This is a genomic window from Ruegeria sp. AD9 (genome assembly GCF_056542305.1).
This window is the reverse complement of sequence record NZ_JBQFZP010000020.1, coordinates 1-56,465: the sequence shown is the minus strand read 5'-3', so window position 1 is coordinate 56,465 and position 56,465 is coordinate 1. Positions and strand designations below refer to the sequence as shown.

Sequence of the window (56,465 nt, the reverse complement as noted above, 5' to 3'; positions counted from 1 at the left end):
TGAGAACCGGCTATGATCACCTGCTGCGCTATTTGAGGGCTGCGCAGGAAATCATAGCCTCTGCATTAACATCATTCCGAAGGTGTTATGGAACAGAGTTCACCAGCCGGGCGATTCTGAAATGGGCGAACGAAAACGGCGTGGACTGGCACTACATCGATCCTGGCAAACCCCAGCAGAATGCCTTCATCGAGTCGTTCAATGGCAGCCTGCGCGACGAGCTGCTGAATGAAGAGATGTTCGAAAGTCTGGACGATGCCCGGCGCAAGCTGGTGCTATGGCGGTACGATTACAACAACGTCAGGCCACACTCATCGCTAGGAAACCAAACACCCGCAGAAGCGCGCCGGACGCTTGAGCAATTTGAGGGCTCCGCGCCCGGCGCGCTTGCCCAGACCGAAACCGAGGAATATGAAAGCCAGACCCGCAGACTCACGTTATGAATGAGGGAGCCTCGGGGGGCAGGTCAGTTAATCTATCCCCACTACAATAGGTTTGGCTTTCACCTCTTCCAACATCGACAAAACTTCGGCTTTCCAACCCGCTTTGATCTTCAAAGCCAATTGAGACGGTGGTCGGTGGTCGGGCACAAGGGTTGCATACTCGTATCTTAGCGGTTTTTCGAACGGTAAGAATACAACCTTTCCATTAGACAGGTTCAGCTCTTGTTCAGTGGCAACGGTCAATGGGTCCATGATCGAATAACACTGTCCTGAACTCACAAAGGGTATCAAGGGAAGAAAGTACTGACAGGTCACCGTTGGATTGTAATTCGCGGATACATCCTGAAACTCTTGCCGAATTTTGCGCTGAAACGGGTGCGCGGCATGCAATCCCCCCATTGGGACTCCGTCAAGATCGGAAATGGAAACGGTCGTGCGCGAAGCAAGCGGGCTGTCACGATCAACGGCGCAAAAACAATCTGCCTGGATCAGTTCTGTTGAATACTGAGGCTCTTTCCCGGCCGAATACTCGAAGTCTGCGAAGCCGAAATCAATATTCTGCGTGCCCGCAAGCTCCATGATCTGAGGCGAACTGCGCGTAGATAATGTGATACGTATCTCGGGGTTCTCGCCGACCGATTGGCTGATGAAACGCGGGAAAAGAAAGGCGGACGGGCCTGGCATTGTCGCGATATTCAGGCTGCCGGAATGCCCCTTGATCAATCCTTCCATCGTGCTGGAAATTGTCGCAAGGCGGTCCAGAATGCCTGCGGTTTCGGCCAAAAGGTAATGTGCTTCGGGGACAGGTACCAATCGCCGTCCCTTTCGCTCGAACAGTGTCAGGCCAAGGGTCTTTTCAAGATTCTTCAAGGCCAGACTGATTGCAGGCTGGGTGCGGTTCAGTTTCCTGGCGGTTTGAGAGATGGAGCCGGTCTCCATCACCTCACGGAAAACAGTCAGCTGCGTAAGGTTCATGAGTTATGTATAAGCTGAACTATAGTTTTGTGAAATATAATAAATTTGCCTTTATGCAATTTGCCTCTACGCTTGCAGGATCGAAATTCGGCCAAACCGAATCTGACCATCCAAAAAGGGAGATGATGATGAAATTTGTGAAATGCTTGACCGGACTGGCTCTGGCGGGCGCGCTTGCCGCCCCTGCGCTGGCGCAGGACCCAACGTTTTTCCGCATCGGGACCGGTGGTGCAGGCGGAACCTACTTCCCTATCGGAGGTACCATCGCAAACGGTATCTCCGCCCCTCCGGGCTCGCGCCCCTGTGAAGAAGGCGGCCAGTGCGGTGTTCCGGGCCTGATTGCTATCGCGCAATCCACCACCGCTTCGGTCTTCAACAACGCCGCCGTTGAGAACGGTGAACTTGAGGCCGGTCTGGCCGCTGCAGACGTCACCCGTTCGATGTATCTGGGCGAAGGCAAGTTCGAAGGCAAGCCGCATCCCAAGCTGCGCATTGTGGCAAACTTGTTCCCGGAGGATCTGCATCTGGTTCTGCCTGCAGGACAGACGATCAATGATCTGGGCGATCTGGAAGGCAAGCGTGTAGGTATCGCGCAAGCCGGTTCCGGTACACAAGTTGCCGTGCTGCAGATGCTGGATGCCTGGGGCGTAAACCGGGACAATATGGATGAGGCCGAGCTGAACAACAGCCAGAGCGCAGAGCGTTTGGCGGATGGTCAACTGGACGCCTATTTCTATGCCGCAGGTTGGCCCGTTGCGGCGATGGTTCAACTGTCATCGACCAAGGGCATGAACTTGCATTCCTTCAGCGACGAAGATCTGGCGAAGATCAACGAGATCATCCCGGCCTATATCCCCTCGGTCATTCCGGGTGGCGTCTATGAAGGGATCGACACCGAAACCAAGACCCCTGCGGTTAGCGCGATGCTGGTTGTCTCTTCGGACCTGTCCGAAGATCTGGTCTATCAGCTGACCAAGGCGCTTTGGAATGACAACACGCGCAAACTGCTGGACAACGGCCATGCCAAAGGCAAGCAAATCACACCTGATACGGCACTGGACGGCGTAGAGGCACTGGGTGTTCCGCTGCACCCGGGGGCCGAGAAGTTCTACAAAGAAGCAGGTCTACTTTAACCTACCACTCACAAAACTGACCTGCAGATGCGATGCCTCAATGGGGGCATCGCACTGTCAAAATGCACCAATATGACAGGGAGGCCATCATGTCCGAGACCCAGCAACCTGATGACCGCGAACTGACGGCCGAAGAACTGGCCGCAATTGAGGAACAGTTCGACGAAGGTGCCGCTGTACGTGAAGTTTCGCCCACCACGGGCAAGGTATTGCGCGTCGTCGCCCTGATCTTTGCGTTCTACGAGTTTTTCACCGCTGGGTTCGGCCTGCCTGCGGACCATTGGCACATGGGTATCTACTTGGCCCTGCTGTTCATCCTGGTTTATGCCACCATCCCTATTATCGGCGCCAAGAGCCTTTATGCACTCAAGGTCAGCCGGTTTCGCATTGGGAATGTCCCTCTTTACGATTTGGTTTTCATGGCGCTTGGTATCGTTGCTGCGCTTTATGTTGGCGTTGCATGGCGCGGCATTCCCTTTCTTGGGATCGAGGAACAGACATTCCGCATGGGTAACCCCAACACCTACGATGTGATATTGGGTGTGATCATCATCCTGCTGGTACTGGACATCGCGCGCCGCACTTTGGGCTGGGTGCTGCCGCTGATCATCTGCGTCTTTATCTCATATGCCCTGCTTGGGCCGTACTTCCCCGGCTTGTTGCAGCATCCCGGTGTAAACTTCAAAACCTTCGTGTCGTCGATGTACTTTCCGCAGGAAGGCATCTATGGCGTCACGCTTTGGGTCGTTTCGACCATCGTCTTCCATTTCGTTTTGTTTGGTGTGATCGCGCAGCGCACCGGGTTGGGAAAGTTGTTTATCGACAATGCCACCATTCTGGCGGGTCGCTATACAGGTGGTCCGGCCAAGGTGTCGGTCGTATCATCGGCTTTCTTTGGAACGATCTCAGGGTCCTCGGTCGCCAACACGGTTTCAACCGGCGCGCTGACCATCCCGAACATGAAACGCCTGGGCTACCCCGGCCATTTCGCGGGCGGGGTCGAGGCTGCTTCCTCGGCGGGCGGCCAGATCACGCCGCCCATCATGGGGGCCGCGGCCTTTATCATGGCCGAATTCCTGGAGGTGCCTTACACCACTATTGTCATTGCTGCGATCTTCCCAGCGCTTCTGCACTATATTGGCGTCTTCGCGGTTGTGCACTTGATGGCGCGCAAGCTGAACCTGAAGGGTCTGACAAAGGAACAATTGCCGCAACTCAAGGCTGTCTGGGCTGAAGGTTGGGCTAATATCGTGCCCTTGATTGGCCTGCTGGTGGTGCTGTTTACCGGTTACACGCCATTCATGTCTGCCTTCTGCGGCATATCGCTGGCGGTGATCGCGGGTATGTCGCGTATCAAGCAGCCACCAACGCTGATTTACGCGGCGGCGTTTCTGGCCTTTGTGTTATGGAAGTTCTCGGATGGCGGGTTCGACCTGACAATGACCGCGATACTCTGCGCGCTGTCTGTGACTGCCACACTGAACCCGCAAAAACGTATCGAAGTGCCCGAGATGCTAGCTGCTGTCGAACTGGGCGTAAAATACTCGCTGGCGGTGGGTGCCGCTGCCGCCGCTGTGGGTATCGTTGTGGGTGTGATTAACACCACTGGTATCGGCTTTCGTATCGGATTTATGGTCACGCAAGGGGCAGGTAATCTGGCGGCGGATCTTTATAATATGATCTCGTTCGGCAGCTTCCAGCTGTTTGCAATCGAAGACCTGCAACTGTTCATCTCCCTGATCTTCATCGCTGTCGTCTGCATTTTGATGGGGGCGGGTATTCCAACCACCGCGCTTTACATCATGCTGGTTTCTGTCGCGCAGCCCGCGCTGGCCCAGTTGGGTGTTCCGCCCATCGCAAGCCACCTGTTCGTGCTCTACTACGGCGTGGTGTCCGAAATTACGCCTCCGGTCTGTACATCGGCTTATGCGGCGGCTGCGATCGCCAACTCAAATCCGTTTCGCACCGGGCTGTCCGCGTTTACGCTCGGGTTGGGCAAGGTGATAGCGCCGATGGCATTCGTCTATGCACCGGTTTTGTTGTTCGTGTCCTCCACCGGGTTCGATTTTTGGGAGTTCACATACACTGCGGCAAGCTGCATAGCGGGGGTCATCGCCCTGTCCGCGGCGGTCGTCGGTTATTGGCTGCAACCGCTCAACGTATTGTCTCGTATTCTGATGGCTTTTGCCGGGATCATCTTCGTAGCGCCCACGATAACGGCTGACCTGATCGCGCTGGCAGTAGCGTCACCCGTGATCGTTACGCAGTTGATCGCCCGCACCCGAACTCAAGCAACGGCCTGACATGTCTGAACGTGTAACCATTATCGGCGCCGGGATCGTCGGCATCTGCTGCGCCCTGTCATTGCAGGAACGTGGCAAAACCGTGCGGTTGATTGACCGGGGAGAGCCCGGGCAGGAGACCTCATTCGGCAATGCAGGTGTGGTGTCTCCCTGGTCGATCATTCCCCAGGCCGTTCCCGGCATTTGGAAGAAACTTCCTCAAATGCTGTTGGATCCGAAAAGCGCGTTGTCGGTCCGGACATCCTTCTGGCCGAAGATGATCCCGTGGGGGCTGCGCTTTCTGGGTAAGTCCAGCGAAAAGACTGTGCGCGAAGTTTCGGATGCGATGGAGATTTTGTGCCGTCCGTCCATTGATCTTTATCGTCGGCACTTGCAAGGCACTGGGCACGAGAACCTGATCGTCGACAGCTACTACATTCACGCGTTCCGCAATCCGGAAGAGGCCGACCTAGACGGGCTTGGCTATCTGATCCGTCGGGAAAAAGGTGGTGAGTTGGAGCGTGTTGACGGTACTGAACTACGGCGCCTGGAACCTGCACTGTCCAATGAGTTCAAGGCTGCAATCGTGATCAAAGGCCAAGCGCGCGCAACTTCACCGGGGCGTTTGGGCGCTGTTCTGGCCGAAAAAGCGCGTACCCAAGGTGCCGAATTCGTGCGGACCGAAGTCACCAAGATTAGTCGCGCCGGGGAAAGCGGATGGCAGATTTCCACGTCGCAAGATTCGTTGCACGCGCACCATGTTGTACTTGCCGCCGGGGTGTGGTCTGCCGACCTGCTGAAACCCCTCGGACTGCCGGTACCGCTTGTGGCTGAGCGGGGGTATCATATCGAGTTCCCGAGCCCTTCGGCTGTGCTGAACAATTCCGTCATGGATGTGGATGCAAAGATCGTCGCAAGTTCGATGTTGGGCGGACTGAGGGTTGCCGGCACGGCCGAGTTTGGCAGCGTAGACGCACCAGCCAACCCGCGAAAAGAAAAGATACTGACCGATCAGGCCAAATCTTTGGTGCCGGACCTTGATACAGGTGGGGCGAAGTTCTGGATGGGACGGCGCCCCTCATTTCCTGACAGCCTGCCTGCGATTGGGCCGCTCAATGGCAAAGACGGGCTCTACGTTGCGTTCGGGCATTCTCACTACGGCCTGATGATGGCACCGAAAACGGGGGAACTAGTGGCGGATCTCGTGTCTGACCGCAGTCCAAATATCAGTTTGGACCCATTCTCGCTGGCCCGATTTTAGATCTCTAAGTCAAAAGGACCCAAGTACCATGCCAATTTACGAAGGTGGTCAAAACATCTGCGGGGCTTCGATCGGGGTTTTGTGCCTTGAAAGCTATTTCCCCAAACCGCCCGGACACATCAAGAATCCGTCCAGCCTTCCGTTTCCGGTGCTCTACGAAATGATCGACGGCATCACCGTCCCGACCCTGCTGAACAACCCATCGCCTGAGTTGCTTGCCCCCTTTGTTGAGGGCGCAAAACGCCTTGAGGCCGAGGGCGTTCGCGCCATTACGGGAAGTTGCGGGTTTCTGGCTTTGTTCCAAAAGGAACTCGCCGCAGCCGTTTCCGTGCCTGTCTTTGCATCGAGCCTGATTCAGGTGCCCCTCGCCTTCCATATGACCGGAGCCAAGGCCCCGGTGGGCGTGCTGACTGCAAATGCGTCAGCCTTGACGCCAAAGCATTTCGAAGGCGTCGGAGCCGCCGGTATACCCGTCGCGGTGCAAGGATTGGAGGACACCAGCGAATTCGCTGAGGTGATCTTGCGGAATAAACGGACCCGCATGGACACCGATGTGATCGAGGCCGAAGTCCTTGAAGCAGCACGGCGACTAAAACACCAAACACCGGAAATCAGGTCGCTGGTACTGGAGTGCACCGATTTGCCGCCATATGCCGCGCGTCTTCAGGAAGAGCTGCAGCTTCCCGTTTTTGACCTTACGACATTAGCACAAATGGCGCATTCTGTAGCGGTCCGGGTACCTTACTCTGGAATGATGCCATGGCAACGCTGACTGCGTCGTGCTTTTAGTGGCGAGAAATGAATTGGATCACCGTTTCGTCAAAAGACGAATGCGCCCGATTCTGGGCTCCGGTTCTGAAGGTGTAGACGCCCGCGCTGGCCTCGGTGTGCCATTTTAGGTTTGCAAACAACCTGAATGGAGGCGTTTATGGAAGATATTAGTATGATTGGCCTGGATTTGGCGAAGAACGTTTTCCAGGTGCACGGAGCGGATGGATCAGGTCATCCTGTTTTTCGGAAGAAATTGCGCAGGGGTCAGGTCCTTGAGTTCTTCGCAAAGCTGCCGCGTTGCGTGGTTGTAATGGAGGCCTGTGCCAGTGCGCATTATTGGCCGCGCAAGATCAGTCGCTTGAGTCACGAAGTCAAGCTGATCCATCCGGCCTACGTGAATCCATTCGTCAAATGTCAAAAGAACGATACGGCCGATGCGGAAGCGATCTGCGAAGCCGCGAGTAGACCAACTATGCGCTTTGTTGCCGTGAAAAGTGAAGAGATCCAGGCGTCCGCAATGGTTCTGCGGGCCCGGGAGTTGCTGGTTCGGCAGCGGACGTTCGCTGAAATCTGCTGAACGGCAGAGTTGCGGACCCAAGCCGCCCTCTGATGGTATCGCTTGAATGTCTGCGTTACATTGGAGCGGTCGTCGCCTAGAACAGCTTGCAATTCTATCGCGACAGAAACCCGAATAGTGGATGTCCATGTCCGACACAATCCTTGCTGCTGAACCAACTATCCGCCTTATTGCCTTCTTATCCGTCCTGGCGGCGATGGCACTTTGGGAAGTGGCCGCACCCCGGCGAAGACGGGATATTCCGCGCGTTATCCGATGGACAAACAACCTTGCGCTCGTGGTGCTCGACACCGCCATCCTGCGGCTGACCTTTCCAATCCTCGCAGTTGGTCTCGCAGCTATGTCCGAGGATCGCGGATGGGGGCTCTTCAACAACATCGAGGCGCCGGTTTGGGTTGCCATCGTGGCCTCCATGCTGCTTCTCGATCTCGCAATCTACCTTCAGCATGTGATGTTCCACGCCGTACCGGGGCTTTGGCGTCTGCACCGGATGCATCACGCCGACCTCGATTTTGACGCGACCACTGGCTTGCGTTTCCATCCGGTAGAAATTCTCATCTCGATGGGGATCAAGCTGGCGGTTGTAGCAACCTTGGGGCCGCCCGCTGTCGCCGTGCTCCTGTTCGAGGTGATCGTGAACGCTACTGCGCTCTTCAATCACGCAAACATTGACTTGCCGCGTCCGGTGGATCGAATACTTAGATGGATCGTCGTCACTCCAGACATGCACCGAGTCCACCATTCCGTTGATCCAAGCGAGACCAACTCGAACTTTGGCTTTAATCTACCGTGGTGGGATCGACTTCTAGGCACTTACGTTGCGCAACCCGAGATGGGGCATAAGGGCATGGAAATCGGCATCGAGCAGTTTCGCACACGTCGAGACCTCTGGCTCGACCGAATGCTAATTCAGCCGCTGCGCGGCCCGGCGAGCGGAGGTGCCCTCGACACCCCGAGCCAACGGAAGCGATCTTCATCTGTCTCGTCCGGGCAAACCAAGCTTGGCACTGACCAAATAGACCAATAGCGTTGAGACTGTAGCGCGTGGCGTCTGTCCCGCTGATCCCCAGGGCGTCGCGGGCTGGTTTCGCAACCGCGAACTTACGCCCCGACGGATCGTGCATGAAAGCGGAATGTTGTCGATCTTGTTGCAGCGCGGCCTCGCCGGTCTCGGTCTGCCTGCGACCTGCATTGTTGCCCTCAAGGCGCACAAGAGCTTGTCGGCACGGCTCAACAAGTCTGACGCCACCTATGCCGAAGGATTGGCGCAGCTCGCCCGAACCGGCTGGTTCACTGCGGTGCATATCCGCAGCGAAGAGGTCGACCGGCTGCGAAGCCTTGTCGGTGCCCTTGAAAGGCTGATCCGGCAGCGCAAGGACCTCGAAGGTCACATCCGTGGCGTCCTCAAAACCTTCGGCATCCGTATGATCGGCATTGGCCATTCTCCATCGAAACTCTGACGACGGACAGCATTTTATCACAACATGCTGCACTGCCTCCGAGGTCCGCGATGATGAAGATTTTCTGATGCGGGCCAGGGTGTGAGGTTTCGGCTTGGCTCGATTGTGGCCCGCGTTGGAAAATCTCTCAGGGAGGAAGCCGCGGGGTCTGGGTGCCACTTATGGGGAAAGAGCGTTTTCGGCTGACTTTGTGCCGGCGATGGACGCGGAGGTGTTGGAGGTGAAGGCTGCCGATCTCAGTTTCTGCCTGTGACTTTGGTCTGGCTTCAACCCTTGAAAGAACTGTTTTGCGCCGTCCTCGCAATGTTCCGAACAGCTACAGACAAGCGGTCTCGGCCGGTGTAGCTGAGGCAACCAGTCTGCGGTGGATGAGATGAACGGAGGTGTCGTCATGCGGCCAGCCTTCTCGGTGGCGCGCGAGATCGTGGCACCTCGCCACGCCGGAACGTCTCGATAATACGCATCGGGCCGCCGCAATCCGGGCACGGCTCGCGCAGGGTGAGCGGGATGACTTCGGCGGAGGGTGCGTCTTCCTGCCTGACCGTTTCCGCTCCGAGCAACGTGCGGACCTTCGCGATGTTGGTCTTGCGGGCGGCACTTGCCAGCAGGCCGTAGTGCCGGATGCGATGGAAGCCGTCCATTGCCCGGCAGGCGATTTGGCGGAGCCAAATCTGCCGAGAGGGGGCAGGACATGGATCAGGAACCGGCGGATGAACTCAGGCGTGGCCAGTCGCATGACTTTCATTCTGTCCCCGCGTTTGATCCGGTAGTCCTTCCATCGAAAGGTCACGGTGTCGGTATTGGCACTGACGAGGCGGCTGTTCGAGATCGCCACGCGATGGGTGTATCGTCTGAGATAGGCCAGCACCGCCTCGGGGCCACCGAAGGGCGGTTTGGCATAGACCACCCATTCGGATTTGCGGAATGGCCCGAGCCAAGCGGTGAAGTTGTTCGCGTTCTCCAGCTCGGCCAGATCGCTGAAGAAGGCCAATTGACCGGCACGGTGCAGGTCCATCAGCCCCTCCAGAAACAGTCGCCGGAACAGCCGGGACAGGACGCGCACATGCAGGAAGAAGCCGGGGCGTCAGGCGACCCACCGCGTACCATCCGGCGACAGACCGCCGCCGGGAACGATAATGTGGATGTGCGGATGGTGAGTGAGCGCCGATCCCCAGGTATGCAACACGCTGGTCATGCCGATCCGAGCACCGAGGCGCCTCGGATCGGCGGCGATGGTCATCACCGTTTGCGCCGACGCCTTGAACAGCAGCCCGTAGACCAACCACTTGTTCCAATAGGCGATGCGGGCGATCTTGGCTGGCAGAGTGAAGAAGAGATGGAAATACTGCGACCGGCAGCAAGTCTTCGGCCCGCGCTTCCATCCAATCGCGCGCCGCCGGTCCCTGGCACTTGGGGCAATGCCGGTTCTTGCACGAGTTATAAGCGATGTGCTGATGGCTGCACTTGGTGCAGGCCGCCACATGCCCGCCGAGGGCCTCTGTCCGGCAGGTTTCGATCGCCGACATGACCTTCAGCTGGCTCAGGCCGACATGCCCGGCATTGGCCTGCCGCCACGCGGGGCCGTATCGACGAAAGATGTCAGCAACCTCCAGCCTTGGGCGGGGCAAGGTCTGCGCCTTAGCCCGGTCGGGTCTTGCGGGTCTGCAGGTTCAATTGCTTCAGCGCCTCGAACGGGCTCGTTGTGTCCCGGATCATCTTGGTGGCGACTTTGGTATATTGGGCGGTGGTCGTCAGTTTGGCATGACCCAACAGCACCTGAATGACCCGCACATCCGTCCCCGCTTCCAGCAGATGCGTGGCGAAACTGTGCCGCAGGGTATGCAGCGTCGCGGGTTTGTTGATCCCGGCCATGCGCTTGGCCGAGGTGAAGGCGCGGTTTAACTGGCGCGGCGAGATCGGGTTGATCTTCGGCTTGCCGGGAAACAGCCAGCCCTGGGGCCTTGCCTCAAGCCAATACTCACGCAAAAGATCGAGTAGCCCGACCGACAGCATCACCTTGCGATCCTTCCGCCCCTTGCCCTGCACGACATGGATCAGCATCCGGTCGCTGTCGATGTCGCCGATCGTGAGATTGCAGACCTCCGATGCCCGCAGCCCGGCGCCATAGGAAATACTGAGCGCGGCACGGTACTTGAGTCCGGGACCGGGCGCGACGGCCAGAAGCTCGGAAACCTCTTCGACGCTGAGCTCTGCGGGCAGTTTGCGCGGTTCGGTCCGGAACTGCATGTACCGCTTCATCTCCTCGCGCCCGCAGGTCATCGAGAAAAGAAGCGCAGTGCGGTGATGCGCGCGTTGTAAACCGACGGCGAGACCTCGGCATTCGTCATGTGAAGCTGGTAGGCCCGAAGCTCCTCCGGCGTGGCCGTATCGGGCGAGCGCCCCAGAAACGCAGCGAACTCCTTCAACGCACGAATGTGCGCACATTGGGATTTGTCTCCCAAACCCCGAATACGCATGTCCTCGATCATCCGCTCACGCAGCGGCGTGGTTCTCTCCTTTGTCATCGGAACCTCCTGTCTGTCGACTGAGAAAGCCCCAATCGTCAGACAGGTTGATCAGTTCGCAAAATGCCCGGCTTCAGGAGTGACGCACACCATCGGCAACAAGCGCCATTGCCGCGCGAGCGGCTTCGTCCAAGAGCCCAAATGTGCTTAATTCTGCGCTTCGTATGAATGTCCGCTAGGTTTATAGACGAGGTGTGAGCTTTGTTGCCTGGGTAACAGTTTCACTTGCTCTATCCACGACCTTTCGTTTTGTGCGACTTTTCCGAGGCCTCGTGCGCCGCAAAGGCATCAGCATAGTCGGGATGCCAGCGTGAAAGAGCCGGGCGATTGTTGATTATGTCACCCGCAGCCCATTCAACGCGTTTGCTGTCGCGCTCTTCGGACACATCGTTGTCCGGGCAGAGAATGTAGAAATCTCCGGCCGACATGCGCTTCAGCAGGTAGTCGATTGTCTCTTCGCTTGTCCAGGCGGCAGCAGGTTTTTCCGGCATGAATTTCTGAATCATTGCGGTATAGGTGAACCCCGGTACGAACAGGTGAGTGGTAATTTCCGTCTCGGCCTGTCGCAATTCGTGCGCCAGCATTTCAGTCATGACCTTCACGGCGGCTTTGCTGGTATTGTAGGCGGGGTTTCCGGGCGGTGTGGTGATGCCCTGTTTTGACCCCGTGTTGATTACCACAGCGGGGCGCGCCGCTTTGAACATGCGCGGCAGGAAAGCATGCACGCCATTCATGACCCCAAAAAGATTGACCTCTAGCACTTTGCGCCAATTCTCCGCGTTTTCCCAACTGTTGGTCGGCAGCGCGATACCGGCATTGTTCATTAGGACAGCTATCTCGCCGAGCGCAAAAGCTTGATCCGCCAAGGCATTCACGGCGGTGGTGTCGGTGACATCAGTCGGAATTGCCTGAACAGTTGCGGACGAGCCGGCCAGATCGCGCAATTCCGCCTCGGCTCTGTCTAATGCCTCACCAGCCAGGTCGACCAGCACAACCCCCAGACCGTCTTGTACAAAGCGTTGGGCTGCGGCTTTGCCCACGCCGTTTGCCGCCCCGGTTACAACGGCCAAGCCGCCTTTTTCAATTGCTTCGCTGTACATGGATCATCAGCTCTTTCTGTGAACGACTGAGTGGCCCTTCAGAGTGCCATCTTTTCCTTGAGACCACCGATGAACGTCTCGTCATCTTGTTGCTTACGCGCAACGAGCAGCTCTTCAGCATCAGGCCCTGCGCGAAAGCGCAGGCGGTTTCCGGTCGCGTTGGCCGCATCCCAAATGACCTTTGCGACAGTTTCAGGCGCAGAAGGGTTCGCGGCCAGCTTGCCAAACAGGCGCCCCATGGCTTCAGCCATTGGCGCGTAGTCCGGCAGCTTCTCATCCATGGCGAAATCGAAAGAACTGCCTCCAAAGTTGGTTCTTATCATGCCCGGTTGGACAATTCGGACCCGAATGCCAAGGGGCTCCAGCTCGTAGTGTAGTGACTCCGAAAGCCCCTCAACTGCAAACTTTGTGCCGTGATAAAGCGCGCCAAGTGGAAATGTGATCTGCCCACCAATGGACGAGATATTGATAACCGTGCCCGACTGGTTCTGACGGAAATGGGGCAGAACAGCCTTGGTCACTTCCATCAACCCAATCACGTTGGTATCAAACTGACGCCGAATGCGATCCATCGAAAAGGCCTCTAACGCACCGTAGGCGCCATAGCCCGCATTGTTCAGCAAAACATCTATCTGCCCGAACCGTTCGATGCCTTCGCCTACGGCCTTTGTAATTGAACCCGAATCCGTCACATCCAGTTGGGCCAGATGTACGTTTTCTAACGCGCCGAGCTCGGGGCCATCCGTGGGGTTGCGCATCGTGGCGATGACATTCCAACCGTTTGCTTGGAAATGCCGGGCCGTCGCTGCGCCAATTCCCGACGAGGCCCCGGTGATAAGAATCGTTTTCATATCTCAAATCCCTCACTTCCTATAGTCACGATAATCACCAAGGCAGGATGAATCTTTCAATATTCTCCAGTTTTCTTGCACAATCCTCCACAATCTGAAGTTTTGGGTAAGTGTTTGCATTGCTCCCGTGGTAAAGATGGGTCGACCCACAGGAGGCATTCATGGGACCTCGGGCGTTATTGGACTACGTTCTCGTTCAACTTGATCACTCAGGCGTCACGCACGGTGTGTTGACACATAAGGACGGTGGGACGGTATTTCTCACCCATCCGGCGATCACCCAACATGACGCAAATGTCTACCGCCCGCTGTTGTGCGCGGTCCTGCAAGGTGCAAAGGAGGTTGGGACCAGCTCCAGAACGCTTACCGTGCGGGCCGGGCAGTCGCTGATCGTCAGCAACGCGCTGCCGGTTGTTTCAAGGATTACCGAGGCCACGCCCGATCTTCCCTATGTCGCGCTCGTATTCCCCCTTGATCTGGATCACCTTCGCGCCCTAGCTCCGGCCTTGCCGCAGTCAACCACCCACCGTGTGTCGGATCCGTTTTCGATTTGCCTCGCACCCACTGGTGATGACATGCGAGACGCCTTGTTGCGATATTTTCGCCAGTGCGAAGCCGAAGAGGAACGACACTTGCTGGCGCCGATCACGGCGCGGGAAATCCACGCCCGCCTGCTGATCGGGCAACATGGTGGCGCGCTTCGAAAACTGGTGTGGCACGAGAACACGGCTAGCCGGATTTTTGCGGCGACGAACGAGATCCGATCAGATCTGGGCAAACCCCTTGCCGTGAGAGAGCTTGCCGCTCGTGTGGGGATGAGCAGTTCGGCCTTCTTCGAACAGTTCAAAGCAGTCACGGGAACCTCGCCGCTGCAATACCAGAAAGATCTGCGTTTGCTTCATGCCCGTAATGAACTTCAAATCACCGGCGCAAAGGTCTCTGAGGTTGCCTACGGGGTGGGATACCAAAGCTCGGCTCAGTTCTCGAGAGAATATGTCCGCAAATTCGGATGCTCACCAAGACAGGATCGAGATGCCGAATTCAAGTTGCGAGCTTGCGAGTGATGCGCTGGTTCTATTGGGACGATCCGCGCGCCACGGCGCCGACGACTATCTCGATCAAGTCCAGAGACTGATCGACCATGGCATGGAATATCGTCGAAACGGATCTGCCGCTTATAGCTTGCTTACCGTTGCCGCTGGACGGGCCGATGCGTTTTTTGAAGCACATCTCAATCCTTGGGACGCCATTGCCGGAATGCTCATTGTGGAGGAGGCAGGTGGCAAGGTCGATTTCCCCCCATATTCCGAATTCATTGAAAGAGGGGGGGCTGTCTTGGCCAGCAATTCTAAACTTCACGACCTGACAAAAGCAGCCATCTACGGGTAAGATGATTTCGGAGCCGCTTGCTATCTATGCCTATCATAAGTTTCAAACGGCTTTGTCGCAAACTTTTGGCTATGCGGCCGAAATGACCACGTGACAAGCCCAAGCCTCACCCCTCTCATTCACACACAAATAACTTGGCAATGCCGTTGCAACAATTACCTGTAAGGTCGTCTTCCGTTTCAGAAGCTATCGAAGAATCTCTCCTGCAAAGGGGGTGAGGCAATGTAATCCTTTGAGTTGGGGTTGCATCCCCAAGGATGGCTTTGTTGCACAGATCAGGGTTTGAGCGCGCTTCCCCTTTCCCTGGAGGGACTTTTACAATTCCATCTCAGGATCAAACCAGATCGATAGCGAACCACGCTGCCTAAGCGCTGTGTTGTACGAAGGCCAGTTCCTGGTCTTGTACGTCTTAGCGGACCAACTGCTCACGCCTCATAGCTACCCTACTGGATTCAAACAGGGAATCCCTCACGCCAATTGTGCAACAAAGCCTTTCGGAAGTAGAGAAGACCGGGAATGTCAGCTTCACGGCTTTAACCAGCCGTTCGTACGCGATGCGGCGAAATAGCGTTTCGAACCCAACCTGTGCCCTGGATTTTATTGGTGCATGCGCTTGCAGCAGGAACAACGCTGCAACTGCCGAATGTCTTGTGCGGCCAAGCAGCGGAAAACCTGTCATTCAAGCAAATCGCCGCGATGCTCGCGGCGGCAGCTCACAGTTCGCTCAACAAAGCCATCCTTCGCTTCATCTGCAACAGCTATCGCCTAGCTGAATTGGTGGACACGGGACCGTGGCATATGAACAGTAAACACAACAGTCGCCTTCCAATGGCTTCAAAACTGTTTTGCACGATTTGCATTCATAGAACCACTGGCAAGCATCCGTTGGCATTTCCTCGGATTCGCTGTGGCCGCATTTCGGGCAAGTCAGGGTGCTTTCCAGGACTACAGTTTGTTTTGTCATAGTCTCACATCTTCATGATCAGGTAATCGTTAATCCGTGCCTCGTTAAACACAACGACCCAAGCCACGCCGGTGATCAGAGTCGTTCCTGCAAGCCGCCATTTCAACGTCGGCAAGGAACCGCGCTGATAAGATACCAGCCACGATATCGCGACGAGCGCCGTTGAAATCGTCAGCACATAGTAACTCGCTGCGGCAAGCTTTCCAAAGATTGCCAACCAACTGCCGCCCAGCCCCATTAACATCACTATCATGGGCAAAACGCAGCAAGTCGCGACGCCAAGTGCTGATAGAGATCCCAAGTAGCTGAGGCTAAGGTGTTTCTGCATTCCGTTTCCCTCATGAACCATGACGCGCGGAGTTGTGGAGACAGCAACTTCTCGTATAACTTCTGTAGCCACTACAGGATCAAGGCAGGAAATCTCACATGTTTGCGATTGGGGAAGCATCCCGGCAAAGCGGAGTCGGAATTGAAACTATCCGCTATTACGAACGCGAAGGGATCGTGCCTAAACCAGAAAGAGCATCGAATAATCGACGCATGTACGCCGCGCACGATGTTGGACGGCTTCGTTTTCTACGGAAGTGCCGAGACTTGGGTTTTTCGCTTGCCGATGCAAAGGTGCTTCTCAACCTGTCCGAAGGTGATAGCGAGGATTGCCAATCCGTTAAGGAACTGGCCGAGCTTCATATCTCCAATGTGCGTATGAAGATAAACGAACTTAAGCGATTGGAGGCCGCCCTGAATGAACTTACGGCCAACTGTAACATCGGGAACGTTTCTTGCCCGATGCTTGCGCAGATACGGACCTACTAATTGCACTTTGAGGCTCGCAGTCGCCCTATGCCAACGCAGCATGACCCAAGATTCGGGCCGCGCAAAATCTGCCGTTCGTTAGAGAGGTCAACTCGTTGATTTAGCAATGTTTCCACCAATCAATGACATTTGTGCCTAGCCGCGGTGTTCTTGTAGCGCGCGGTGAATTCGGACAGTCAGCCCTACCTGCCGTATCTGAGCAATCAATTTGCTGCATACGCACTCGGCAGGTTTTATCACAGAAGCCGACTTCTGATTTCCGAACCACAGAGCAATGGTCCTGCTTATCGTTGTCCTAACTTGGGCTAGGCAGACGCAGATCTTCTGTTGCTTTCCATTGTATCAAGACTTGTATCGTGTGTACGCTAAGCCCATATACGCAAGGCTCACGTTTTTCTTTTTCGACCTGCTGTCTCCCAAATTCGGCGTTCAGTCTTTCGATTCAGACCGACCACGCCGAGTCGCCGCAATAATGCGGGCGGCAAGTATTAGGAGACTTCGACCATGGCAAATGGCACAGTAAAATGGTTCAACTCGACCAAAGGTTTTGGCTTTATCGAACCTGAGGGTGGCAAGCGCGACGTGTTCGTGCATATTTCAGCACTTGAACGTTCCGGCATCAGCGAATTAAAGGACGGCCAGAAGGTTACCTTCGACGTCGAAGCTGGCCGTGATGGGCGCGACAGCGCCGCCAACCTGGCACTCGCATAGCCTGCTACGGGCACCCTTCTGGGGTGCCCGAATGCTCAGGGGGTTCCTCAGAGCCGTTGGAGAACAAGTCAGTTGCAACAGCAGGAATTGACCCGGGCGCTCGCGCAATACCGTGTGCCTGATACGAAGCGTAGCGTTTTTGAGCTGGCAATCACCGTCGTTCCCTTTTTCACGCTTTGGGGCGCAGCGTGGTTTGCGTTATCTTTTAGTGTCTGGGTCGCGGTTCTACTGGCCATCCTGAACGCCGCATTTCTGGTGCGTCTCTTCATCATCATGCATGATTGTGGTCACGGATCTTTCTTTAGAAACCGCACCGTTTGCAATTGGACCGGTCGGGTCCTGGGTGTTCTCGCCCTCACACCCTATGACGTCTGGCGGCAAAGCCATGCGATCCACCACGCCTCAACCGGCAACCTTGATCGGCGCGGGATGGGCGATATCCCTACGTTGACTGTAGAGGAATACCTGAAGCGAAAGTGGGCCGGTCGTGCCGCTTACAGGTTAATACGGAACCCCTTCTTCCTGTTCTGTATCGTACCGGTCTACACGTTCTTTCTTCAAAATCGCTTGCCCTTTGGTTTCATGCGGTCAGGCTGGCTGTATTGGGCAAGTGCAATGGGAACAAACGCCGCGATTGCGGTGGTCCTGGCTCTGATTTTTTGGACCGGAGGCATGGATGTACTGGTTTATGTATTCCTGCCAACCATGATCGTCGCCGCGTCGATTGGTATTTGGCTTTTCTACATTCAACACCAGTTTGAACACACGACCTGGGAGCGGGAAGAAGGGTGGAATCTTCAGAACGCAGCATTCTATGGAAGTTCTCACTATGCCCTGCCAGGTATCCTGCGGTGGTTCTCTGCCAATATTGGTGTGCACCATGTTCACCACCTTGCCAGCCGCATACCTTTTTACCGGCTTGACGAAGTTTTGCGCGACCATTCCGAGTTGGAAAATTGCCAGCGTATTACTTTGTTCGAGAGCTTTCACTGTGCACGATTGCATCTTTGGGATGAAGAAGGTCAGCGCCTGCTGGCATTTTCCGAGGCTTTGTCGAACGCCAATCTCAAAAAGAGTTTAGTGTAGTCTGGCACGGACCAAATAGGCTTCAACCGTATCACCGCCTAGGGCGCGAATGGCCTCTAGTCGGTGAAGGCCTTCAATCAGCACGAACCGCTTGTTGTCCGCACGTATCTGGATCGGCGTCTTCTGGCCATTCTTCAGGATATCTTCTGCCAGCGTCAGAACCTTTTGTTGATCAAGTGTTTTGGCCCGTTTCACAGGTACATAGATCAGGTCGAGCGGATATGGTTTTTTCTCCAACATAAGCTACGTGTGCGCCTTTCTTGCGTTTATTCCGGTTCGAAGTTCGCTTCAAAGGCAGGCGCTGGACCGTGCGTCATAGAACCGAACGAACAGCATCGCGCAGCTCCTGATGCATGATCCAAGTCGCTGGTTCATCGTCACTTTTGACGTGAGAAAATGCCAATACCTGAGCGGCGCCATCATTCTGTGCCGATCCGGCTTCGGGAAGCTCGAGTTCCAGATATTCTGCAATCGATAGCCCGATTTTCTTGAAGACCTTGACGGACGCCTCGCGCGATTTGTAACCAGCTGCCTTAGTTAACTGACCAATGCTCAGTCCTTTCTTGCCTGCGATTGTAAGTGCTTTGAGCATGGTGACCTGCGCAGGGGAGAGCCTGATCTGGCGCAATGCCTCGACATATTCTCCTTCACTGGGAATGAAGTTGCCGGAGTTCGCCTCCAAACGACGTCGAGCGCTGCGTTTCCTGTCTCGCTCTTCGAGAATTTCTTTTAAGGCTTCAATGGCCAATGACGGTGTTTCGCCAACTGCATCAGCAATCAAACCTTGCGTTTTCGCTGGTGGCTTGGGGAATGCGCGCGCAACGCTGTTACCGCTCAGAATGCCAGCCTTAATCAAGTACTTTCCAAATTCTACTTCGATCACTTCTGATACGTCGGCGTTCCGCGTCTTGCGAACACTGCGGTCCTGAAATGCTCTTTGTTCCAGACCACGCACTGACATCTTTGAGTCAGAAAGGGTCACTTGAGGGGCATTTTTACGCATCAGAGAAACACCACTACAATTACCGCTGCAACAAACACTGCTAACGCTATAGATATCTTAATCCCGTGGGACCGGCGACGCGCCTTTTCGGCTTTGATCCTTTTGCCAAGATTTTCGTCAATCGAGTTATGGTTCACGGCTTGGTCCTTCCGGATTTGTCAGGCGATATTGATTTCCACGAACCTATTTTCGTGGAATATTTTCGGCGCACTTATCGTTCTGTCGTGTGAACGGCCGATTGCACTCCCAACCATCACCTCTTCGATTCAAATGAGCGTTTGAAGGAACAAGGATCGCAACGCACCTGTCCCGGTTTGCGCGATAACCGCGTTCGCATTTCCATCCAGAGTAGGAATCTGGTTCAAGATACGCATGCTGTGGAACAGCCACAGGCTCACAGCCGCTCTCCGCTGCGTTGTAACCTCTGAGGCATACCCAACCATCCGAGCTTTTTTTATCGCTCAGGCGACCGTTTTTTGGGACTTCTATTGCAACACAATCCTGGTTCTCCTTACGAAATCCCCAGTTGCAGTGTATTTCCTGTGCGCCAAACCTGGTTTCGACGTATCCATTTTGAGGTGCAATCAGTTCTTCGCATTTTTCTTCGACACGCTGGAACAGCCGATTGCACTCCCACTGATCTCCGGTTGATGCAAGATAGGCATTTTCAGGAACTCTTATTTCCTCACAGAGATCTCCGACATTCTGAAAACCGTGATTGCATTTCCAGCCACTGCCATAGGAGCTACCCGTCAAATATGCGTTTTCTGGTAAGTCTGTTCTTTGGCACGATCCATTCTTGTTTTCGAAACCTTCGTCACAAACTGATCCATCGGCATTGCCTGCGACTTGGGCAGGAAGCTTTGTTCCTGAGAGCGACACCAAAAGTGCCGGGATCAAACAAAGAATGCAGCGCGTAAACACGATGAATGACTGATTGAAACGGAGCCTGAGACCTGATCTATCGGCCATCAAGCACGCAATTAATGAGCCATGTGCTGTTCATACGGCGCCTTCTTTCATGGGTCACGCGATGACTGGTGCATGTCAGGTGACAGTTACGAATGCTTGCGAGGAACGAGCTCATAGCGAAGACCCCAGCGAAACCCGTTCCTGTGCTGGGCACATGCTACAATTAGTCTGAAGGCCATTGGATCATCGAAGCCGGCAGCATCGCGACGACGAGTAATTTTCACCAATGCACTTTAGTGGTCCTTAGCCAGCATAGAGTCAAGGAAGTTTCCCTCGTCGCAACGCTAACTCCACTAGGGCAGATAGTTTTTGAAACGGCATTGCCAAGTTATTCGGCGAGATTGTTGAGGCTAGATATTGCGCCGGGCGCCGGGCTTGCGTTGGATCACAGCGAAGTGATGTCACCAGTCATAGATCACGCTGCCGGATTTGTGGTGTGACAGCTCGATGATGCGATCGTGGGCACAAACGGTCGGGCCTTCCGCCAAAACGACCAACCGTTCCGTGTAAACATGCCGGCAGATACAGCAGTTTATGAGGCTGGCCGGGCCGCTGTAGCGATTGCGCTCGAGGGTGACCATGATACGATTTAGACGTAGGTGACATCGATGATTTCGTCATCGATCAGCTACAGGCGCCACCGATTTCCACCTCAGATCATCGCGCAAGCGGTGTGGCTGTACGTTCGCTTCAATCTGAGCCTGTGGGAAACTGAAGAGTTGATGCTGCAGCGGGGGATCGATGCTTCTTACGAAACCGTCCTGCGTTGGTTCATCAAGTTCGGGCCGGCGGTAACTCGAAACCTGCGGCAGAGACTGAACCGTCCTGGCGATGTCTGGCATCTCGATGAAGTTGTTGTGAGACTCTATTGTCGCAAGTATTGGCTTTGGCGCGCGGTCGATCGGCATGGAATCGTGCTGGATGAAATACTCCAACCGAAACGGGACAAACGGGCTGCAAAACGGCTGTTACGCCGCCTGATAAAGCGTCTTGGTTTCACTCCCAAGCGGATCATCACGGACATGCTGCGCTCGTATGGTGCCGCCAAGCGAGAGGTCGCGCCGGGTCTGGAGCATTGGTCGCACAAGGGCCTCAATAACCGCGCCGAAAACAGCCATCTCCCATTCCGAAAGCGAGAAAGGACAATGCAAGGCCGTCGCTCTCCAGCAGGGTTGCAAAGGTACATGGCGACACACTCCGCAATCCGCAACCGCTCCAGCGTCCCCGCTCGCCGCCGCTCCGCCTGAACAATTCGATATCACCGCCTCGAAGCAATTGACGCTTGGAATGCCGCCACTCAAGCAGCCTGAATTTTATTAAACAGTATTCTTTGCTTGATCGCGAGCTAACGTAACAACACCGGGCAGGTCAGTTTTATTCAGATGGGAAGGTTCAGTTCGGTAACTGTAACTTACAGTTTCGAACCTCCAGAATGTTCTCAATCTTCCACAGTTAACCAGAGGACGGTTAACAAATCTCATACCGTCGGATCTCAAACGAACAACTCACCGAGGTAAGACAATGTCTGGAAGAATGGTAATAAAACCCGCGGCGATCGCAATGACCACAGTGATGGCGTTCACCTCTGTTCCTGCTTTCGCAGCAGACTGGAATGGCAGCTACGTCGGAGCCCGTTTTGGCTATGGGAACCTTGCAGAGGACTTGGACGGCCATGGCGACTTGGTTGGACTTCATGTGGGTCGCGATTGGGGAATTGACGGTAGTTGGGTAGCTGGTCTTTCAGTTGACTCTAGCTACTCCAATGTTTCCGCAGGTATTGGCGACTTGGACAGCTTGAGCCGCATCAGAATTCGGGGTGGCTACTCTTTTGGAGACACCTTGGCCTACGTAACGACCGGCTCAGCTTACGCTGCGAGTAGTGCAACCAATGACGAATGGGGATATACAATCGGCATTGGATTGGAGCACCGCATTTCTAATAACGTTTCACTATTCGGCGAAATTCTTGAAGACAGGTTTGACACATCCGGCGGAGACAATAATTTTAGTGTCACCACTGCGACATTCGGTTTGAACTACCGTTTTTAGGAGTGGCAAGCTAACCAAATATATCCCGACTTCACATAATTTATGCGTAGTCGGGGTAATTGATTCTAGGGTCAGGATTCACAACCAGTGTCTGACGTCAGTGCTAATGGGACAGTTTAGGTTGATTTGATAAGAGAGGATTTCTGGCTCATCGTAACCACCAAGGAGTGGAGATGAGAAAGAAACCCGGAACCAAGCAGAGCCACAGTGAGAAGGTCGTAAAGGACATTCGTGGTCCTCCGTTTCCTAAACATAGCGGTGGACCAGTTCAGTGGGGGAGGCTCGGCCGAAAGCAGAAGTTGGGCCAGCGCGGTCAGAGCAGTTGCCTTCTCCTCCTGCGTAATCTGCATAATCGGATTGGGATGAAAGGGTAGCGGCAGCTGCGCTGGATCGGTCCTTCGTTCCGGAATCATACTCGGCCTCCTTTGTCGTTTCCTCTTCGAAACGCTTCGCCGGAACCCCAGGGACGCGAGAACACCATGAAGATCATTAAGCGCAGCAATGGAAACCAGCGGGACGCCCAAACTCAGGGTCGAATACACTGCCGCGTCAAGAACCCACTCCGGCGCCATGATCGCGCTCCAAAGCTACGTATTGTCCATCACCGCGCTGGCGGGATTGAAACACCCGGATATCTGAACCGAAATAGGCATTCCATCCGTAACGCACACGGGAAAGCTGCCCGACATGGGCAGAATGAACGGGTACTGCCCCTGAACAGGAAAAACGCGCTCTTCGCCGGACACGACGCGGACGCCGAAAACCGGGGCGTCATCGCCTCGCTGATCGAAACCTGCAAGCTTAACAACGTCGATCCACATGTATACCTGACCGCAACGCTCTCAGCCATCGTCAACGGCCACAAACAAAGCCAGATCGACGATCTCTTGCCCTGGAACCTCGCTGCCCACGTGTGATCGAGTTACCGTTTACGTTTGAAATCCAAAAACCAGGATCTTTATGCGGATCGCGGGTTAACGTGACAACACCTGCCATCAGCCAAACAGGCGCTAACTCAACGAAGGCCATAGGTCAAAAGTTTGCAACAGATCCAGAAACTTACAAGATTCATAGATTTGGATTCCCAACGGGGAAACCCACGTCCGAACATTGTCTTAAGTTCAAAGTTGAGCGCGACGCTAAAACCTTAGGCCCAAGCCTATGGAATAACCGTCAAAATCCTCGGCGATTACACCACTCAGCATTATCCGCCCGGCCTGAACCAATGGAACACCAATTCGGCTTGCGTCGAACTCGATGCCGACACCAGCAGTTGCCAACCAATCGGTGTCCAGAACCTTTGCGGCATCCCCTCGATAGTACACCAGTCCAGCATCCAGAACTAGGTGCGTGGGCAAGTTGAAGAACCTGACATCTTTCAAAGGATAGCGATGGCGAGAAAAAAGCGTCGTCTGGTTGGAGTTGGCCTTGGCCCCACCGGCTTGTGGTTCGTCAATTGGGTGAAACTCCAGAAACGTTTGGCGAAATCGGTATTCTGCCTGCCAAAGGCCAACCTGGGTCTCCTTGAATACGGCGACAGATGCCCCTAATCCCAGTGCATTCAGGTTTCCGTCAACTGAATCCGCCGACTGCGAATTGACCGGAAGCAACGGGAAGTCAATAATTGAAGCATCAGCCGTAACATGGCCGAATGATACATGCCCGACCGGACGAATGCGCCAGTCGTTTTTCAACGGAAACTCCCAGCCTAAACCAAAGGTTGCCGCTACACTTGCCCAGGTCACGTCCACATCGACACCAGGTGCAATTTCTGGAAAGAAAAGCACCGGGTTGTATTTCTGATAAGCCACAAGCCCTTCAAGATATAAGCCATTTTCGAGCGGGTGATACCCGCCTCGGAGTTGGCTTGATCTAAGGCTTTTTGTGTCGCCTGTTGCCCTTAGAAAAGAAAAAGAAGACATAGTTTCGTTTGGGGTGGCAGCAATACTCAAAACTGACAATGCTGCGCGTGCCGACGCTTCTGAAGCATCCGGATCAGAACTTTGCGCCGTCGTAGCACAGCCTACACCCATAGCCAAAATCGCCGCGCAGGCACGATCTTTTCTCATATTGCCCTTGAAGGTAAACGTTTTACCGAATGACCCCACGCACACCTGTTAAAATGCGTAGGCAAGCGACAGCAGGGTCGCGAAGCCTTCCGTCGTGTTTCGGTTGTCAAATTCCTTCCCCATGCGCAAGGCGATCTGAGCGCCTGGAAGATCTTTGGGTTTCCAGACACCTTCGGCTCCGATTAGGTTGATCTCATATTTTGAGGGATTGCCTCCGGGTGTACCGCTTTGCTTTGAAACTTGGAATGATCGTGCCGCCAAAAGCCCCAGACTGAAGCCCCGGGCGACTTCTTTTCCAAAAGCAAACTCCAATGACAGGACGTCACCTGGGCGAATATCGGTGGTTTTCTGGCGTCCGAACGTTTCGTAACGTGCCTGAAACGTTGCCGCCCAAGGCAGGCTTGCGTCCTGCTGCCATGTTGATCCTACGAACAGCATGTGGCTCCAAAGGCCCTTGCCGGTGTTGGTGCTTCCACCCGCTTCAAATTCTCCGGTTGGGGCCCAAAAGGTGTAGGATGTTTGAAAGTGCCAGGTATTGTGATGCCACCCCAACGCGATTGGTGTGACAACTGTGTCTCCCAGATGGTAGTCTGTCCCCGACCCGGGTTCAGGCCGCAATATCTGATCTCGGTAAGTCAGGACAACGCCTGCCGCATAATCGGCCCCGAGTATCCTGACGTCACGAAAAACATATCTGAAGGTCAACCGGGCCGCGTTGACTGTGGGCGTTGGTGCACCGATGTCATCTCCGTTGTCATCGACATAACGTTGGATATCGTAGTTGATCCACCCATTTTCGATTACCCTAGTTCCCTGAGGAGGCAGTACAGCAGAGGTTTGTCCCAACCCGCCACCCAACCCGTAGCTTCCCGCAATTGGAAACTGAGCCGCCGCTGTGCCGCCGATTATCGAAACTGCAATGAATGTCAGAGCGCCGAGAACCGCTGAAACCTGTGTCGAAACAGGGAAAAATGCACGTGCTGAATTTGAAGATAGGAGAACTTGCCAAAACCGCTTCATAATGGAACACCTCGCCTCCTTTGTAAGGCGATCATAATCAAATTTGTTTATTTGTTAATAGGCCGTGACTTGCTCCCCACGGTCGTTAACTGTTTTCGTTAGAAACAGTTGAGTGGCCCCGACGGCAGCCCCGACCATTTGACGACCGCAAATGCAATCAATGTTCCTGGATGTTTTGCATGGTTTTAATTCCCTTGCTTGCCGTTGACGCCGCGCACGCGTTTTGTTGTATAATTAAACAAGCAGATTGATGCGGTTGACCTGTTTACGCGAAAAAACCGAGCCACGGAGCGGCCCCGTTCGCACCCATCAAAATCCCTCTCGATTTGGACCGATTGAATGACAGTCGCGAAATCACAGTATAAAGCGCCACGACGAGCAGCAACATTGGTAATGGCCGTGATCGGTGCAAGCTTATTCCTGCTCTTCCTTTCTCGGGACCTTCCCGGCGGGTTGAGTGACGAGTGGGCGAAGCAGAACTTCGGGCTGGTGACACGCTACGTGATTGCGATGACGTTGGGTGGGGCGTTCATGGGGTTTCTGCTTGCTCCGATGTTTGGTCGTTCAGGCGTTGGGGGATGGGTGACAGCATTGGTTGGCGGACTTTTGTCAACATTGATTGCAGGCGCATTCGGCAGCTTTCTTGGATTATTGCCCGACCTGCTTGCCGATGGCTGGCAGGCAAGTGATTTCGTTTCAATATTATTTGGGTTTGCGGTTTTGCCACTTGCTGCGGCCGAAAATTTCAGTTCGTCTTTGATTTGGCTGGTAATGGTGATTGCGGCACATATTCTTTCCCTCTTCGAGCGCAGAAAGAACACGGTGGACCGTTGATGCTTGTTGGCCTTAAAAGCTCAACACTAAAGCGTTTCGGGATTAGCCTGAGGTATGCTCGGCAGCCTTGAAGTGACCCGCTCCGGGGTTTCCGGAGGCTCCAAATCAAGGAAAGATCGCAGCCAAAAAAAACAACAGAGCGAACCGCTATTCACCTGAGACACGTACACGGGTCGTGCGGATAGTGCTCGACGATCACGTCAGCTACGAAAGCGAGGCAGCGGCGATCTGGACGAATTCTGTTTTTGTCCCGCCCCAAGTGCTCGCCTACAGGCGTCTGATGGTTCGGAATGTGGAGTATTCGATTTGGCCCTGAATTCAGATTGTGCAGGCGGTACCGAATCCTTTTGACCTCGCAGATCATGTCGACCTACATCCGTCGCGAATATGATGTGTCCCAATTCCAGGGCTGCGAAAGGGTCGCATTATCAAACCTTGGGATCAAACATCTGGGTCAAAACGAAAAAAGAGGCACCTCCATAATGTGGGGTGCCTCTGAAGTTCGGTCGTATTGACCGCGACTATAGTCCATCCCGATGGCGGAATTGTCCATCCATAATCGTTGCTTGAACCTTGGTCGTCAGCAGCTCTTCGGGATTATCCAATTCCAGAATGTTTCGGTCCAGAATCACGATATCGGCCAATTTCCCCACCTCTAGGGAGCCCAGTTTGTCTTCCATTCTCAATTGCCAAGCTGGATTGATTGTTACGGCCTCAATCGCCTGCATCAGGTCCAGCGGGGCAGCTCCATTTGGGAACTTCTTAGAGTTCGCGGGGTCCAGGGGGTTCTTGAACGTAACCGCAGTATAGATCTGATAGAGCATACTGTTGGTCGACATCGGCGCGGATGGGTAATCTCCTGCAAGGCTGACGCTGACCCCGGCATCGGCCAGTGGCCTGTATTGAGAAACACGCTCGTTCGTGCGCGTGTCACCCAACATGCTGAGAAAGTCCTGATCCTGCCCAGCCCAATCTACCGAAAAAATCGGGGTGATGTTTACCGGAATGCTGTTGTCGATCATGCGTTGCTGGTCATCAGGATGAACGATCTGATAGTGATGCAGCGCATTGCGCTCGTCCGCGTTGCCGGAGTCGCGCGACGCAAGGATCGCGTCAATCATCCCACGCACAGTGCCCGACCCTTCAACATGGGCAAAAACATCTAGACCTTGGTCGTTTGCGGCCTTGACGACCTCTTTCATCTGATCCGGTTTCACCGCCGAGATGCCTATATTGTCTGTTCCCTCGAACGGCTCCAGCATCAGAACCGCGCCGGCACTCCATGTCCCTTCGGGGTGTAACTTGATGCCATGTACGCGAAACAAGTCACCGTTGTACTTGTCGGCCATTGCACGTGCCCGCGCCGCAAATTCAACCGGATCGGCTGTCGCGTCCTTGTAGGCCGGTTGAACAAACGTTCGCACTGGCAAATCACCGTCGGCGAGCGCTTTTTCAAGCACCTTCATGGAAATCTCCAAATCATCGAACATGCCAGGTGCGTTTGTGAAATTCGGAGTGACAACACCAGGAATCAGTACTGTTGTTGTGCCGCCTGCGACCACTTGTGGCTGAAGTTTTTCGCGGCTTTCCTCGATCATTCGCTCGGGATCCCAAGCGACCTTCGTATAGACAGGAAACCACGATCCTTCCTTGCCGACGCCCAATGGGTTTCCGTCGTCATCCCTGATCCAGTAAGTAACCCCCGGCACCGGGTCCGGCGTATCTTTGGTGATGTTTCCTGCTTCGAGCGCCTTGGTGTTCAGCCACGCGTCGTGAATGGTGAAGTCGATGATAATCGCGATCTTGTCGGGGATGATTTCATCCAACTCAGCGGCAGTCGGCGCCCCCCCCATAAGGGTTGCATTGTATCCTTGGCCGACAACGATCGGCAGATCCGGGTTTTCCGCCACGTAGTCCCGCAGCATCTGCAGTGTTTCTTCTTTGTCTTTTGCCGCATTCAGATCGACGCCTAGTGTCGACCACGCGGAGCCAAGAACATGGTCGTGGGCGCTGACATAGCCGGGGAGCACCATCTTGCCGGTCAGATCAAGGACTTCGGTGTTCTCGCCAGTCAAGCTTTCCACGCCATTCACGTCGCCAACATACACGATCTGATTGCCTCGTACGGCAACGGCTTGCGCCTCGGGATTTTCATTGTCCATTGTCAGGACGAAAGCATTTTTCAAAACCAGGTCTGCGGCATCCTGAGCATGAGCAAGGCTGGCACATAACGCCAGTACACTGGCAGAAATAAACTTCATCTGTTGTCTCCCCTGTTAGTCGTTCCATCATATATGAATAATATCAATTTGCCATCGATAATGCGGAACTGCGCCACCCTTACTGAACTGGTCCACCGTTATGTTTAGGAGGCTCTGCTGCGAAGTTTCCGGGCGGCCCTCTCGACCATGTTCTTCGACGCTGCTACCATCGGCCTGTATGAACCCGATACAAGTTGGTGCTAGGGAGTGTGAAAGCATTGACCGAAATTCAACCAGATGAGGAAGCGGTCACTGCACAACTCAATCGCATTCTTTCCTCTTCGGATTTCACCGCCGGGCCACGGGTTCAAAGGTTCCTGACCCACCTTGTGAAGGAAGAACTCGCCGGACGTGGAGATCTCCTTAAGGGCACTGCACTGGCAATGGATGTTTTCGGTCGCGACGCCAGTTTCGACCCTAACAGCGATCCCGTCGTCCGGCTCGAAGCGATCAAGTTGCGAAAGGCACTCGAACACTATTACCTGACCTCGGGCGCCGGAGACCAGTTGGTGGTATCGGTGCCAAAGGGGCACTATCGACCTTGCTTCGATATGCGACCTCCAGTTCGGGCCAAGGTAATAAGGACCCCGCAGACGGAGTTGCCCAAGCTGGCTATCCTGGGTTTTACCGGAGAAGATGGAGAAAAGGCGCGATTGTACCGAGACGGACTTCCCGAGGAGATCGCACTTGAGCTGGCGCGCTTTGGCCATCTACGCGTGATTTCCGGTTGGCATGAGAGCGTGATCGCATCTGACAACAACAATTCGGCCCTTGCAGGAGGGGTCGACTACATATTGCGTGGCAACGTTCGCGAGGCCGGTGGGAACCTTCGCATTTTAGTCCAGTTGAGCCGGCTTCCTGATGAGACCTTGATCTGGTCAGACCGGTTTCGGATCGAGTCCAACTATGCCGATGTATTCGGACTTCAGGAGGACATCGCGTGCCAATGTGCGAGACGGTTGGCTGATGCCTACGGTATCGTCGCCGAAGATCTGAACGCGCAATATACCGGCCGAAGTGCTACGGATGCAGGCGTCTATGAAGCGCTTCTAGCGTTTCATGCACACGTAGGTACATCACGACTTGATAGCCTGAAGGAGTTTCAGGAGCTCGCAGAAGGCGCCCTCCGGCACAACCCATCGAGCGGTCTCGCCCATGCTTTGGTTGCGATAGCATTGATCGAAGCAGCGACACTCGGCGCAACCCCGATCGAAGATGTGATCGAGCCGGGAAGAATCCATGCTGAGAAGGCCATCGCTCTGGCTCCCAATTGCCAGGAGGCGCTTTTTGCCTCAGCAGCCTTTACCCAAGCACAGGGGGACACTGCACGGTACCGAAATCTAATCTCGCGTGCCGTCGATGCTAACCCAAACGCGACGCTGATGATGGCATTGGTCGGTGGCTGGCTCGCCAAGTCGGGTGACATCGAAGACGGCCTTGCGCTTGTGCGTGAAGCGCGCGAACGCAACCCGTTGCTGCCAAACTGGGTGTCCATATCGCTCGCGATGGAACCATTGATCGCGGGAGATTATTGCACGGCCTCCGATCTTGTCCGTGACATTGACGCGCGCGATGCGATCTACGACTGGTTACTGATCGCGGTCACGCATGCGCTGGCCGGGGAGCTCGAAAGTGCCCGCGCCGCGATCGCGCCATTCACAGAACGCGGCGTCGATCCCACAGACTATGCAGCGAAAATTATGATGGACGATCGGCTACGTGCGCGAATTGACGAGGGACTGAAGAGGCTTGAGGCGAGCCGATTCGTCGAGGTGCGAGGCGAGTAGATAGGTTTCATTGCAAAGTTTTAGGTCGGTCAAATAGATTTGCGATCGCTATGGGTTCAGATTGCCAACTCGTCGGATTGACGAAACGGGCAGAGTCGAGGGGATCTGTTGCTAAGTTTTGACTGCTGACGCTCATAAGTGCTTCGAGTGAATGGATATCAAAATATTGAAGTCGAAAGTCTGTTTATGATCTCCTTCAAAGGCGCACAGTATCCGAATGATGTGATTCTCTTCGCAGTGTTCTTGAGTTACCCCCTAAGTTTACCCGGTAGTCGATGACGGCAGACAGTTTTCTGAACCGAGTAAAACTGGGCAATGGATCGGAATTACAGAGATGGGCTCGGGCTCTCGAAACCCCTACCAGTCACAAAAAGGCGTTGTCGCTCTTGCCAAAAGACTTGCGATCCTGATGCTCGGCATCTGGACACACGAAAATACTTTTAAAATGAAGGAGGCATAATCAGAGTAACGGGGATTAAGGCCATCAATAAAATGCTCAAAGACTTTGTCTGCACGATCCCGATTGAGATGGTGAGGCGGAAATACTTGAACAATATCGTGGAACAGGAACATCGTTTCATCAAGAGACGCACGCGGCCAATGCTGGGGTTCAAGGCCTTCGCTTCAGCGGCGGCAACGCTCGACGGAATTGAAGTGTCGTACATGATCCGCAAGGGCCAACTCAAGCCTTGACTCTGTCCATTTCAGCAGTTCGCTGAGCTCGCCGTCTGACTCACAGGCGATTGCTGATACAACTCAACGGGCTCACATCTTTGCAACAAATCCCCTACAAGTGGTCTGTGCGAAAAGGTTTCGACCACGTCAGAAGCGCACTAAAAAGGCGCGACGGAGACCAACACGCACTTCGAACTGATCGGCGGACCCATTACGAACGATGGGTGAGCCGGCAGCCGCGTCTTGAAACCGTTCGTATTTGGCACCAACTTCCAGCCACCAAGTATCGGCGAACCTGTGGGTGACGACGAGTTCCAACCCTGCACTGACCAACCCTCCAGCTGGGTCGTAGGCGGGGTATTGACTGCGTATGGCTTCGTCCGGCGTAATTCCGAAATAAGTCTGATTATATTTGTCTGTACCGAACAGCAGTCGCGGCCCGAAGCGCACTGTCATTCGATCCATCGGGCGCGCTATGTAATTGGCTTCGATTGCGGCGACGAAACTGTCGTGCCCGCCCAGCCCATACCGAAGATCTGCAAAAACTTCGGCGTTCCGCGAAACATATCCGACCCCTGCGCCGATTTCGATGGATAGACCGACATCTTCCAGGCCAGTCAGCTCTGGGTAGTCGGAAGAGTCCCGTGGCGGAACATATCGCGCTGATAGCCTGGGAATGAACCCGGGAGGAAATACCAATGGATCTTCCGTCAGGACCGGATCGCCATACCGAAGAAACTGAGAAAACAGAAACGGAACTTCGACACTTCCCATTGGATAAAGCTGCTGACTATTCGCTCCGAAATACTCCGGAACAACCTGTGCGCCCAGAACACCTGTGACGATCATCGACGTCTGTCGCCCGCCATCCTCCACTGTGACGCGTTCGCCGGGACCTATCACGGTAACTTCTGCGAATGACTGAATGGGAGTAGATATCAGAGCTACTGCCAGTACTAGACCAACACCTGCTCTGATCGGCGACCGTTTTGTGTCAGCAACTGGAAAAAAACGATTTGCAGCTTCGACTAGAATACATAGTACTTTCAATTCTGGATTAACCGAGCGCGAACGATAGGGAATGTTTGGCTGTGAAGGGTCTGCAGGTATTGTCCGATTCATGCACGCGCCTCCGTTTTGTTGCCCCAATTGGGCCCACTGTCCGAGTAAGAAGCCCTGGACGTTATTCTTTGCCTCAAACGAATTCTAATGGAACAATATAAGAGGTACTTCGGATGAAGGCCTTTCAAAGCAACGTCGTACGAGACCAACCGAGCGCCCAAAGCCTATCAGACCATGTTGGTTTGACAAGACCGGCGATCGTGTTCGCCGGATCGGCGTAGGGCTTGTACGAACATACCTTTAACAGGCGGTTACGCACTGAAGAGGTGCGACAGCCCACACTGGCTGCGAAAACCGTCCTGAACGTTGCCGGTCTGTGACTGGTGTCAGTGCAATGGCTAGCGCTGCTGTGGGGTTTGTCGCTCTTCCGGCGGCGCTCTGTCTTGATATGATTAGTGTCGCGCTGTATCGCGCCATCTGGGCCGCTTTTCTGATCGCGGGAAACTATTTCTGCAACTGGTTCGGCCACGAAGGAAGCCAGAACACACATTTTCAGATGCTGAACTGGGGTATAGCCAATTCAGTTGGTCTGATCCGTCAGGCGATCTACTTTGCCTGACGTAAATCAAGTTGTACTACTCCACGCTGTTTCTTTGGGCAAAGTGAGAGCCATCAGGCAACCGATCCGCATACGGAACCAACTTGCTCAAACGCGGCGGCGTCTTGAACCTCGGTTCTACAGCACCTTCGCGCAGATACTTTCTGACGGTGTTGCGAGACAGCCCCGTGCGCCGTTAATTATCGCGGATTGGCATTTTGTCACGCAATGCCCAGCGTCGTATGACACTCAAAAAATTCCATGCCGATCACTTCAAGTCTCCCCAAACAAATCCTCGGAGCAATGTGTTCACAAGGGTCAATTCTCAGTGAAAGTTATCAGGCCTACCGGGTCACTTATCAGTGGAAATCAACAATCATGTGAGGCCGGAGAAATGAGTGCTGGCTAAATGATCTCAGGCGCCAAGAAAACTCTTTATGAAGGGACCTGTCCACAAATGGCGATGCCATGGGGATAAACCACTGACCTGTTGACGGATTCTTCTAATATTCACCACAAGTGTTGGCGAAACATCAACGGAAGGATATTGGAAGAGCAGATTGATGTCACATCAGGACTGCAAAATATGATGACGCTGAATTCAGATGGCAGAAAACGGCTGGAAAGACGCTCTCTCAGCGTGGCCATGTGGGGAAACCTTTTCATGGCCGCCGCGGGGGTGCTGGCTGGTATGTTGTCGAATTCAAACGCGATCATGATGGACGGACTGTTCTCCCTGGTCGGGTTCGGCTCGGCGCTGCTTGGGCGTCGGATCAGTCGTCGCATCGATGCGGGTCCGGACAAGGTCCGCCCTTTCGGCTACGCCGCTGACGAGGCTATTTTTGCGACATTTCGCTCACTGTCTCTTCTCGGCTTGGTCTTGTTCGCAATAACGAATGCGATCAAGAATATCTACAACTACCTCAACGGCATAATGCCTGAGCCGTTGAACTTTGCGCCGATGATCATCTACTTCGCCGGGATTGGCCTCACATGCACCTTCATGTGGGGCTTCCATCATTTCACCTGGCGCCGAATGGGAAAGAACAGCTCGATCCTGCGGCTCGAGTCCAAGGCTGCGATGTTCGACGGGCTGATTACGGCGGCGGCAGGTGTAGGGCTGGGTGCCGTCTACTTGTTCCGCGACGGTCCGCTGGCACCAGTTGCGCCGGTGGGCGACTCGGTAATCGTCCTAGTACTGTGCTTGTTGGCGGTCGGAACCTACGTCACAGATTTTCGCAGAGGATTGGGTGAATTGGCGGGCGTCAGCGCAAGCCCCGGAGACATCGCTGCAGCCCGACGGGCTCTGCGTGCTGCTATTGTTCAGGATGGAGGATCACTACAGGATCTGTCCGTCACCAAACTTGGGCGAACATTCCTGATTACAGTCTATTACAATCCCGGCCGACCGATTTCTGCGTCTGTTATCGACGACCTGAACCTGCGCATGATCCGTGATACGCGCGAAGCACTGTCCGGCGCTGATGTGCTGCTCGTGATCACGGAACACTCAAGGCGCTGGCCGGATTCACTGAACCCTCTCTAACTAGGGTCAGGATGCATTGATTTTCCCTTCGTTGCGTGATTCACGGCTCGAAAACGGAGCGGTGATATGAGCGACCTTTATTGGCTGACAGACGAGCAGATGGCCAAGCTTTGCCCTTTCTTCCCGAAGTCGCACGGCAGGCCACGGGTCGATGATAGAAGGGTGCTGAGCGGGATTATCTTCATCAATTGCAATGGATTGCGCTGGCGTGACGCCCCGGAAGCGTATGGGCCGCACAAAACGCTTTATAGCCGGTGGAAGCGTTGGAGCGAGAAAGGCATCTTCGCTCGGATGGAGGCCGGCCTGGCAGCCGAACACGGCGAAGAAAAGACCGTGATGATCCCCTCTCATCGAAACTGCGTTTCGACTGCCGGGCAGTGGACGCGACCTATCTGAAAGCACATCGTACCGCGACCAGCATGGCCGCGAAAAAGGGGGCGTGGCCGCCTGATTCACTGCCCGGCAGGCGCATCCGAAGGATGCTGCCGAGAGGGGCCGAACCAAGGGCGGCATGAATACCAAGCTGCATGCCATTTGCGATAGCAAAGGTCGCCCGCTCAACCTGTTCGTTACCGCCGGGCAGGTCAGCGACTACATCGGTGCTCGGGCTCTGCTCAGCAGCATACCAAATGCGGACTGGCTGCTCGGTGATCGTGGCTATGACGCCGACTGGTTCCGAGACGCCTTGAAAGACAAAGGGATACGCGCCTGCATCCCTGGTCGAAAGCAGCGCAAGGCGCCGGTCAAATACGACAAGCGCAGATACAAGCGGCGAAACCGCATCGAGATCATGTTTGGCAGGCTCAAGGATTGGAGGCGCGTGGCAACACGCTATGATCGTTGTCCCAAGGTCTTCCTATCCGCCATCGCGCTCGCGGCTCTAGTCATCTACTGGTTATGAATCCTGACCCTAGCCCTGTCGCCTGTCTGCAAGGTGCTCGATCGAAAGAGTCCCGATTTGCGCGAAGGTGCCAAATGACCTGAAGCATTGGATAACGGGTCGCCGCGCGGGGTTGGGCGCTCAGTCATCTGTTCCCGTTTCGGAAGCGTGGATTTGATAAGTAGGCGCTTTTTTGGGCAGGCTCTGAACAGAAGGTTCGGTGGGAAGAGTGGAGCGGGGTGCCCGCGATAGATCGGTTTGCACTGGACGAACCGCAAGGGTGTGCAAGATCAGGTCACACGTGTGCGTTGATCCTCGATCCCCATCGAGATTAACGAAGGTTCTTCGCGTTGGATGGTCTGAAAGCTTGCTTTGTCCTGCATCTTATCCCAATTGCTCAGGATCAGGCACTGCGCGACGGCTCCGCCCAGTGTGGTTCCCGGTCCAGTGACGATGAACATGTCGGGTGCAAGCTCTTTCGCGGCTTGTGATACGGCCTTTGTGAAATCATAGGTTTCGGTCACCTGATGACCCAAGGTGTAGTCCCAAAGCGCGTCCAGATCACAGGCGCCGGGCCACCAGATCTGACCGCGGCCATCTATCATGGGCAAATTGGGTTGCCGAAACAGATCTGCGGCAAGGCGGGTACGACCGGCTTCGGCAACTGGGCGTTGCAGGTGTGAATGAAACCCTGCGTGGTTGGCCAGCCGCATCGGAAAGCGTTCCTGCACCACAGGCACCCTGTTTTCAAAGGCGGATAACCCAGCTTCATCCCCGGCCAGAACCAGCATCCCGCCCAGATCAATTGACAGGGTGAGGGTCGCGCCGGTGCCGTCAATCTCAGCGACCAGAGCCAGCAGTTCGGCCTTGCGTGCCGGGTTCGGCTGCCAGTCGGCATCCAAGAAGGGGTAGATCAACTGGCCGCCAATCAGGCTCTGCTGCATGAGTGTTCCCATGGTGTTGACCACCTCGAACCCTGCCTCGGCGGTCAAGGCGCCCCCGCAGGCCAGGGCCGAATACCAGCCCATCGAGTTTCCGGTCACAGCCACCACGTCGATCTTCTCTGGATCAATGGCACGAAAATCGCCCAGCGTCGCGGCATAGATCAGGGCCGAGGCATTGTCGCCGCGCGTGTGCTTTGCCACGGAATACCGGGGCGCGCCGTCCAGTTCGCTTAGGGTTTCCTGACCCTGCGCGCGGCGCATGTCGTCGAAATGTGCCAGCAGGGCCTTGTCGGTAAAATGGCGGCCCAGAACCCCCAATTCGGGTTTGTTATAGGTGCCGCGCCCCGGACAGATGACAACAGCGGTTTGTTTTGCTGACCTCATTTGCCTGTCTCCATCAGGGATCTTGCTGCGGCCTCGATGCTGTCTTTCGATGGCATGGTTGCGGCATAGGCCGGGCCGGTGGCGATAAAGCTGTCTTCGGCGGTAATACGTGCCATCGGCACATCTGTGGTTTCGTGGAAATGGGCCATCAGGGCTTCGGCCACGCCACCGTGATGCCGGGTTTCATCGACGATCAATATCCGCTTGGCGCCGCTTACGGCTCGGGTCAGCGCGTCTTTGGGCAGCGGTGACAACCAGCGCATGTCAATGATCCGGGTTTTTATCCCGTCGGCCTCCAGCGGTTTGCGCGCCTGATGGCTGAGGTAGACGCCATTGCCAAAGGTAACAATCGCCAGATCGTCGCCGTCGCCATCCACGCCGACCTCGCCGAAACCGATCCTTTCGGATGGGTCGGGGTAGGTGTGCATCCAGCCTGCGTCCCCAGCTTCGTGCAAGTCCCGCATCGGGTAGAGCGCGATGGGTTCCAGAAACACGACCAGCCGCTGTTCTTCCCGGGCCAGCCGCACGCATTCACGCAGCATTCGTGCAGCGTCGGCGCCGTTCGATGGGCAGGCCAGGATCAGCCCCGGAATATCGCGCAGCACCGCGACCGAGTTGTCATTGTGGAAATGCCCGCCAAAACCCTTTTGATACCCCAACCCGGCGATGCGCACGACCATCGGGTTGGTGTACTGACCGTTCGAGAAGAAGGGCAGGGTGGCCGCTTCGCCGCGCAACTGGTCTTCGGCGTTGTGAAGATAGGCCAGGAACTGGATTTCCGGCATGGGCGTAAACCCGGTCTGAGCCATCCCGATGGCTAGGCCCAGAATCGACTGTTCGTCCAGCAGCGTGTCGATCATCCGGTCAGGGCCGAAACGGGCCTGAAGCTTTTGCGTCACGCCATAGACACCGCCCTTGCGCCCGACATCTTCGCCCATCATCACGATCTCGCCGTGTTCAAGCATCAGGTCGCTCAGGGCCCAGTTGATCAGGCGTGACATGATCTGGGGTTCAGCATGTGCTTTGAGGTCGCCGCCGAATACCTCAGCCCGATGTTCAGCTGACGGGCCATTGGTCGGGGCACAGGGGCGTGCGGGCGGGATCAGGCTGGCCATCACGTCACCTGCGGTTTTCAGGCGAGGGCGGGTGATCGCCTTGTCGGCGACGCGGGTGACGCGGTCGCAGGTGTCGGTGTATACCTTCAGCGCGTCATCCGGTTGCATCGCACCGGATTGTTCCAGCAGACGGACGGAGTGCAGCAGGGGGTCGTTCGCCTCTTCGGCTTCGACCTCGGATTTTGGCATATAGGTGGTGGGCATATCTGCCCCGGCGTGGCCATACAGGCGCACCGTGCGGATGTGCAGAAATGCGGGCTTCTTGCGGCTGCGGACATAGGCGGCGGCTTCTTGTGCGACACGGTAGGTTTCGAAAATATCGAGCCCGTCGCACGTGAAATACTTCAGTCCCGGTCGATGAGAGAATGTTGCGGCAATCCAGCCTTGTGGTGTCTTGGTCGAAATTCCGATCCCGTTGTCCTCGCAGCAGAACAGCAGTGGCAGGGGAACCGACTGGTAAGACGTCCACTGCGCGGTGTTGAACGCGCCTTGCGCAGTGGAATGGTTGGCCGAGGCATCACCAAAGGAACAGTAGACGATGGCGTCATCCGGCATTTCTGCATGTTCGGGTTTGTGACGGCGGGCTGCCCCGATTGCATAAGCCGCGCCGACAGCTTTGGGCAGGTGGCTGGCAATGGTCGAGGTCTGCGGGGGGATGCAAAGCGCCTTTGACCCCAACACCTTGTGCCGCCCACCGCTGATCGGATCATCAGAGGATGAAGCGAAGGACAACAGAATATCCCATGTTGGGCTCTGCCCCGGCACCTGATCGGACCGGGCGATCTGAAACGCTGCGTCGCGGTAGTGTAGAAAAGCAGGGTCTGTCGGGCGCAGGGCTGCCGCCACCGCGGCCATCCCCTCGTGACCAGAGGAGCCGATGGTATAGAATCCCTGGCCCGCTTTCTGCATTGCCCGGCTTTGGCGGTCCAATGCACGGCTCAGACATTGCGCGCGATATAGCCCGACTGCTTCGGACGCTGTCAGTGGGCCAGACGGCGTCGCGCCAGCGGGAAAATCCCGTGCCGCAACCCGGCGCAGGAAGTTGTCATGCACAATGGTTGCGCGATCCATCTTTGTCGTCCTCAGGCGAAGGCTTGCAGGCCCGTTTGCGCGCGACCCAAGATCAAGGCATGAACATCATGCGTGCCTTCATAGGTGTTCACGGTTTCCAGATTCACCATGTGGCGGATCACGTGGAAATCCTGGCTGATGCCATTGCCGCCGTGCATGTCACGTGCGTGGCGTGCGACCTCAAGTGCCTTGCCGCAATTGTTGCGCTTGATCAGGCTGATCATCTCCGGTGCTGCGCGGGCTTCGTCCATCAGACGACCCACGCGCAGAGCTGCCTGAAGGCCCAAGGCGATTTCGGTCTGCATGTTCGAAAGCTTCAGCTGGAACAGCTGCGTTTGCGCCAATGGGCGACCGAACTGTTTTCGGTCCAGACCATATTGCCGTGCGGCGTGCCAGCAGGCCTCAGCTGCGCCCATAGATCCCCAGGCGATACCGTATCGTGCACGGTTCAGGCAGCCAAACGGCCCTTTCAGACCTTCGACACCCGGCAACAGAGCATCTTCCCCGACCTCGACATTGTTCATCACGATCTCACCCGTGATCGAGGCGCGCAGCGACAGTTTGCCTTCGATCTTCGGGGCTGAAAGACCGGGTGTGCCTTTTTCAAGTACGAAACCCTTGATCTTGCCGTCATGCGCGTCTGATTTGGCCCAGACAACAAACACGTCAGCAATGGGCGCGTTCGAAATCCACATCTTTGAGCCGTTGAGGACATAACCCCCTTCGGTCTTTTTCGCGACGGTTTTCATGCCGCCGGGGTCCGAACCTGCATCGGGCTCGGTCAGGCCAAAACAGCCAATAGACTCACCGCTGGCCAGTTTCGGAAGATATTTCCGGCGCTGTTCATCCGTTCCGTAGGCATAGATCGGGTACATGACGAGGCTGGACTGCACCGACATCATCGAGCGGTAACCGCTGTCGACGCGTTCCACTTCGCGTGCGACCAGACCGTAAGTGACATAGCTGGCACCGATGCCGCCGAATTCTTCGGGGATAGTCGTGCCCAGAAGGCCCATTTGCCCCATCTCGCGAAAAATCTCGGGGTCTGTTTCTTCATTGGCAAAAGCCTGAGTTACACGGGGCAGCAGTTTGTCCTGCGCGTAGGCGTTGGCCGCATCGCGCACCATGCGTTCATCCTCGGCCAACTGGTCTTCCAGCAGAAAAGGGTCATCCCAAGTGAAAGGGCCAAGCTGGGGGCGGGATTGTGGTTTCATGAGAGTTTCCTTTCTACAGCGGCTTTGAGACGTGCAAGCCCCGCTGCAATTGTATCTTGGGCATAAGCAAAGCTCAGGCGAAAATGTCCGGGCAACCCGAATGCGCGACCGGGAACCAGAGCGACACCAGCATCTTCCAACAACCAGGTGCAGAAGTCAGCGTCATTTTTGAAAGGCCCACCCTGATCCTCAAGCAGTCCGGCGCAGGAAGGGAAGGCGTAAAACGCCCCGTCGGGTGCCGCGCAGCGCAAACCCGGAACCGCGTTCAACCCTGCAACCACCAGATCACGGCGTTCGGCAAATACGGCGCGGCGTTCTTCCAACAGGCCCGCGCTGCCGGTCAGCGCCGCAAGCGAGGCCCATTGTGCAATCGAACAGGCACCCGAGGTAACCTGCCCCTGAACGGCCACCATCGCCTTGATCAGCTCGACCGGCCCGATCCCCCAGCCTATGCGCCATCCGGTCATGGACCATGCTTTGGCGACACCGTCGACGATCAACAGACGGTCGGCAAGGTCAGGGGCCGCCTCGGCCACTGATACAAACGGAGTAAAGCTGAGATGGCGATAAATCTCGTCCGCAAGAACCCAAACCTGTGGATGCCGGGACAGAACAGATGCGAGGGCGGCAATTTCATCCTGCGTGTAGATTGCCCCCGACGGGTTCGACGGCGTGTTGAGCATCAGCCAGCGTGCGCGCGGTGTAATGGCGGCCTCTAACTGTTCCGGCAGAAGCTTGAATCCCTGATCCATCTGGCAAGGCAGAATGACGGGCGTTCCACCCGCCATCCGCACTATGTCAGAATAGCTGGTCCAGTAGGGCGCGGGCATGATGACCTCGTCGCCGGGGTTCAGGCTGGCCAGCATGGCATTGGCAATCACCTGTTTGGCACCGGTCGACACAATGACCTGAGCAACTTCGGCTTTGGCCTGCCGGGCAACTTCGGTGCGCAAATCGGGCACCCCGGCCGTCGGCGGGTACTTCGTCTTGCCGTCCAGCGCTGCCGCGTGGGCTGCTTCGACCACATGGGGCGGGGTGGGCAGGTCAGGCTCACCGGTCGACAATGCCAGAACATCGCGCCCTTCCGAACGCAAGCGTGCGGCGGCCTCGGAAATCTGCACGATTTCGGACAATTCGATACCGTTTAGTCGGTTTGCGCGATGGAACACTGTTAATCTTCCTCTGGAGATGACTGAGGTTCTATCTGCAAAGTAACTTGATAAAAATACGCTGTTTTGTATCGTTTCAGTGACTAAAACTCATGAGTGATATGCCCAGAATCAATTCCCTGCCGTCTTTTGCCCTCATGCGCAGTTTCGAGGCTGCTGCACGCCACGAAAGCTATACCATGGCGGCAGAAGAGCTTGGTGTGACGCAGGGCGCGGTTAGCCGTCAGGTTCGTGAACTTGAGGTTGCGCTGGGGGTGACGCTGTTTCGCCGGGTCGGACGTGCGGTTCGCTTGTCGAAAGCGGGTCGCGCTTTGTTTGAAGAACTTGCAGGCGACCTTGAGCGGCTGAACGGTACGATCAATCGTGCGATCGCGGCCGGTGACGGTGCGTCGTTGCTGACCTTGGCGGTCCTGCCCACCTTTGCGACACGGTGGCTGGTGCCCAGACTGCCGGATTTCAAGCACCTGCATCCGGGGATCGAACTGGATCTGCATTCCTACACGACGCCGTTCAGCCTGGAAGAGCGGCGCATGGACCTTGCCATTCACTTTGGGCACGAAGACTGGCCCGGTGCGCGGCTACGCAAGCTGTTCCCGGAAAAACTTGTTGTAGCGGCTGCGCCTGTGTTGTTGGGCGACCAACGGACTTTCGAGGAACAGCATGTGTTCGATCTGCCGCTGTTGCATCTGACCTCGCGGCCCGGGCTGTGGTCCGAATATCATGCCAGCCATAGACTTGAGGCCAGAACGGTTTTTCCAGGAATGCGCTTTGATCAGTTCTCGATGCTGATCGAAGGCGCAGTTGCCGGGCTTGGGGCTGCGATTTTGCCGTCCTATCTGATCGAGGCCGAGTTGGCGTCGGGCGCGCTGGTCCAGACCGGGCAACTGGCGAATACCTCGGGCAGCGCATATTTCATTGCCACACCAACCGGGCAGAGGAACGAAGCCGTACAAGCATTTGCGGACTGGATCATCCGGCAAACGAAAAGGCATCAGTAAGGGTGCAGCCGCGAAAGAAAGGTTACAGTACCCGGATACCTGGCATGGTCTGGATGACTGCCAGATCCTGCTCGTAAAGCTCTGTAAATGCGTCAACGATGTCGGCGTTCCAGCCGGGCAGATCAAGTTCCTCTTCGACCTCATCGGGCCGGGCGTGGTCTTCCAATATCCGCGCAAGGTCTTCGCGTTGAGTATCTTTGTCGAGGCCGTCGCTGCCCCGCACGATGTCCAGAACATGCCGTTGACCGGTTTCAGTCAGAAGCGACGACAGCAACGCATACTCATCCACCAGAGGAGCGTCACCGGGCAGGCCCGCCATTGCGCGCATGATATCCCCCAGAATCAGTGGCAAGTGTTCATTCTTCCACAAAGTGAGCTGCACCTGAGGCGCAAGATCGCGCAGATCTTCGATCATGCTCAACCAGCTCAGGCAGCTCAGATCGGTGCTGGTCAGAATCTCCTGCCGGTGATCTTCATGGATCGACATCAGGACCTTGGGTATGAAAATCCCAGGGTTCACCAGACCGACGAATAATTCAACTTGAGCATCCTCCAGCAAGGTCTGGGCATAGGCTGTCCGCTGCCCGGCAAAAGGGTAAATCTGTCCATGTTGCAGGGCAGAACGTGTTGGGCCAAAGAACTTGTCGTTCGAGAGGATGACACGATCAACATTTGGATCATCTGGAAGAAGGGCGTGCAGCCCGTCCTGCGTTTCTGAATCAGTCAAATCCTGAGCAAGAGCATCAGACAGAACCTTGACAAACTGACGCCCGCCGCGTGGCCCCAAGATCGCAGCACGGCAATCCACCAAGGCCTGCTTGATTGCCGAAAGCGAGGACAGCACTTGCCCTTCATCGGCAAAGGCGGCCCCGGCATGGATTACTACCTGCATCTTTAGTCCTTTTACCCTCAGGGGCTGTGTCCATCCCATTCTATGTCTTTGCGTCGCATGAAAATCTGCAACGAACCAACCCCGCGGTTTCTGCACTTTCTCAGGAAAACGGGCAATCCCCAAGTGCGAGTTAAAAATGAGGGTTGCAGTCCTCTGTCGGACGAAGTAATCGACTGCCAGTGCCCCTATAGCTCAGCTGGTAGAGCAACTGATTTGTAATCAGTAGGTCCGCGGTTCGAGTCCGTGTGGGGGCACCATTTAATTTCAATCATTTAGATGAAAAAGTATCGACGTTATCTAGGTGGGTTTTGCTCAGGGGTAACGCTTGGGGTAACGGGTCAATCTTTAAGATTTTTTTGAACCTGCCACCTTGTTTGTAAGCATTGCCTCAATGGTGCCGCAATGCTCGCAAAGATGTTCCTTCGAATTTTCAATGGATTGAACAGATGAATAAGCTACTTGCATACGCCTCGCTTTGTTCTTGCGCAGTTATTCCTTCACTGGCTCTGGCCGAGACGCTCTATGTACCAACGGTTCACGTTCTTCAAACAAATGGCGAATACAAGGCTTACGCTTTGGCTGGTACAGAAGGCGGAGTATCGCGAGTGGAATGCGAAATGCGTGCTGATGCTTGGCAAAACGAACACGCAGACACCATCGCCATTGCAAAGAAAACGCTATCCGAAAGTGGGAAGTACGGAGATATGCGAGTCAACTGCGAGCGAAAGAAATAGGAAAAGATCAATGAAAAAGTCTCTTGTTTCAGCAATGCTATACACCTGCACAGTATTCCCTGCTTCGGGTCAAACGACCGAGCAATATGCAGGGGAACTTGGCCAGCAAATGGCCGCGTTGATGACATCGACCTATATGTGCCAGGACTTCATTGGCGGAGCATCGCTTTACCGTGCCTATAAGTTGGACATGATTGCAACGATGACACGGTTGACGGGCAACGAGAACGAGGCCGTCCTGACAGCTGACAGTTTTGAGCAGAAACTGATCGCTGACGCTCCAAACGAAAAACTGCTGGAACGGGTCGCGTCGTCAGAAACGGTTATCAACAGCGATGTGGTCGCAAGCTGCAATGAACAGATTGCGGAACAAGTGGACCGAGTCCGTGTTCTCAAAGCGCATCTTGGCCTTCTCTGACGCTTGAATCCCCGCCACCCTTCGGGCCTCATCGAAGCTCATCCCGGCGTTGACCAACGTGCCGACCGCCCGGGCGCGTCCCGCGATGTCGGCGCGCTCGATGTCGGCCACGTCAATTGAACCGATTCCTAACTTGCGGTCGAGTTCGGGGGCAAGGCCACGGGCCAGCGGTTCCAGCGTGGTCAGCCAGAATTGCCGCATCCCCTCGATCCGATGCATCGGGCCTGGGGATGTGTCGGACCACGCCAAAGCCTGAGGATGTGATCGGGGTGCCGTTGCGCGCTGGTGACTTCCTTCGGGGCTGCCCGCTAATTTTCCTGATCTGGCAGGTCAAAGCACATTGTTATCATCTCGTTGTGCTTGTAAGGACGTTGCACTGTCCGAAAGGGCCGCGCCATGCGGGCGTGATGGAATGGTAGACATATCAGACTTAAAATCTGAAGGGCGTATGCCCGTGTGGGTTCGAGTCCCACCGCCCGCACCAGGCACTTTCGAAAGGAACATTCCGCTGCCCGGGTTGCGTGTCTTCGGGACTGCAAATGCTGTGAAGCGCAGCCTACGTCGTCATGGCGTCATATTCATGACCAGGACTATACCGGATACCCCAATTTCCGGATCAGCCTCCAGATGTCCTTGTTCGCGGCTGACAACTGATTGACGACTGTCTCGATTTCGCGAAGCGCATCATCATCTACCGTGTCCGAGCGCCCCAGTCTGATATCGGTCTTACGGTCAGAAATCCGCATCAGAATTGTTTTCGGGTTTCCGCTTTCCTGATCGAATGAATAGATGCAGTGGTTATACTTGTTTCGAATGCCTGAAAGCTTGCTGAGCCGTTGCGTGCGTTCGAGGATCGGGTCACGAACCTGCGCGGGTCTTCCCTCCATCTTGGCAAGCCGTTCGACCAGATCAATACGCGCGCGGGTTGTGTTCAAGGTCAGGAAAATAATGACGGCCACGTCTTTCGACGTTCCGGAAAGGCCCGCGATCAGGTGGATCAGCAGGCTTTCGGTGTTGGTCCACATATAGTTCAGCCTGCCAACCAGAAGGATCAGGCGATCGAACCGGGCTTCGAACGTGTCAGTCAAGGGCGGATTGCTGCGCCTCGTGCGGCGCAACCTCGTAATAGAAATGTGCGGCTGCGGTGCGGTTGCTGACACCGATCTTGCCAACCACGTTGTGCATATGCAGCTTGACCGTATGTTCCGTAATTCCCAGCTTGGTCGCAATCAACTTGTTGCTTTTGCCCTGCGAGACAAGTTGCAGGACCTGCTTTTCGCGACGCGTCAGCTTCAGGTACCGCGACTGCTGGTCGCCACCATATGTGGCACTTGTCACTGGTCGGTCCGGGATGTCCCGAGTGTGCTGGCCTGGAAAGGCGACGCAATCGGCAAGAAAACTGGGCAGGTACAATTCTTCATGCATCAGCAGTCTGAGGATGGCACGCCAAGCATCGGGCGCCACATTCATCGGCAGAAATCCAACTTCGCCGAACTGCGCGCGATCCCAGGATTCAAACATATGCCGGGCTGATTCTTCTTTGCGATAGGCAAAGGCAAGACAGCCGGATCCGGTACTTTTGGTATAGGCCATTGGGCGCGCCAGCAGGTCTTCAAGCATCATCTGATCAACAACAACGATCTTGCTGCAACCGGGCGCATGGCTGTTCATGGTTTCGAGGGTTTCAAACCGCCGGGCGCGAACTCCGAATTCAGTTTGAACGCTTCTTAGGGTCTGATTGGAGTAGAATAATTCTTTTCCAATAAAGACAACCGAAAAATCTTCTGAATAAAGATCCTGATTGGCAGTTTCATCTATCAATGACGCACTCATCACATTCCCTCGCAAACAGGGTCAACCAAAAATTGCTTATTTGAATTCTGGTGGTCTAAAATAGTTAACTAATCAAATAGGTAATTAAATTTTATTATACTCGAAAGCATGGTTTTCCACAACCGGGAGGAGTGCTTCCATAGCCCGTACCATAGAACTTTCGGTTAGGTTTCCGCTTGGATTTTTGTGCAACCAGCGGAAACAATTGAATTATTTTGTTGCGACTTTTTATGGGTAGGTCATGCGGGGCAGGTGTGCGCAAATTTAGGCGCGTTCTAAAAGAAAGTAATAAAAACAATGATGTAACTACCTCAAAACTTTCGACTAGCTAGGCGTGGGCGTGCGTCGCTGCGAACATGGCTGGGCTTCAATTGTCGAAGCGCCTGTCCCTGTCGCGCCGGTCATTGCGTATTTAAGCAACCTTCATGAACCGTCGCGCTTTCGGCTTAGCCGGGAAAGGAGGTGGCCATTTAGAAACTTCCACAGACCGCTTTCAGCGCGTTCAAGTGCTGCGCGGGTATTTTTGTTTCAATCTCGCCTGATGCCGCTTTTTAGATGAATGGCGGTCTGGCGTTCCAGAAATAGGAATTTGTCATGAGACGTAATGTGAATAATACAAACGTAACAACCGTCGACGAAATTAATGTCGAAAACCTGGAAGCTCCGGTAAATGTTGAAATCCCGATTGATGAGGCGTTTGTTGAAGCTGATCTGACTGCACAACAGCAGCAGCAGGACCAGAATGTCGAAAACTCCAACGATCAGGGCCAAGACCAAAATCAAGGCCAGGATCAGGGTCAGGAACAAGGCCAGGACCAAGGTCAGGATCAGGGCCAGGATCAGGATCAAGGTCAGGATCAGGACCAGACGCTAAATGCCGGAGATAACACCAACGACAACTCAAACAGCAATGCGATCAATATCGACTTTGGTGGCGGAGAGTGGATTCCGCGCGATGACGATCAGGTCGACCTGGACTTCGGAGATAACGCGTCGGTTGGCGACGTAATCACTGCAGGCCGTGATCTGAACTATGATCCTGGCGATGACATGAATGTCGATATCTCAATGGATGGTGCCGGAACCGCAATGGCGGCCGTCAATAGTCAGGTGGCCAGCCTGAGCGATGACGATACGCTGGAATCGGCGTCGGTTTCGAACAATTCCGGTTTTTACCAGAATGGCAGTGCTTATGGCGGTACCGCCAACGCTGAAGAAGGTATCGGCGTCAAGTCCAACGGTGGAGATTCGGGTGCCGGTGGTACCAGCTATGGCGGTTCGGCAGACTCGACCACGCTGGGCAGCCATGCGTTTGGTGCCGGTGGCGATACCGGCAGCGCCGACGCGGATTCGGGTGGCGGCGCAGGTGGTGATACCGGAGACGCAAATAACGCCAGCATTGGTGTCGGCCTGTCCGGCGCAGGGGCTGACGGTGACAGCACTGGCGGCGACGGCGGCGACGCTGACAGTTCGTCTTCTGCTGACAACGACGGCAGCACAAGCGTTGACGGTGACGGAACCGGTGGTAACGGCGGAAGCGCAGATTCGTTTGGTCTGGGACTGGGCCTTGGTCTGTCTGGCTCGAATGCCTCGGGCAGCGCCGATGGCGGAGACAGCGATTCCGACTCGAGCGGCACGGGCTTTGGTCTGGCCGGCAATGACGTAGACGCCGAAGGTTCCGACGGCGGTGACGGCAGCGCTTCGACAGACGGTTCGTCGTCGAATTCCAGTGACAGCACTACCGAAGCCAATGATGCGACCGCGGGCAGCAACGCTGCAGAGGGCAGCGCTGACAGCGGCGCGGACAGCTCGGCCGACGGCACTGGCGGACCTGGTACCGGCGGTGAAGGCTCGGGCGGCGAAGGGTCTGGTGGTGAAGGATCCGGTGGCGACGGCACAGGCGGTGACGGTACTGGCGGTGACGGCGAAGGCGGATTTGCTGCGATGGTCGAAGCTGCAATCATGGCCCTTCAGGAAGAGCTTGGCATGATTGATGCCGAAGCGGGCGAAGGTGGTGACGGAACTGGCGGTGACGGAACCGGTGGCGACGGTTCGGGCGGCGATGGCTCTGGTGGCGACGGCTCAGGCGGTGACGGTTCGGGCGGCGATGGTTCCGGTGGAACCGCTGACGCGGATTCGGATGCGCAGGGTGTTGGCGACCAGTCCGCAAGCGGGCCTGACATCAACCAAAGCCCAGGTGACGTGAACGGTGCGTCCAGCAATTCGCAGAACACGGATGGCAGCGGTGGTAATGGCGGATCCAATTCGGCCAACGGCACAGCGGACGCAGCGGGCTCCGGTACGTCTGCAGCAGACGGTGACGGCGGAGCAGGCGGCACAACGACGCCCACATCCACGTCTTCGGGCAACGGTGCCGGATCTGCCGATGCAGCCAATACCGCCGGTGATGGCGGAGCGGCGGATGTATTCGGTGATGCCGATACAAACGGAGCCGCCGACAGCCTGGCTGAAGCAATCGCCGGATACGGTGGTTCGGGCATGTCCGATAACGATGCCACATCGACCGGGTCGGGCGATGCGACCGGTGCGGCCAGCTCGGGTGCCGGTGGTGCCGGCGGCGCGTCCGCCGCAAATGGTGGAGCCAGCGGATACTCGACCGGCACAGCCATGTCCGGTGACACCATGGGTGGAACCATCACGGGCGGCAGCGCGGCCGGTGCCTATTCAGGTGACGGTGGCGCAGGTGGCAACGGTGGCAGCTGGGGCTCGAACAACGGTGGCGATGGCATCGTGAGCGGTGAGTCCTATGCCTCGGCAGCGGCTGTTGTCGACACCTCGGCCTTTAACCAGTCGATCGTCATGGGGGCCAACGTGCTTGGCAACTCGGTCGATACGACCATGGTCGGTGGCTCGATGACCTCGTCCTACGCAAGCGACGACAACGACGCATAAGTCATAAGGCGAGGCCCGCATTATCGGGCCTCGCTATTTTCGAGAATGCCGGGGCCGCGCGCAGTGGCCCCGGCCCAACTGAACCCAAAGCGGAAATTCTGGCCGGTGCGGGTGAAAAAGGATAACCGACATGGCCCTTGACGCGATTACGGAAACGATAGCGCATTTTGTTGGAACATTTGAAATTACGATCGAACAGGCCCGGCTGCGAGACCAGTATGATGAATTCACCGCCCTGAGGCGAAAAGCCGAAATTGACGGGCTGGACGATCCTGCTGCGATCCACATCAGGGCCGATCTTGATATCCCGGTGGGCGAATACAAACTCCTCCCATACAATTTTGCCCCACCTCAACCTAACCTGCCGCTACCAGACGCGCCGAAGGGGCCTGTACATGAATCGGTGATTATCCTTGGTGGAGATGGGCCGGTTTCCGAGCGTTTTGTCCCGGACGACACGATTGGACCGTCATCCGTTCCTACACTTGTCATTCTGCAGCCGGAAAACGTGCCGTTGGGGTCGGCGGTAAGTTACACCATGCAAAAGGTTTTCCTGCGTGACAACGATACGGTGGGCGAGGGTGAATTTCGCGACACGGATGCGCTGATCGCGAAAGGTGAGCAGATGCTGGACACGGCGTTGTCACTCCATGCCGTGGCAAGCCCGTCATTTTCACTCGCGGATTACCAGTCAATCGAGATGGTCGAGGCACTGGCCGAACAGATGTTGAACCCGATGAACGGGGATGTGGATGGCGTCACCGTGTATCAGTTCCATGGCAATGATGCCTTGGGTGTGATCGTCAATGGCGAGCACATGGCCGAAGCACCTGAATGGACCGACCTGCTGCCCGCTTTCCATCAGCCGGATGAGGCGACTGGCGATGAAGCGGAAACGCCGTGGCCTGCCGAATGGGATCAGTCCAAGGATCCCGATTTTGACGACGGGCATCTGGTGGTGACCGGCGGCAATCTGGCGATCAATGCAGTGTCTGCGACAATTGGTTGGGTGGATGCTCCGTACATTGTTGTAGGCGGGCAGGCCATCAATCTGACGGTCATCAGTCAGGTCGCGCTTGTTTCCGACTGGGACGTGGGTGCCATGAATGCCGGAAGCGGTACCAACCTGGTTCAGTCTTCGGTGATCGAAGTCGAAGGCAAAGAGGCCGCCTGGCTGGACGATGCCGACGGAGCAGGCGGCCAGCCCGCATATGTTGTTGTGGACTGGGTTCACGGCGATCTGGTGGTCGCGAATTTCATCAGCCAGAGTATTGATGCCACCGATATCGATCACATTCAGACCGAAATTTCAGCCACATCCACGCTTTACGTGCTGGGCGACAACGAAATGTACAATGTCGCCGACATTGTGCAGTTGGGCAGCTATTACGATCTGATCATGATCGGCGGAAACATGATTTCAGTCGATGTGCTGATTCAGTCCATGGCCCTTATGGATGACGATATCATCAGCGGTGGAGTACCCGCGTCGATAATGAACGGTGATGAAAACCTGCTCATGAACGACGCGTCGGTCAAAACGATCGGCAAGGACATTCACCAGGATATGCAACAGAATATGGCGGACGCGCTGGCCATACAGGAAATGGACATGGAGGCGTTGGAAGACGCGCTTCTGAATGATCCGATGTTCGCCGGGATGGAACAGTTGCGCGTCCTCAAGATCGACGGCGATCTTATGCAGGTGAACATCGTCAACCAGGTCACGATGATGCTGGATCAGGATGACATTGACCTGTCGGGCCCGAATGCTGCCGGGGCCGAAGTTGTCGCGGGCAGCAATGCCATGCTGAACACTGCCCATCTGACCAAGATGGGTGTGGACTCGACAGTCATGGCAGCTGACGGGTCGTACTCCGATCTGTTGCTGCATCAGGCCAGCCTGATCGACATGCCGGACAACGACGAGATTACCGCGATGACCAATGAGTCAATTGCCGCCATCATGGGTGACATGACCGTCGCGCAACCGGATGCGGCCCTGGCACTGAATACCCCAGCTGTTGATGCAACTACACCTGACGACGGCCTGCAAACCATGCTGGCCTGATCCCCCCAAGATTTTACCGAGTGACCAAAAGGTTTCTACATGTCGTTTGTTTTTTCGTCGCACCGCCATCCTTTATCCAGCCCACTGGACAGGCAAGGCGGGTTGGGTCTGAAGCGTCAGGATCCCGAACCAGGGGCAGATCCTGCGAAACGGGCCACAGGTGCCAAAACCCGACTGCATCTGACGCAGGAGTTCCGAGTGCCTGAACCAGATCAAAACCGGCCGGTTGAAAACGATGTGTTGAAACAGGCCAAAGACCAGAAACACTCATGTGAACTACCGCGCGCTGAACCTCCCCATCGGCGTGCGGCGCCGCAGCCCGTGCAAGACAAGGACATTGCGGGCGGTGGTGACGGGGTGGCTGATGCTGACGGCCCGGATCATGCAACCGCAGACGAAACAACAGCGCGCAAGACCCCCTCTGCGCGCGCGTCCGGCGCGGATCACATGGGCGCGACGATCGAGGCCAAGGCAAACCAGCCACTGTTGCGGACAAAAGCCGGCGGCGGTGACGGGAACGGGCCACCCCAAACCTTTCACAAGCGCACCCCGCCCGAGGATTTCCAGCGCACATTGCGGGATTCGATCCGGGCGATCCGGCGTAACCTGGCATTTGTTCTGGTGCTGACCTGCGCCACCAATATTCTGATCCTGTCGATCCCGATCTACCTGTTTCAGATCAGTGACAGGGTTCTGACCAGCCGATCCTTGGATACGCTGATCATGTTGACGGCGATCGTCGCCGGGGCCGTGATTTTTCAGTCTGCTTTTGATGCGGTGCGGCGGTTTACGCTGATGCGAACCGGCGTCGAGGTTGCCGTTCGTTTGGGTGCACCGGTGCTTAGTGCTGCTGCGCACGCGTCGTTGCATGGAAACGGGCGCGAATATCAGACGCTCGGCGATTTGCAGCAGCTGCGCGGTTTTCTGGTCTCGGGCACTTTGATTTCGTTTCTGGACGTGCCATTTGCCCCGCTTTTTATTCTGATGATCTTTCTCGTGCACCCGCAACTGGGCCTGATCGTCGTGGTGACGGCGCTGATCCTGATGACGATTGCGCTGGTCAACCAGAAAATGACAGCCAAACCCTTTGCCGAGGCAAACAGGGCGCAATCCATGGCAAACCTGCATCTGGATTCCATGTCGCGCAACAGCCAGATTATCAACGCCTTGGCCATGATCCCCGAAGCAGTGCGGATCTGGGGGCGGGACACCGCCCAATCCCTAACCTGGCAGGTACGCGCGCAGGATCGAAACGTGATCTTCGCGGCGATTTCACGCGCAGTTCGCCTGCTGACACAGATTGGCATTCTCGGATGGGGCGCATTTCTGGCACTGCAGGGAGAGATTACCGGCGGCATGGTGATTGCGGCCTCGATCATTGCCGGGCGCGCCTTTGCGCCCATCGAAGGTTCGATTGAAGGGTGGAACAGTTACCTTCTGACGCGCGCGGCCTATGGGCGGATCAAGGCGCTGCTGTCAACCTCGGCTCTGCAACACGAGAAATTGCGCCTGCCGCGACCCGAAGGCCGGTTGGATGTAGAGCGGTTGCTTTATGTCCCCGGCGGAACCAAACGTGTGGTTCTGAACGGGATTACTTTCTCACTCACCCCCGGCGAAACACTGGCGATTATCGGCAATTCCGGTGCGGGCAAAACCACCTTGGGCAAAACCCTTGTCGGGTCCGTTCTGCCCACGTCGGGAAGTGTGCGGCTGGACCTGATGGATATCCGCAACTGGGACCCACGCCAGTTTGGCGAAAGCATTGGTTATCTGCCACAGGATGTGCAGTTGTTCCCTGGAACCATCAAGGACAATATCGGCCGGATGCGGGCCGACGCCACGGACGAACAGATCCACGATGCCGCTGTTCTGGCTGATGTACACAACATGATCGCAACCCTGCCGCAGGGGTATGAGACCGTGGTGGCCGCTGATGGATCGCCTTTATCGGGCGGACAGAAACAACGCATTGCGCTGGCGCGGGCGTTTTTTGGAAACCCGCGAATGGTGGTATTGGACGAGCCGAACTCGAACCTTGACGTCGCCGGGGACAAAGCCTTGGGGCGCGCCATTGAACAGGCGCGTGAAAGCAAGATCACCGTGGTCGTCATTACGCAGAAACCGACGCTGCTGAACGTGGTCGACAAGATCATGTTGCTGACCGATGGGCGCGTCGCATTGTTTGGGCAGCGTGAGCAGGTTCTTCAGCAGATCAACGGGCCGCGCAAACGGACTGGAACTGAAGGGCAACAGGGGGGCTGACCATGAATGACCTCGTACCCGTAGGGCACTCTGCCGGTGAACCAGACGTCTGGTATGCGGAAGTTCCGCGCTCGATCAACCGTTTTATTGTCATCGGTACTATTATGCTGGTCGTCTGTTTCGGCGGTTTTGGCGTATGGTCTTTCAGCGCCCCGCTGGCGGCGGCGGTCATCGCGCAGGGCAGTTTTGTCGCCACTGGACGCAACAAGATCGTCCAGCACCTTGAGGGCGGGATCATCGAAGACATCAAGGTTGTTGAGGGGCAATCGGTTCAGGCAGGTCAGGTGCTGATGACGCTGGATCAGACCTCGGCCCAGGCCAATGAGCGCGAGCTGTTCATCCGCAAACTGCGCTTGCAGGCGATGACCGAGCGGTTGCTGGCGGAATATGGGGAACGGGATCGTCTGGTCTTTACACCAGATCTGGTCGAGGCCTCCAAAGACGTGGAAGTCATGGCCATTCTCGACGGTCAAATGCTCAGCTTTGATGTGTCGCGCAAGACCTTGCTGAATGATGTGGCGCTATTGGAACGCAACATGGAAGCGTTGAAGATTCGGGCAAGTGGCTTTGAGGCTCAATTGGACAGCATGGCCACACGTGCCGAAATCTTGCAGGAGGAATACGAGTCCAAGAATCAGCTTTTCCAGAAAGGGCTGGTTCGAAAGGGCGAATTGAACACGATCCGGCGTGTGCAGGCCGAAGCCGAGGGACAGCAGGCCCGGTTGCGGGCGGAGGCCGCTGAAATCAATCAGATGCTTTTAAAGTACCAGGAACAGATTACACGCACCCGATCCGCCTATCGCGAGGCAGCACTGGATGAATTGGGCGTGGTCGAGGCCGATCTGGAAAGCGTGCGCGAAAAATCCCGTCAGGCCCGCAATGTTCTGGACCGGGCCGTGGTGCGGGCCCCTGTGACCGGGACAGTGGTTCGCCTGCATTATCATACGCCAGGTGGCGTAATCGAAACGGGCGAACCCATTGCCGAAATCCTGCCTGCCGACGCGCCGTTGATTATTGAGGCGCAAATCCCGCGCACCGAGATTGACAGTGTGGTAACCGGGCAGACCGCCTCTGTCCGCCTGATCGCGCTCAATCAGCGCACAACGCCGGTTCTGTACGGAGAAGTTTTTTATGTTTCAGCCGACGCACTGCTTGAAGAGGCAGCTGGCGTTCCAAAAGAGGTGTATCTGGCGCGCATCTCACTTACCCCGGACGAACTACATCGGGTGAGCGGCTTTGTTCCGACCCCCGGCATGCCTGCGGAAATTATGATCCAAACCGAAGAACGAACTTTTGCAGCTTATATCGCCAAACCTGTGTCGGACAGCATGTCGCGCGCGTTTCGCGAGCAATAACCTTGGCTCCTCAGTCCGTTGGTTCATCTACCTCAAGTCGCGTGCTAATCCTTTTGGGAAAAGCGTAAAGGGGAGCGTGTGTACCTTTGACGGCACAAGACTTGGGTTTTCACGCGCTCCACATCCTTGGCGGGCCGGCGGATCGGGGTCAACGGTAGTTACGAAGTCACAGGTTCATGAAGCGTCAGGTTTCCGCATCTGATGCAAATCAATGCAAAACACATTCGAATCGAGACATGTTTGGCCGGAAGTCATCATAAGGAACACCCGGCCATGTTTCGCCTTGCCACCATGCTATATTCACTGATCGCCACTGCCATTTCAGGTTCTGCCGTAATCGCCGTGCTTTCTGCTGGATTGGTCTCTGTCAGCGCAATTGTCGGCGCAGCAATTGCCGGGGCTGTGATCGCTGCTCCGGTGTCTTGGATGGTGGCCCGGCGGTTGTACAGGGGCGCCTGATCAGGCGTTCAGGAACGTCCGGACCGCCGCTTCGAACTCACGTGGCTTTTCGGCGTGCAGCCAATGACCCGCTCCTGGGATTTTCGCGAAACGCGCGGTGGTAAAAAGTGAGCGGATTGCAGGGCGGTGTTCCGGCAGGACATAATCCGATGCCGCGCCCGACAGAAACAGGGCGGGGCCATCCCATGTAGCGTCCAACTTGGGGAAGCCCATGATCTTTGGCATCTCAGCTGCCAGAACATCCAGATTAAGCAGCCATCGTTTTCCCTTGATATCCAGCGATTGGGTGAAAAAGCTTTGCAACGCTTTCTCAACACCTTGTTCGGCCAGTTGCATCTCCGCGTCCGACCGGCGGGCGATGCGCGAAAAATCAACAGCCCGCATGGCGTCGATGAACTGGATTTGGCTGTGCGAGTATTGAACCGGCGCAATGTCGGCGACCACCAGCTTGTTCACCAACCCATTGTGCCGCAGAGCCAGCGTCATAGCAGCCTTTCCACCCATGGAATGCCCAAGAACATCCGCCACGCCGCCGATCTGTTCTATGACTTCGGCAATATCCTGTGCCAGATGGGGATAATCATGGCTCGGGTCCCACATGCTGTAGGCATGGTTGCGCATGTCCACCGCCACAACCTGCCGTTCGTCTGAAAGCCTTTTGGCAATGACGCCCCAGTTCCGAGCAGATCCGTAAAGGCCGTGTGCTATGACCAACGGGGGGCGGGCGGTGGGTTCGCCATGTACAATCGTGTTCAGCATAGCTTGCGTGATACAAGCGCCTACAGCGGATCACCAGCCCCATTGTAGGTCTTTGTGGCGCAGGCTAGATTGCTGCGGCAGGAGAGAGCCCATGCCGCAGGACACAGACATTCAGACCCGGATCGCTGAGACAGTGGCGTTGCTGCGTGCCAAGCTTGGCGTGCGTGACAAGACGCTAGAGGCATCCATTCGAAAGGCAAAACGACGTCTGCCGCGCCGGGTGTACCGGCAGGCCATGGTGCTTGCCCGGTCCGAGGCGATGGCATCGCACCCAAAGATGCGGTTGATTCTGGATACCCCAAAGCTCGTCAGGGCGTCGGATGTGGTGCAGGACCATCTGGGAAGCATCAATCTTGCGGATCGCAGGTGGGGCTGGTTCCTTGGATTGCTGGGGGGGCTGGCTTTCAACCTGTTGGCTCTGACAGCGCTGCTGCTTGTCTTTCTGTGGTGGCGCGATTTGATCTGACCTTTAGAAGGCTGCCAAGCTGACGCTTGACCTGCTCTCCTTTTGTCGGAGCGGTCGCTCAAACAACAAAAAACGGCGCCTCAAGAGCGCCGTTTTCTTTAATTTAAACGTTTACAGGTTCGGGTAGATGGGGAAGCGGTTGCAGAGATCTGCGACCTGGGCGCGGACGCGGGCTTCGACTTCGGAGTTGCCGTCTTCGCCGTTGGCTGCCAGGCCGTCGACCACTTCGATGATCCAGTCGGCGATCTGGCGGAATTCGGTCTCGCCAAAGCCGCGGGTGGTGCCGGCGGGGCTGCCCAGGCGGATGC

Annotated in this window: 47 protein-coding genes, 2 tRNA genes and 9 pseudogenes; 33 read left to right on the top strand and 25 right to left on the bottom strand. The window is 55.8% G+C overall.

The window, feature by feature from the left end:
• A partial coding sequence (locus tag ACR0AM_RS19455) for an integrase core domain-containing protein (RefSeq protein WP_480623759.1) occupies positions 1-443 on the top strand: 443 nt, incomplete at its 5' end.
• A gap of 27 nt (positions 444-470) precedes the next feature.
• Here ACR0AM_RS19455 and ACR0AM_RS19450 read toward each other — a convergent pair.
• Complete coding sequence (locus tag ACR0AM_RS19450) at positions 471-1,418, bottom strand: LysR family transcriptional regulator (RefSeq protein ID WP_480623758.1); 948 nt, start codon at positions 1,416-1,418, stop codon at positions 471-473.
• Between the two features lie 128 nt (positions 1,419-1,546).
• On the opposite strand from ACR0AM_RS19450, the gene ACR0AM_RS19445 reads away from it, so the two are divergent.
• From ACR0AM_RS19445 to ACR0AM_RS19415, 7 genes and pseudogenes are all read left to right on the top strand, one after another.
• On the top strand, positions 1,547-2,551 hold the full coding sequence (locus tag ACR0AM_RS19445; RefSeq protein ID WP_480623757.1) for a TAXI family TRAP transporter solute-binding subunit: 1,005 nt from the start codon (positions 1,547-1,549) through the stop codon (positions 2,549-2,551).
• Positions 2,552-2,640: 89 nt separating this feature from the next.
• Positions 2,641-4,854: a TRAP transporter permease gene (locus tag ACR0AM_RS19440; protein WP_480623756.1), complete on the top strand. Its 2,214-nt coding sequence runs from the start codon at positions 2,641-2,643 to the stop codon at positions 4,852-4,854.
• Between the two features lies 1 nt (position 4,855).
• Positions 4,856-6,094, top strand: a complete 1,239-nt coding sequence (locus ACR0AM_RS19435; RefSeq protein ID WP_480623755.1) for an NAD(P)/FAD-dependent oxidoreductase — start codon at positions 4,856-4,858, stop codon at positions 6,092-6,094.
• A 28-nt stretch (positions 6,095-6,122) separates the two neighbouring features.
• Complete coding sequence (locus ACR0AM_RS19430; RefSeq protein WP_480623754.1) at positions 6,123-6,866, top strand: aspartate/glutamate racemase family protein; 744 nt, start codon at positions 6,123-6,125, stop codon at positions 6,864-6,866.
• Between the two features lie 156 nt (positions 6,867-7,022).
• Positions 7,023-7,424, top strand: a pseudogene (locus tag ACR0AM_RS19425) (IS110 family RNA-guided transposase); the annotation flags it as partial.
• Between the two features lie 145 nt (positions 7,425-7,569).
• Positions 7,570-8,469, top strand: a complete 900-nt coding sequence (locus ACR0AM_RS19420) for a sterol desaturase family protein (RefSeq protein WP_480521439.1) — start codon at positions 7,570-7,572, stop codon at positions 8,467-8,469.
• A gap of 91 nt (positions 8,470-8,560) precedes the next feature.
• Entirely contained in the window at positions 8,561-8,902 is a 342-nt protein-coding gene (locus tag ACR0AM_RS19415) for an IS110 family transposase (RefSeq protein ID WP_480623753.1), read from the top strand.
• A 389-nt stretch (positions 8,903-9,291) separates the two neighbouring features.
• Here ACR0AM_RS19415 and ACR0AM_RS19410 read toward each other — a convergent pair.
• The 4 genes and pseudogenes from ACR0AM_RS19410 to ACR0AM_RS19395 all read right to left on the bottom strand — a co-directional run bounded on the left by ACR0AM_RS19410 (position 9,292) and on the right by ACR0AM_RS19395 (position 13,378).
• Positions 9,292-10,530: pseudogene (locus tag ACR0AM_RS19410) on the bottom strand (IS91 family transposase).
• Between the two features lie 10 nt (positions 10,531-10,540).
• Positions 10,541-11,427: pseudogene (locus tag ACR0AM_RS19405) on the bottom strand (tyrosine-type recombinase/integrase).
• A gap of 230 nt (positions 11,428-11,657) precedes the next feature.
• A complete protein-coding gene (locus tag ACR0AM_RS19400) occupies positions 11,658-12,527 on the bottom strand; it encodes an SDR family NAD(P)-dependent oxidoreductase (RefSeq protein ID WP_480623752.1) in 870 nt (289 codons plus the stop codon).
• Positions 12,528-12,565: 38 nt separating this feature from the next.
• Positions 12,566-13,378, bottom strand: a complete 813-nt coding sequence (locus ACR0AM_RS19395) for an SDR family oxidoreductase (protein WP_480623751.1) — start codon at positions 13,376-13,378, stop codon at positions 12,566-12,568.
• A 161-nt stretch (positions 13,379-13,539) separates the two neighbouring features.
• On the opposite strand from ACR0AM_RS19395, the gene ACR0AM_RS19390 reads away from it, so the two are divergent.
• Both ACR0AM_RS19390 and ACR0AM_RS19385 read left to right on the top strand, forming a co-directional pair.
• On the top strand, positions 13,540-14,442 hold the full coding sequence (locus ACR0AM_RS19390) for an AraC family transcriptional regulator (RefSeq protein ID WP_480623750.1): 903 nt from the start codon (positions 13,540-13,542) through the stop codon (positions 14,440-14,442).
• On the top strand, positions 14,411-14,767 hold the full coding sequence (locus tag ACR0AM_RS19385; RefSeq protein WP_480623749.1) for an inositol monophosphatase family protein: 357 nt from the start codon (positions 14,411-14,413) through the stop codon (positions 14,765-14,767). Before ACR0AM_RS19390 ends, ACR0AM_RS19385 begins: the two co-directional genes overlap by 32 nt.
• A gap of 324 nt (positions 14,768-15,091) precedes the next feature.
• On the opposite strand, the pseudogene ACR0AM_RS19380 reads toward ACR0AM_RS19385, so the two are convergent.
• The 3 genes and pseudogenes from ACR0AM_RS19380 to ACR0AM_RS19370 form a co-directional block, all read right to left on the bottom strand.
• Positions 15,092-15,196 (bottom strand): annotated as a pseudogene (locus ACR0AM_RS19380) (IS5/IS1182 family transposase); the annotation flags it as partial.
• A 316-nt stretch (positions 15,197-15,512) separates the two neighbouring features.
• Positions 15,513-15,731 (bottom strand): GDCCVxC domain-containing (seleno)protein, encoded by a 219-nt coding sequence (locus ACR0AM_RS19375; RefSeq protein WP_480607133.1) that lies wholly within the window; start codon positions 15,729-15,731, stop codon positions 15,513-15,515.
• A gap of 4 nt (positions 15,732-15,735) precedes the next feature.
• Positions 15,736-16,059, bottom strand: a complete 324-nt coding sequence (locus ACR0AM_RS19370) for a hypothetical protein (RefSeq protein ID WP_480623748.1) — start codon at positions 16,057-16,059, stop codon at positions 15,736-15,738.
• A 98-nt stretch (positions 16,060-16,157) separates the two neighbouring features.
• On the opposite strand from ACR0AM_RS19370, the gene ACR0AM_RS19365 reads away from it, so the two are divergent.
• The 3 genes from ACR0AM_RS19365 to ACR0AM_RS19355 all read left to right on the top strand — a co-directional run bounded on the left by ACR0AM_RS19365 (position 16,158) and on the right by ACR0AM_RS19355 (position 18,344).
• On the top strand, positions 16,158-16,547 hold the full coding sequence (locus ACR0AM_RS19365; RefSeq protein ID WP_480623747.1) for a MerR family transcriptional regulator: 390 nt from the start codon (positions 16,158-16,160) through the stop codon (positions 16,545-16,547).
• A gap of 504 nt (positions 16,548-17,051) precedes the next feature.
• On the top strand, positions 17,052-17,258 hold the full coding sequence (locus ACR0AM_RS19360) for a cold-shock protein (protein WP_480473585.1): 207 nt from the start codon (positions 17,052-17,054) through the stop codon (positions 17,256-17,258).
• A gap of 72 nt (positions 17,259-17,330) precedes the next feature.
• A complete protein-coding gene (locus ACR0AM_RS19355; protein WP_480623746.1) occupies positions 17,331-18,344 on the top strand; it encodes a fatty acid desaturase in 1,014 nt (337 codons plus the stop codon).
• Here ACR0AM_RS19355 and ACR0AM_RS19350 read toward each other — a convergent pair.
• The 4 genes from ACR0AM_RS19350 to ACR0AM_RS19335 all read right to left on the bottom strand — a co-directional run bounded on the left by ACR0AM_RS19350 (position 18,336) and on the right by ACR0AM_RS19335 (position 20,900).
• The gene (locus ACR0AM_RS19350; RefSeq protein WP_480473583.1) at positions 18,336-18,584 is read right to left on the bottom strand and encodes a ParB N-terminal domain-containing protein; all 249 of its coding nucleotides are present in this window, start codon (positions 18,582-18,584) and stop codon (positions 18,336-18,338) included. The two genes, ACR0AM_RS19355 and ACR0AM_RS19350, sit on opposite strands and share 9 nt — an antisense overlap.
• Before the next feature lie 73 nt (positions 18,585-18,657).
• A complete protein-coding gene (locus tag ACR0AM_RS19345) occupies positions 18,658-19,347 on the bottom strand; it encodes a hypothetical protein (protein WP_480623745.1) in 690 nt (229 codons plus the stop codon).
• Positions 19,348-19,530: 183 nt separating this feature from the next.
• Entirely contained in the window at positions 19,531-20,319 is a 789-nt protein-coding gene (locus ACR0AM_RS19340; protein WP_480623744.1) for a hypothetical protein, read from the bottom strand.
• Positions 20,320-20,720: 401 nt separating this feature from the next.
• Positions 20,721-20,900, bottom strand: a complete 180-nt coding sequence (locus tag ACR0AM_RS19335; protein WP_480555902.1) for a hypothetical protein — start codon at positions 20,898-20,900, stop codon at positions 20,721-20,723.
• A 27-nt stretch (positions 20,901-20,927) separates the two neighbouring features.
• On the opposite strand from ACR0AM_RS19335, the pseudogene ACR0AM_RS19330 reads away from it, so the two are divergent.
• The 3 genes and pseudogenes from ACR0AM_RS19330 to ACR0AM_RS19320 all read left to right on the top strand — a co-directional run.
• Positions 20,928-21,629: pseudogene (locus ACR0AM_RS19330) on the top strand (IS6 family transposase).
• 250 nt (positions 21,630-21,879) lie between these two features.
• Positions 21,880-22,368, top strand: a complete 489-nt coding sequence (locus ACR0AM_RS19325) for an outer membrane protein (protein WP_480623743.1) — start codon at positions 21,880-21,882, stop codon at positions 22,366-22,368.
• A gap of 701 nt (positions 22,369-23,069) precedes the next feature.
• Positions 23,070-23,285, top strand: a pseudogene (locus ACR0AM_RS19320) (transposase domain-containing protein); the annotation flags it as partial.
• Positions 23,286-23,507: 222 nt separating this feature from the next.
• Here ACR0AM_RS19320 and ACR0AM_RS19315 read toward each other — a convergent pair.
• Complete coding sequence (locus ACR0AM_RS19315) at positions 23,508-24,437, bottom strand: autotransporter domain-containing protein (RefSeq protein ID WP_480623742.1); 930 nt, start codon at positions 24,435-24,437, stop codon at positions 23,508-23,510.
• Positions 24,438-24,485: 48 nt separating this feature from the next.
• Entirely contained in the window at positions 24,486-25,457 is a 972-nt protein-coding gene (locus tag ACR0AM_RS19310) for a SphA family protein (protein WP_480521009.1), read from the bottom strand.
• 339 nt (positions 25,458-25,796) lie between these two features.
• On the opposite strand from ACR0AM_RS19310, the gene ACR0AM_RS19305 reads away from it, so the two are divergent.
• A complete protein-coding gene (locus ACR0AM_RS19305; protein WP_480623741.1) occupies positions 25,797-26,291 on the top strand; it encodes a hypothetical protein in 495 nt (164 codons plus the stop codon).
• A gap of 521 nt (positions 26,292-26,812) precedes the next feature.
• Here ACR0AM_RS19305 and ACR0AM_RS19300 read toward each other — a convergent pair.
• Positions 26,813-28,552: an amidohydrolase gene (locus tag ACR0AM_RS19300; protein ID WP_480623740.1), complete on the bottom strand. Its 1,740-nt coding sequence runs from the start codon at positions 28,550-28,552 to the stop codon at positions 26,813-26,815.
• A gap of 218 nt (positions 28,553-28,770) precedes the next feature.
• Here ACR0AM_RS19300 and ACR0AM_RS19295 point away from each other — a divergent pair, with 218 nt between their 5' ends.
• Positions 28,771-30,339 (top strand): hypothetical protein, encoded by a 1,569-nt coding sequence (locus ACR0AM_RS19295; RefSeq protein WP_480623739.1) that lies wholly within the window; start codon positions 28,771-28,773, stop codon positions 30,337-30,339.
• Positions 30,340-30,810: 471 nt separating this feature from the next.
• Positions 30,811-31,032: pseudogene (locus ACR0AM_RS19290) on the top strand (DDE-type integrase/transposase/recombinase); the annotation flags it as partial.
• Positions 31,033-31,161: 129 nt separating this feature from the next.
• Here ACR0AM_RS19290 and ACR0AM_RS19285 read toward each other — a convergent pair.
• Positions 31,162-31,917 carry a MipA/OmpV family protein gene (locus ACR0AM_RS19285; RefSeq protein ID WP_480521017.1) on the bottom strand — a complete coding sequence of 252 codons (756 nt, stop codon included), beginning with the start codon at positions 31,915-31,917 and terminating at the stop codon, positions 31,162-31,164.
• Between the two features lie 553 nt (positions 31,918-32,470).
• On the opposite strand from ACR0AM_RS19285, the gene ACR0AM_RS19280 reads away from it, so the two are divergent.
• The 3 genes and pseudogenes from ACR0AM_RS19280 to ACR0AM_RS19270 all read left to right on the top strand — a co-directional run bounded on the left by ACR0AM_RS19280 (position 32,471) and on the right by ACR0AM_RS19270 (position 35,121).
• Positions 32,471-32,695: a hypothetical protein gene (locus ACR0AM_RS19280; RefSeq protein ID WP_480521019.1), complete on the top strand. Its 225-nt coding sequence runs from the start codon at positions 32,471-32,473 to the stop codon at positions 32,693-32,695.
• 565 nt (positions 32,696-33,260) lie between these two features.
• Positions 33,261-34,220, top strand: a complete 960-nt coding sequence (locus ACR0AM_RS19275; RefSeq protein WP_480623738.1) for a cation efflux transmembrane domain-containing protein — start codon at positions 33,261-33,263, stop codon at positions 34,218-34,220.
• 66 nt (positions 34,221-34,286) lie between these two features.
• Positions 34,287-35,121, top strand: a pseudogene (locus tag ACR0AM_RS19270) (IS5 family transposase).
• Between the two features lie 269 nt (positions 35,122-35,390).
• Here the strand turns inward: ACR0AM_RS19270 and ACR0AM_RS19265 are convergent.
• The 4 genes from ACR0AM_RS19265 to ACR0AM_RS19250 are packed head-to-tail and all read right to left on the bottom strand — an operon-like array spanning position 35,391 to position 40,997.
• The gene (locus ACR0AM_RS19265; protein WP_480623737.1) at positions 35,391-36,428 is read right to left on the bottom strand and encodes an ACP S-malonyltransferase; all 1,038 of its coding nucleotides are present in this window, start codon (positions 36,426-36,428) and stop codon (positions 35,391-35,393) included.
• Positions 36,425-38,614 (bottom strand): dehydrogenase E1 component subunit alpha/beta, encoded by a 2,190-nt coding sequence (locus ACR0AM_RS19260; RefSeq protein WP_480623736.1) that lies wholly within the window; start codon positions 38,612-38,614, stop codon positions 36,425-36,427. Before ACR0AM_RS19260 ends, ACR0AM_RS19265 begins: the two co-directional genes overlap by 4 nt.
• 11 nt (positions 38,615-38,625) lie before the next feature.
• The gene (locus ACR0AM_RS19255) at positions 38,626-39,828 is read right to left on the bottom strand and encodes an acyl-CoA dehydrogenase (protein ID WP_480623735.1); all 1,203 of its coding nucleotides are present in this window, start codon (positions 39,826-39,828) and stop codon (positions 38,626-38,628) included.
• Positions 39,825-40,997, bottom strand: a complete 1,173-nt coding sequence (locus tag ACR0AM_RS19250; RefSeq protein ID WP_480521027.1) for a pyridoxal phosphate-dependent aminotransferase — start codon at positions 40,995-40,997, stop codon at positions 39,825-39,827. Before ACR0AM_RS19250 ends, ACR0AM_RS19255 begins: the two co-directional genes overlap by 4 nt.
• Positions 40,998-41,089: 92 nt before the next feature.
• On the opposite strand from ACR0AM_RS19250, the gene ACR0AM_RS19245 reads away from it, so the two are divergent.
• The gene (locus ACR0AM_RS19245) at positions 41,090-41,995 is read left to right on the top strand and encodes a LysR family transcriptional regulator (protein ID WP_480521029.1); all 906 of its coding nucleotides are present in this window, start codon (positions 41,090-41,092) and stop codon (positions 41,993-41,995) included.
• Positions 41,996-42,017: 22 nt separating this feature from the next.
• Here the strand turns inward: ACR0AM_RS19245 and ACR0AM_RS19240 are convergent, their stop codons facing one another.
• On the bottom strand, positions 42,018-42,887 hold the full coding sequence (locus ACR0AM_RS19240; RefSeq protein ID WP_480521031.1) for a hypothetical protein: 870 nt from the start codon (positions 42,885-42,887) through the stop codon (positions 42,018-42,020).
• Positions 42,888-43,068: 181 nt separating this feature from the next.
• Here ACR0AM_RS19240 and ACR0AM_RS19235 point away from each other — a divergent pair.
• The 4 genes from ACR0AM_RS19235 (at position 43,069) to ACR0AM_RS19220 (ending at position 44,523) form a co-directional block, all read left to right on the top strand.
• Positions 43,069-43,144, top strand: a tRNA-Thr gene (locus ACR0AM_RS19235).
• A gap of 189 nt (positions 43,145-43,333) precedes the next feature.
• The gene (locus tag ACR0AM_RS19230; RefSeq protein WP_480623734.1) at positions 43,334-43,621 is read left to right on the top strand and encodes a hypothetical protein; all 288 of its coding nucleotides are present in this window, start codon (positions 43,334-43,336) and stop codon (positions 43,619-43,621) included.
• A gap of 10 nt (positions 43,622-43,631) precedes the next feature.
• Positions 43,632-44,039 carry a hypothetical protein gene (locus tag ACR0AM_RS19225; protein WP_480623733.1) on the top strand — a complete coding sequence of 136 codons (408 nt, stop codon included), beginning with the start codon at positions 43,632-43,634 and terminating at the stop codon, positions 44,037-44,039.
• Positions 44,040-44,437: 398 nt separating this feature from the next.
• Positions 44,438-44,523, top strand: a tRNA-Leu gene (locus ACR0AM_RS19220).
• Positions 44,524-44,629: 106 nt separating this feature from the next.
• Here the strand turns inward: ACR0AM_RS19220 and ACR0AM_RS19215 are convergent.
• Entirely contained in the window at positions 44,630-45,127 is a 498-nt protein-coding gene (locus ACR0AM_RS19215; protein ID WP_480623732.1) for a hypothetical protein, read from the bottom strand.
• Complete coding sequence (locus ACR0AM_RS19210) at positions 45,120-45,872, bottom strand: helix-turn-helix transcriptional regulator (protein WP_480521156.1); 753 nt, start codon at positions 45,870-45,872, stop codon at positions 45,120-45,122. Before ACR0AM_RS19210 ends, ACR0AM_RS19215 begins: the two co-directional genes overlap by 8 nt.
• A 606-nt stretch (positions 45,873-46,478) precedes the next feature.
• Here ACR0AM_RS19210 and ACR0AM_RS19205 point away from each other — a divergent pair.
• The 5 genes from ACR0AM_RS19205 to ACR0AM_RS19185 all read left to right on the top strand — a co-directional run bounded on the left by ACR0AM_RS19205 (position 46,479) and on the right by ACR0AM_RS19185 (position 54,932).
• A complete protein-coding gene (locus tag ACR0AM_RS19205) occupies positions 46,479-48,785 on the top strand; it encodes a hypothetical protein (protein ID WP_480623731.1) in 2,307 nt (768 codons plus the stop codon).
• Positions 48,786-48,915: 130 nt separating this feature from the next.
• Positions 48,916-50,856 carry a type I secretion protein gene (locus ACR0AM_RS19200; RefSeq protein ID WP_480623730.1) on the top strand — a complete coding sequence of 647 codons (1,941 nt, stop codon included), beginning with the start codon at positions 48,916-48,918 and terminating at the stop codon, positions 50,854-50,856.
• Between the two features lie 39 nt (positions 50,857-50,895).
• Complete coding sequence (locus ACR0AM_RS19195) at positions 50,896-53,118, top strand: type I secretion system permease/ATPase (RefSeq protein WP_480623729.1); 2,223 nt, start codon at positions 50,896-50,898, stop codon at positions 53,116-53,118.
• A gap of 2 nt (positions 53,119-53,120) precedes the next feature.
• Entirely contained in the window at positions 53,121-54,473 is a 1,353-nt protein-coding gene (locus ACR0AM_RS19190) for an HlyD family type I secretion periplasmic adaptor subunit (protein WP_480623728.1), read from the top strand.
• Between the two features lie 273 nt (positions 54,474-54,746).
• The gene (locus ACR0AM_RS19185) at positions 54,747-54,932 is read left to right on the top strand and encodes a hypothetical protein (RefSeq protein ID WP_480623727.1); all 186 of its coding nucleotides are present in this window, start codon (positions 54,747-54,749) and stop codon (positions 54,930-54,932) included.
• Here the strand turns inward: ACR0AM_RS19185 and ACR0AM_RS19180 are convergent, their stop codons facing one another.
• The gene (locus tag ACR0AM_RS19180) at positions 54,933-55,691 is read right to left on the bottom strand and encodes an alpha/beta fold hydrolase (RefSeq protein ID WP_480623726.1); all 759 of its coding nucleotides are present in this window, start codon (positions 55,689-55,691) and stop codon (positions 54,933-54,935) included.
• Positions 55,692-55,782: 91 nt separating this feature from the next.
• Here ACR0AM_RS19180 and ACR0AM_RS19175 point away from each other — a divergent pair, with 91 nt between their 5' ends.
• Positions 55,783-56,157, top strand: a complete 375-nt coding sequence (locus ACR0AM_RS19175) for a hypothetical protein (protein ID WP_480521168.1) — start codon at positions 55,783-55,785, stop codon at positions 56,155-56,157.
• 111 nt (positions 56,158-56,268) lie between these two features.
• Here ACR0AM_RS19175 and glyA read toward each other — a convergent pair.
• Positions 56,269-56,465, bottom strand: a pseudogene (gene glyA / locus ACR0AM_RS19170) (serine hydroxymethyltransferase); the annotation flags it as partial.

Excerpts from the sequence above, each read along its gene's own strand:
- ACR0AM_RS19450 (WP_480623758.1), bottom strand. The coding sequence starts at position 1,418 with ATGAACCTTACGCAGCTGACTGTTTTCCGTGAGGTGATGGAGACCGGC.
- ACR0AM_RS19445 (WP_480623757.1), top strand. The coding sequence starts at position 1,547 with ATGAAATTTGTGAAATGCTTGACCGGACTGGCTCTGGCGGGCGCGCTT.
- ACR0AM_RS19440 (WP_480623756.1), top strand. The coding sequence starts at position 2,641 with ATGTCCGAGACCCAGCAACCTGATGACCGCGAACTGACGGCCGAAGAA.
- ACR0AM_RS19435 (WP_480623755.1), top strand. The coding sequence starts at position 4,856 with ATGTCTGAACGTGTAACCATTATCGGCGCCGGGATCGTCGGCATCTGC.
- ACR0AM_RS19430 (WP_480623754.1), top strand. The coding sequence starts at position 6,123 with ATGCCAATTTACGAAGGTGGTCAAAACATCTGCGGGGCTTCGATCGGG.
- ACR0AM_RS19420 (WP_480521439.1), top strand. The coding sequence starts at position 7,570 with ATGTCCGACACAATCCTTGCTGCTGAACCAACTATCCGCCTTATTGCC.
- ACR0AM_RS19400 (WP_480623752.1), bottom strand. The coding sequence starts at position 12,527 with ATGTACAGCGAAGCAATTGAAAAAGGCGGCTTGGCCGTTGTAACCGGG.
- ACR0AM_RS19395 (WP_480623751.1), bottom strand. The coding sequence starts at position 13,378 with ATGAAAACGATTCTTATCACCGGGGCCTCGTCGGGAATTGGCGCAGCG.
- ACR0AM_RS19390 (WP_480623750.1), top strand. The coding sequence starts at position 13,540 with ATGGGACCTCGGGCGTTATTGGACTACGTTCTCGTTCAACTTGATCAC.
- ACR0AM_RS19385 (WP_480623749.1), top strand. The coding sequence starts at position 14,411 with ATGCCGAATTCAAGTTGCGAGCTTGCGAGTGATGCGCTGGTTCTATTG.
- ACR0AM_RS19375 (WP_480607133.1), bottom strand. The coding sequence starts at position 15,731 with ATGACAAAACAAACTGTAGTCCTGGAAAGCACCCTGACTTGCCCGAAA.
- ACR0AM_RS19370 (WP_480623748.1), bottom strand. The coding sequence starts at position 16,059 with ATGCAGAAACACCTTAGCCTCAGCTACTTGGGATCTCTATCAGCACTT.
- ACR0AM_RS19365 (WP_480623747.1), top strand. The coding sequence starts at position 16,158 with ATGTTTGCGATTGGGGAAGCATCCCGGCAAAGCGGAGTCGGAATTGAA.
- ACR0AM_RS19360 (WP_480473585.1), top strand. The coding sequence starts at position 17,052 with ATGGCAAATGGCACAGTAAAATGGTTCAACTCGACCAAAGGTTTTGGC.
- ACR0AM_RS19350 (WP_480473583.1), bottom strand. The coding sequence starts at position 18,584 with ATGTTGGAGAAAAAACCATATCCGCTCGACCTGATCTATGTACCTGTG.
- ACR0AM_RS19345 (WP_480623745.1), bottom strand. The coding sequence starts at position 19,347 with ATGCGTAAAAATGCCCCTCAAGTGACCCTTTCTGACTCAAAGATGTCA.
- ACR0AM_RS19340 (WP_480623744.1), bottom strand. The coding sequence starts at position 20,319 with ATGGCCGATAGATCAGGTCTCAGGCTCCGTTTCAATCAGTCATTCATC.
- ACR0AM_RS19335 (WP_480555902.1), bottom strand. The coding sequence starts at position 20,900 with ATGGTCACCCTCGAGCGCAATCGCTACAGCGGCCCGGCCAGCCTCATA.
- ACR0AM_RS19325 (WP_480623743.1), top strand. The coding sequence starts at position 21,880 with ATGACCACAGTGATGGCGTTCACCTCTGTTCCTGCTTTCGCAGCAGAC.
- ACR0AM_RS19315 (WP_480623742.1), bottom strand. The coding sequence starts at position 24,437 with ATGAGAAAAGATCGTGCCTGCGCGGCGATTTTGGCTATGGGTGTAGGC.
- ACR0AM_RS19310 (WP_480521009.1), bottom strand. The coding sequence starts at position 25,457 with ATGAAGCGGTTTTGGCAAGTTCTCCTATCTTCAAATTCAGCACGTGCA.
- ACR0AM_RS19305 (WP_480623741.1), top strand. The coding sequence starts at position 25,797 with ATGACAGTCGCGAAATCACAGTATAAAGCGCCACGACGAGCAGCAACA.
- ACR0AM_RS19300 (WP_480623740.1), bottom strand. The coding sequence starts at position 28,552 with ATGAAGTTTATTTCTGCCAGTGTACTGGCGTTATGTGCCAGCCTTGCT.
- ACR0AM_RS19280 (WP_480521019.1), top strand. The coding sequence starts at position 32,471 with ATGGCTAGCGCTGCTGTGGGGTTTGTCGCTCTTCCGGCGGCGCTCTGT.
- ACR0AM_RS19275 (WP_480623738.1), top strand. The coding sequence starts at position 33,261 with ATGATGACGCTGAATTCAGATGGCAGAAAACGGCTGGAAAGACGCTCT.
- ACR0AM_RS19265 (WP_480623737.1), bottom strand. The coding sequence starts at position 36,428 with ATGAGGTCAGCAAAACAAACCGCTGTTGTCATCTGTCCGGGGCGCGGC.
- ACR0AM_RS19260 (WP_480623736.1), bottom strand. The coding sequence starts at position 38,614 with ATGGATCGCGCAACCATTGTGCATGACAACTTCCTGCGCCGGGTTGCG.
- ACR0AM_RS19255 (WP_480623735.1), bottom strand. The coding sequence starts at position 39,828 with ATGAAACCACAATCCCGCCCCCAGCTTGGCCCTTTCACTTGGGATGAC.
- ACR0AM_RS19245 (WP_480521029.1), top strand. The coding sequence starts at position 41,090 with ATGAGTGATATGCCCAGAATCAATTCCCTGCCGTCTTTTGCCCTCATG.
- ACR0AM_RS19240 (WP_480521031.1), bottom strand. The coding sequence starts at position 42,887 with ATGCAGGTAGTAATCCATGCCGGGGCCGCCTTTGCCGATGAAGGGCAA.
- ACR0AM_RS19230 (WP_480623734.1), top strand. The coding sequence starts at position 43,334 with ATGAATAAGCTACTTGCATACGCCTCGCTTTGTTCTTGCGCAGTTATT.
- ACR0AM_RS19225 (WP_480623733.1), top strand. The coding sequence starts at position 43,632 with ATGAAAAAGTCTCTTGTTTCAGCAATGCTATACACCTGCACAGTATTC.
- ACR0AM_RS19210 (WP_480521156.1), bottom strand. The coding sequence starts at position 45,872 with ATGAGTGCGTCATTGATAGATGAAACTGCCAATCAGGATCTTTATTCA.
- ACR0AM_RS19200 (WP_480623730.1), top strand. The coding sequence starts at position 48,916 with ATGGCCCTTGACGCGATTACGGAAACGATAGCGCATTTTGTTGGAACA.
- ACR0AM_RS19195 (WP_480623729.1), top strand. The coding sequence starts at position 50,896 with ATGTCGTTTGTTTTTTCGTCGCACCGCCATCCTTTATCCAGCCCACTG.
- ACR0AM_RS19190 (WP_480623728.1), top strand. The coding sequence starts at position 53,121 with ATGAATGACCTCGTACCCGTAGGGCACTCTGCCGGTGAACCAGACGTC.
- ACR0AM_RS19185 (WP_480623727.1), top strand. The coding sequence starts at position 54,747 with ATGTTTCGCCTTGCCACCATGCTATATTCACTGATCGCCACTGCCATT.
- ACR0AM_RS19180 (WP_480623726.1), bottom strand. The coding sequence starts at position 55,691 with ATGCTGAACACGATTGTACATGGCGAACCCACCGCCCGCCCCCCGTTG.
- ACR0AM_RS19175 (WP_480521168.1), top strand. The coding sequence starts at position 55,783 with ATGCCGCAGGACACAGACATTCAGACCCGGATCGCTGAGACAGTGGCG.